Source organism: Streptomyces noursei (assembly GCF_001646665.1).
Lineage (GTDB): Bacteria > Actinomycetota > Actinomycetes > Streptomycetales > Streptomycetaceae > Streptomyces > Streptomyces lavendulocolor.
Genome location: NZ_LWBU01000169.1, coordinates 116,164 through 172,949 on the forward strand (window position 1 = coordinate 116,164; position 56,786 = coordinate 172,949).

A 56,786-nucleotide genomic window follows, 5' to 3' on the forward strand; every position below is an offset into this window, starting at 1 on the left:
AGACCTGGCTGCACCGGGTCAGGACCAGGTAGATCGCCATCAGGTGGATGACGTTGTCCCCGCCGTCGCCCATGAAGATGGAGCGGTTCTGCAACGACAGCACGCCGACCATGAACAGCACGGACATGGTGCGGGTGCGCCAGCCGATCAGCAGCAGGACGCTGGACAGCACGGCGAGGGCGTACACGGTCTCGAACCACAGCACGCCGTCCGACCACATCAGGACCGTGAAGGCGTGGTTGTTGGCGATCAGCTGCTGGCCCATGTCCCACGACCAGGGGCCGTCCGGCCCGTACAGCTCGTGGCGGTGGGGGAACTCCCGCAGCAGGAACAGCAGCCAGGCGGCGGCGAACCCGATGCGGACGACGGCGGCCTGGTACGGCCCGAGGGCCGCGCCGGTGACGCGCTGGACGGCGCGGGCGAGCCGGCGGTCGATCGGTTCGGTACGGACACGGCTGCCGGTACGGGCAGGGGCGTCGTTCGGGTTCACTTGTCCGCCTCCGTACGGCCGCCGGTGACCCCGCCGGGCAGGTCCGCCGCGGTGACCGTCCACCACGGGAGCACCCGGTAGTAGGGGCGGGTGTCGGTCTTCTCGTCGCTCCAGTGAGGAGCCTCGACGCCCCGAGTGGCGGAGCGGAGCTGTATCCGTTCGATCCTGCCGCCCAGGTGGTGGGCGTCCAGCCGCAGCATGGCGATGCGCCGGATGTAGCGCTCGGAGAGCTGTCCGCGCATGCCGTTGGGGCGGTTGGCGTCGGTGTGCGAGTTCACGTAGAAGTCCCAGCCCCGGCGCAGCTCGTTCTGGTTCACGTGGCTGGGGAAGAGGTTGCCGCGGATCGCCTCGCCGTCGTCGCCCGACAGGTCGATCCAGCCGGTGGTCCTGCGCCCGCCGTCGGTCCCGACGACCTCGGCACGGGCGTGCACGGAGATGTTCTGCTGCAGCGGGTTGGGGGCGAACAGCTTCCAGTTCTGCTCGAACTCGGGGAACACCCAGTCGTCGACGGCCTCGCCGTGCTGCTTGGTGAGCGTGTTCGAGGGCGCGACGTGCAGGAACGCCATGGCCAGGTGCATGCAGGCGAACATCCCCACGACGGCGAGCGAGACGGCAGCCACCACCTGGTACGGGAGGGAGAGCGCGGCTATCCCGGCGCGGCCCGCCGGGCCACCCGCGCCCGCCGGGGCATCCGCGCCCGCCCGCCCGTCAGCGGCGGCCGCTGCGTGCGCGTCGGGGGCCGAGTGGCGCTCGGGCCGGGACTCGGACTCGGAATGGGGCTTGGTCTCCGTCGTGAGGGAACCGGCGTCCGGCCGGGCGCCCGTGGCGGACCAGGACGGGCCGGCCGCACGGTCCCGCCGCGGCGCCAGGTCGGCGGCCCCGGGGCGTCCGGCCGCCGCCGGTGCGGCACCCGGACCGGGGGTGATGGCCCGCTCGGTCGCCCGATCGGCGCAGCGGGCCTCCGGGGATGCGGAGGAGGCCTCACCGGCCGGTTCCGAAGGGGCGCCGGGGCTGGATTCCGGGCCGGAGGGGGCGGCGGCGGAGGGGGCGGCCGGAGGGGGCACGGTGCCGGAGCCTTCCGTATCGGTGGCGCGCCGGGCTCGGCCACCCGCCTCCTTGTCGTACGAGTCCATCCCGCCCCGTTCCCGTCCCCATCGATCAGCCGGAGTTATCCACAGGGTTGACACCATACGGGCCGCCGACTCACCATTGAAGTCATTCAACCGAACGATCGGTCGGTAGGGGGCCCGATGACGGCAGTGACTGCGGACACGCAGGAGGCGTACCAGGCGGTGTTCGATGCCGCCGTGGCCTCCGACGAGCGGATCGAGCCGCGCGACTGGATGCCGGAGGCGTATCGCGCCACCCTGGTCCGGCAGATCGCCCAGCACGCCCACTCCGAGATCATCGGCATGCAGCCGGAGGCGAACTGGATCACCCGCGCGCCCTCGCTGCGGCGCAAGGCGATCCTGATGGCCAAGGTGCAGGACGAGGCGGGGCACGGTCTGTACCTGTACAGCGCCGCCGAGACCCTCGGCACCAGCCGCGACGAGCTGCTCGACAAGCTGCACGCCGGGCGCCAGAAGTACTCCTCCATCTTCAACTACCCCACGCTGACCTGGGCCGACGTCGGCGCCATCGGCTGGCTCGTGGACGGCGCGGCGATCACCAACCAGGTGCCGCTGTGCCGCTGCTCCTACGGGCCGTACGCCCGCGCGATGGTGCGGATCTGCAAGGAGGAGTCGTTCCACCAGCGCCAGGGGTACGAATCGCTCCTCGCGCTCTCGCGCGGGACGCCCGAGCAGCACGCGATGGCGCAGGACGCGGTGAACCGCTGGTGGTGGCCGTCGCTGATGATGTTCGGCCCGCCGGACGACGAGTCGTCGCACTCGGCGCAGTCGATGGCGTGGAAGATCAAGCGGCACTCGAACGACGACCTGCGGCAGCGGTTCGTCGACATCTGCGTCCCGCAGGCCGAGGCCCTGGGCCTCACCCTCCCCGACCCGGATCTCCGGTGGAACGAGGAGCGCGGGCACTACGACTTCGGCCCCATCGACTGGACCGAGTTCTGGGACGTCCTCAAGGGCAACGGGCCCTGCAACGAACAGCGCATCACCCAGCGTCGCCGTGCCCACGAGGACGGCGCCTGGGTCAGGGACGCCGCGGCGGCGTACGCGGCGAAGCACGGGGAGGCGACGGCATGACGACCAGCGAGTGGCCGCTGTGGGAGGTGTTCGTGCGCTCGCGCCGCGGACTGTCCCACACGCACGCGGGAAGCCTCCACGCGCCGGACGCGGAGATGGCCCTGCGCAACGCACGGGACCTGTACACCCGCCGCAGTGAGGGCGTCTCCATCTGGGTGATGCCGTCGGCCGGCATCACCGCCTCCTCGCCGGACGAGAAGGACCCGTTCTTCGAGCCGGCCGCGGACAAGCCCTACCGGCACCCGACCTTCTACGAGGTCCCGGAGGGGGTGAAGAACCTGTGACCGCCACCGTGAACACGGCCGCTGCGCTCGCCCTGGGCGACGACGCGCTGGTGCTGTCGCACCGGCTCGGGGAGTGGGCGGGCCACGCCCCCGTCCTGGAGGAGGAGGTCGCGCTCGCCAACATCGCGCTGGACCTGCTCGGCCAGGCACGGGTGCTGCTCTCCCTCGTCGGTGACGAGGACGAGCTGGCGTACCTCCGCGAGGAGCGGGCGTTCCGCAACGTCCAGCTGGTCGAGCAGCCGAACGGCGACTTCGCCCACACCATCGCCCGGCAGCTGTACTTCTCCACCTACCAGCGGCTGCTGTACGGCCGGCTGGCCGCGGCCGGCGAAGTCGGCGACCTGGCAGGGCTCGCGGCCAAGGCGGTCAAGGAGGTCGCCTACCACCAGGACCACGCCGAGCAGTGGACACTGCGGCTGGGCGACGGCACCCCCGAGAGCCACGAGCGGATGCTGCGGGCCTGCACGGCGCTGTGGCGCTTCACGGGCGAGCTGTTCCAGCCGGTGGACGGTTTGGACGTCGACTGGCGCGAACTGGAGTCCGACTGGCTGGCCTCCGTCACGGCGGTCCTGGAGCGGGCCACCCTGCCGGTGCCGGACGGCCCGCGCACGGGTGCGTGGAGCGCCGGGGCCGGCCGGCAGGGCCTGCACACGGAGAGCTTCGGCCGGATGCTGGCCGAGATGCAGCACCTGCACCGCAGCCACCCGGGAGCGTCATGGTGACCGGCACGGCGGACAGGACGGCGCTGGAGGAGGAGCTGAGCCGGCTCGCCGGTTCCGTGCCCGACCCCGAGCTGCCCGTCCTCACGCTGGAGGAGCTGGGTGTCCTGCGCGGGGTGCACGTCCTCGGCCCCGGGCGCGTCCAGGTGGAGCTGACCCCCACCTACACCGGCTGCCCCGCCGTCGAGGCGATGTCCTCGGACATCGAGCGCGTGCTGCGCGACCACGGCGTGCCGGACGTCTCCGTCGTCACGGTCCTCTCCCCCGCCTGGTCGACCGACGACATCAGCGCCGAGGGCCGCCGCAAGCTCGCCGAGTTCGGCATAGCGCCGCCCCGCCACCAGGGCGGCGGCGCGACCGGCCCCGTGCCGCTCACGCTGGCCATCCGCTGTCCGCACTGCGGCTCGACGGAGACGGAACTGCTGAGCCGCTTCTCCTCCACCGCGTGCAAGGCGCTGCGCCGCTGCACCGCCTGCCGTGAACCGTTCGACCACTTCAAGGAGTTGTAGATGTTCCACCCGCTCCGGGTGAGCGAGGTCGAGCAGCTCACGGACGACTCGGTCGCCGTCACCTTCGCGGTGCCGCCCGAGCTGCGCGAGACCTTCCGCCACACCCCGGGACAGCACCTCGCCCTGCGCCGCCGGAGCGCGGGCGGCGAGGAGGTCCGCCGGACGTACTCGATCTGCTCCCCCGCCGCGCCCGAGGGCGAGGACCCGGTGCTGCGGGTCGGCATCCGGCTGGTGGACGGCGGCGAGTTCTCCACGTACGCCCTCAAGGAGCTCGTGGTCGGGGACACGGTCGAGGTGATGGAGCCGATGGGCCGGTTCCTCCTGCCGCCGCGCCCCGGCCATTTCGCGGCCGTCGTGGGCGGCAGCGGGATCACCCCGGTGCTGTCGATGGCCTCGACCCTGCTGGCCCGTGAGCCGGAAGCCCGGTTCTGCCTGATACGCAGCGACCGCACGGCCGCCTCGACGATGTTCCTCGAAGAGGTCGCCGACCTGAAGGACCGCTTCCCCGACCGGTTCCAGCTGGTGACCGTGCTGTCGCGGGAGGAGCAGCAGTCCGGGCTGCCTTCCGGGCGGCTGGACCAGGAACGGCTGACCGCACTGCTGCCGGCGCTGCTGCCGGTGGCCGATGTGGACGGCTGGTACCTGTGCGGGCCCTTCGGTCTGGTCATCGGTGCCGAGCGGGCCCTGCGGGGCATGGGAGTGGAGCGGGGCCGCATCCACCAGGAGATCTTCCACGTGGACGACGGCTCGGCCCCGGCCGCGGCCCGCACGGCCTCGGCACCGGCACCGGCGCACGCCACGCTCACCGCGACCCTGGACGGCCGGTCCGGCACCTGGCCGGTCCAGGAAGGGGAGTCCCTGCTGGAGACGGTGCTGCGGAGCCGCTCGGACGCGCCGTACGCCTGCAAGGGCGGCGTCTGCGGCACCTGCCGCGCGTTCGTCGTCACCGGCGAGGTCCGGATGGACCGCAACTACGCGCTGGAGAGCGAGGAGACCGACGCGGGATACGTGCTGGCCTGCCAGTCGCACCCGGTGACCCCGGAAGTGGAGCTCGACTTCGACCGCTGAGGCCGGCGGCGCCCGGACCCGTGTCCGGGGCCGAACGCGGCCGGGCCGGGACCGCCGAAGGCGGGCGGCGCGCCCGGGCACGAGCCCTCGTCACCGGTCCGCCCGCACCGGTCGCGCTCGGTCTCGTGCGCCACGTGTCGCACCGTGGGCGCGTCCGCCGAGTGGAGGCGGACGCCCGGTTCGGGCACCGGCGCCCCGCAGCGCTCCGGAGGGACCGCTCGCCGTACCGACTCGAACCCCGACCGACAGGACCGGGCGGAAGGGGGCAGGGGTGGCCCGCAGGCACCCCCGGCCTCACCGGCCCTCGCCGGGCGGGTGCGGGGCGCCGGGCTACAGGACGATGGCGGGGCTGCCGTTGTCGGTGACCATGGGGCGGCCGGCGCCTTCCCAGGCGAGCATGCCGCCGTCGATGTTCACGGCGTCGATGCCCTGCTGGACCAGGTACTGCGTCACCTGGGCCGACCGGCCGCCGACCCGGCACATCACATAGGCGCGGCGACCGTCGGCGACGGCCTCGGTGACCTCACCGAACCGGGACACGAAGTCGCTCATCGGCACGTGCAGCGCGCCTTCCACGTGCCCGGCCGCCCATTCGTCGTGCTCGCGGACGTCCAGCACCAGTCCGTCGGCCGGCACCGACGCGGCGTCCACGGTGGGCAGCGGTGCGAAGTTCATGGGTCAGGCCTTCTCTCATCGGTGGGCTCGTCGGTGGGCGTCGGCCCACCCGTCGGCAGGGCACCCGGCACCCGGCAGCGGGCTCCGCGGCGGGGCTCGGCGGGCACCGCCCGGACCCACGGGCAAGCGGGTACTCCCGACGCTACTGCACGGCGGCTACGGCGCGAGCGCCGCCAGCTCCGCCTCGCGTGCGGAGACCTGCGCCAGCAGCTGCTCGGCGATCTCCTCCAGGAGGCGGTCGGGGTCGTCCGGCGCCATCCGCAGCATCGCGCCGATGGCACTGTCCTCCAGGTCCCGCGCCACCACGGTCAGCAGTTCCTTGCGCCGCGCCAGCCATTCGAGCCGGGCGTACAGCTCCTCGCTCTCGCTGAGCTCGGGGACGGCGGGCGCGGGGCCCGCGGCCCACTCCTCGGACAGCTCCCGCAGCAGCGCCTCGTCGCCCCGCCCGTAGGCGGCGTTGACCCGGGTGATGAACTCCTCGCGCCGCCTGCGCTCCTGCTCCTCGCGCGCCAGGTCCGGGTGCGCCTTGCGGGCCAGCTCGCGGTAGAGCTTCCGCGCCTCGTCGCTGGGCCGCACCCGCTTGGGCGGCTGCACCGGCCGGTCGGTGAGCATCGCGGCGGCCTCGGGGGACAGGCCCGCGGAGTCCATCCAGTCACCGAACAACTCCTCGACGCCCGGCATGGGCATCACCAGTGCCCGCGCCGACTGCGCCCTCGCCACGTCCTCCGGGTCGCCGGTCCGGGCGGCCCTGGCCTCCGCGATCAGCGCGTCGAGCTCGTCCAGCCGCGTGTACATCGGGCCGAGTTTCTGGTGGTGCAGCCGGGAGAAGTTCTCCACCTCCACCCGGAACGTCTCCACCGCGATCTCGAACTCGATCAGCGCCTGCTCCGCCGCCCGCACCGCCCGCTCCAGGCGCGCCTCGGGGCGCTCGGCGGCGTCGGAACCGTCGGCGGTCGGGGCACCGGTCACGTCATCGTTCGGGGTCGTCACCCGACCAGCGTACGGGCGCCGCGCCCCGGCACGTCACACCCCCAGCTCGGCGGCTATGCGCCCGCCCCTGACCGCCGCGAGCAGATCGGCGTGGTCCGCCTCGGTCCGGTCCGCGTACGCCACGGCGAACCGGGCGACCGCCTCGTCCAGCTCCTCGTTCTTGCCGCAGTACCCGGCGATGAGCCGCGGGTCCGCACTGTGCGCGTGCGCCCGCGCCAGCAGGGCGCCCGTCATCCGGCCGTAGTCGTCCACCTGGTCGGCCGAGAGGGCGGCCGGGTCCACGCTTCCCTTGCGGTTGCGGAACTGCCGTACCTGGTAGGGGCGGCCCTCGACCGTCGTCCAGCCGAGCAGGCTGTCGCTGACGACCTGCATGCGCTTCTGCCCGAGGACCACGCGCCGTCCCTCGTGCGCCACCTCCGCCACCGGGAAGCCGGCCCGCGGCAGATGGGGCAGCAGCGCGGACGGGCGGGCCTCCTTCACCTGGAGCACCAGCGGCTCACCCCGGTGGTCCAGCAGCAGCACCACGTACGACCGCGTCCCCACGCTCCCGGTGCCCACCACCCGGAACGCCACGTCGTGGATGGCGTACCGCGCGAGCAGCGGCAGCCGGTCCTCCGGCAGCGTCTCCAGGTACGCGCCCAGCGAGGCGGCGACCGCCGCCGCCTCGGCGTCCGGCACCCGGCGCAGCACCGGCGGCGCGTCCACGAACCGCCGCCCGCCGTCGGGGCACTCCTCCGTGGCCTTGGCGGCGAAGCGGGCACTGGTGTTGTTCCGTGCCTTCTCCGACACCCGCTCCAGGGTGCCGAGCAGGTCCCGCGCGTCGGTGTGGGACACCAGCTCCTCGTCCGCGATGGCGTTCCAGGCGTCGGCCACGGGCAGCTTGGCGAGCAGCCGCATGGTCCGCCGGTAGGCGCCCACCGCGTCGAAAGCGGCCGCCCGGCACACGTCCTCGTCCGCGCCCGCCTCCCGGCCCGCCAGCACCAGGGACGTCGCGAGCCGCTTGACGTCCCACTCCCAGGGGCCGGTCACGGTCTCGTCGAAGTCGTTCAGGTCGATCATGAGCCGGCCGCGCGCGTCGCCGTACAGCCCGAAGTTCGCCGCGTGGGCGTCGCCGCATATCTGGGCGCTGATGCCGGTGACCGGCGTGCCGGCCAGGTCGTGCGCCATCAGTCCGGCGGACCCGCGCAGGAAGGCGAACGGCGTGGCGGCCATCCGGCCCACCCGTATGGGGGTCAGCGCGGGCACGCGGCCCCGGCTCGACTCCTCCACCGCCCGCACCGCGTCCGGCCGCCCCGCGTCGCCGGACGTGCCCGGCGCGTCGTGCGACGACCGGGGCACCCGGTCCCGCAGCGCCTTGCCCCGCGCCTTGGGCGAGTCCCCGGCGGTCCGGACGCGCTCCACGGAGGCGAAGCCGGGCACCTCCGGTATGCGTGCGCCGTCACCACCGGTCCCGCGCTGCGCCGGTACCGCCGCCCGGATGTCACCCATGGACCCCGCCCCCACTCCGCGTCGCTCAGTTGCCCCCCGACGGTACCTCCGCCTCCCGCCGGCCGTCCCGGCCTGTGGACAACCCCGCCCCCCGGTCAGACGGCGACGGCCTCCTCCAGTTCCTCCTCCAGCTCCTCGCCGGCGTCCCGGCCGGCACCGGAGCCCGCGACCGCCCCGCTCCGTCGCCGGGCCTCCGCCACCCCGGCCGCGGCCATCGCGAGGACACCCGCCAGCAGCCACAGGGCAAGCACCAGCACATGTCCGCCGAGGCCGTGGCCACCGAAGTACACATGGGCCCGTACGCCCTCGACGAACCCGGCGCCGTTCCAGAAGGCGTGCAGCGACGCGAACAGCCCCGGCTGCAGTTCCGGCCGGAACACCCCGCCCGAACTGGTGAAGTTGAGCATCACGAACAGCACCATCACGCCCAGCGTCGTCCACCGCTTCAGGAACGTGTGCAGCCCTACGCCGATCAGCAGGATCCCCGCCGAGTACAGCCACGCCATCGCCCAGACGCCGCCCAGTCCCTCGTCCACCAGGTGGAACAGCGGCCCGGCGAACACCGCCCCGATCACGCTCACCACCAGCGACATCCCCGCCGCGAGCAGCGCCCTGAGCCGCAGCGGCAGCACGGCACCCGCCCCGCCGATCACCGCCACGGACGCGTACGAGCCGATCGACAGGGCCACCAGCAGGAAGAAGACGCCCTGCCCCGTGGGATCGCCCTTCGCGACCGGCACCACGTCCGTCACCTTCAGCGGCGCGCCCCGCTCCGCCGCGACGCCGGTGAAGACCTTCTCCACCACCGTGGCGCTGGTGTCCGAGGAGGCCGAGGCGATCAGCAGCTCGGGCTTCGCCCCGGGCACGTACGCCCCGAAGGACTCCTGCGCCTCCAGCGCCTCGACCGCCGCCTCACGCCCGGGAACGGTCCGCACGTCCAGCGCGCCGTCCCCCTTGTCGTGCAGCGCCTGCGCCAGCACCTGGGCGCCGGCTCCGGAGCCCACGACGTCGACCCGCAGGTCGTGCGGCGCGGGGGCGTGGAAGGCGCCCAGGTACGCGAGCCCCATCCCGACGCACATCAGCAGCGGTGTCAGCAGATGACCGAGCACATGACGCAGCGCACCCGCGGTACCCGTACCGGCGCCGGAACCGGCGGGTGCCCTCCGCGCCGGGACCGATGGTGAGGACACCGAGGACGACATGACGAACAACCTCCAACGGTTGGCTTTTACAACCTTCCTTACCGTTGTACTATACAACTGAATGTCGAGGAAGAACGACGCGAAGACGACGCAAGACGGACGAGAAGAAGCGGAAGAGGTGACCCATGGCCGCCGGACGCGACGAGTCGGTCGACACCATCCAGCGCGAGCTGACGGCGTTCGCCCGCCGGGCCCGCGCCACGGCCGCGCGCCTCCACCCGGAGCTGTCCCTCGTCTCGTACACCCTGCTCGCGCACATCGACGCCCAGCAGGGGTGCCGCGCCACCGACCTGGCCGCCCACTACCTGCTGGACAAGTCGACCGTCAGCCGACAGGTCGCCACCCTCGAGAAACTGGGCCTGGTCGAACGCCGCCCCGACCCGGCCGACCACCGGGTCCAGGTGCTCCACCCCACGGAAGCCGGCACCCGGGCCCTGTCCTCCACGCAGGCCAGCCGCCGCGCGGCCTACCAGGAACGCCTGGCCGACTGGTCCACCGAGGACCTCGACCGCTTCGCCGCCTACCTGATCCGCTACAACGGCAGCGCGTGACCGATCGCCCTGAGAGCTTCCTCACACGGTCCGTCAGATCGGTGTGAATTCTCCGTCCGACCCGCCCCGGAAACGACAAGAACGGGTGGCATCTCATCGATGCCACCCGTTCTCGGTGGTGCGCGAGGGGGGAGTTGAACCCCCACGCCCTTGCGGGCACTGGAACCTGAATCCAGCGCGTCTGCCTATTCCGCCACCCGCGCATTGGGTGTTGCCGCCTGGTTCCTCACCGCTTTGCTGGTGCGTCCCCCTGGCGACATCTGAAGATTAGCACGCCACCGGAGGTGGATTCACATCCGTTTGTTTCGGGCACCCCGCGGGCGAACAGAGAGGGGGAGGACGGGGAAGGAAGGGATGGGGAGGGGACGATCCACGACGCACGAACCGCCGCCCGGACGGCACGCGGCACCCGGTCACGAGCACCCCGGGCCGCACGCGCCGCCCCGGCACACCCGGCATCGGGCACGACCGGAGACCACCCGCCCCGGACCACCCCGGCACCGGACACCCGCACCGGCGCAGGGCACCAGCACGAGAGCACGCCGCACGGAAGCCGGCACGACCGGCGACGTCCCCCGACGACCCGACACGACGACCGACCCCGACGACACCCACGGCACCGACCCCCGACAGCGAAGACCAGCGGACAGCGAGAAGAGACCGAGGACCGAAGAGACCGAAGAGACCGAGGAGACCGCGAGGACACCCGAGACCGGCGGCCCGCAAGCGGACGACGCACGCCCCCGGGGAAACCGTCCGGAACACCCTGGGCGGAACAGGGAACTCCTTACCGCCCCACCCACTCCTCCAGGGTGCGCGTCAGGTGCGGGACACTGTCTGGAGGGCGCCTCTACGATCCCTGTGAGAGGTGACACTCGTCCACAGGGCACAGAAGGGGAACCAGCCGATTTCCCGACGCGTGGATACGATCAGTAAGCAGTACCAGGACGGCAACGACGGAGGAGGTGCCCCATGGGAGTCCTGAAGCGTTTCGAGCAGCGTCTCGAAGGCCTGGTCAACGGCACCTTCGCCAAGGTCTTCAAGTCCGAGGTCCAGCCCGTCGAGATCGCGGGCGCCCTCCAGCGCGAGTGCGACAACAACGCCTCGATCTGGAACCGCGACCGGACGGTCGTCCCCAACGACTTCATCGTGGAGCTGAGCGCGCCGGACTACGAGCGCCTCAGCCCCTACTCGGGCCAGCTCGGCGACGAGCTCTCGGGCCTGGTGCGCGACTACGCCAAGCAGCAGCGCTACACCTTCATGGGCCCGATCAAGGTCCACCTGGAGAAGGCGGACGACCTCGACACGGGCCTGTACCGGGTGCGCAGCCGGACGCTCGCGTCGAGTACGTCACAGTCGCAGGGCCCCGCGGGCCCGGCCGGCCACGCCGGTCCGGCCGCGCCGCCGGCCGGCGGCCGCCCCGGTGGCTACGGCTACCCTCCCAGCGCCGCTCCTCCCATGCCGGCGGCCCCGCCGCCCGGCATGAACCGTCCGCCCGCCGGCCGCCCGCCGGGCGCCGCGGGCCCCGTGCCCGGCGCCCAGGTGCGCCGCTGGATCGAGATCAACGGCACCCGCCACCAGATCTCCCGCCCTACGCTCGTGCTGGGCCGCAGCACCGAGGCCGACGTGCGGATCGACGACCCCGGCGTATCGCGCCGCCACTGCGAGATCCGGACCGGAACGCCCCCGACGATCCAGGATCTCGGGTCCACCAACGGCATCGTGGTGGACGGGCAGCACACCACCCGCGCTACGCTCCGCGACGGCTCGCGGATCGTCGTGGGCAGTACCACCATCGTTTACCGGCAAGCCGAAGGGTGAAGCGGGGGCAATGTCAGAGCTGACCCTCACGGTCATGCGGTTGGGTTTCCTCGCCGTACTGTGGCTGTTCGTCATCGTGGCCGTCCAGGTCATTCGCAGCGACCTGTTCGGGACGCGCGTCACGCAGCGCGGTTCGCGCCGCGAGGCCGCGCGGCCCCAGCAGGCCGCCCGCCAGCAGACGGCGGCACCGCCGCAGCAGCGCCAGCAGTCCGGCCGTCAGCGCCGCGGAGCGCCGACCAAGCTGGTCGTCTCCGAGGGCACCCTCACGGGCACCACGGTCGCCCTCCAGGGGCAGACGATCACCCTGGGACGCGCGCACGACTCCACGATCGTCCTGGACGACGACTACGCGTCCAGCAGGCATGCCAGGATCTACCCGGACCGTGACGGCCAGTGGATCGTCGAGGATCTCGGGTCCACCAACGGCACGTATCTCGACCGGACCCGACTCACCACCCCGACACCGATTCCGCTGGGCGCGCCGATCCGCATCGGCAAGACCGTCATCGAGCTGCGGAAGTAGTACGACAATGAGCGAGCGGAGCGAGCGAGCCGCAGCGGTGCCCACAGGTGACCGGCACAGGCTCCCGACCGGAGGGTGGGCAGTGTGGCTCGAGACCGGCTGTACCCGGAGGCGTCGGAGTCGACAGGGCAGGTGCGCATGAGTCTGTCACTGCGTTTCGCCGCCGGATCGCACAAAGGCATGATCCGCGAGGGCAACGAGGACTCCGGTTACGCCGGTCCCCGGCTGCTCGCGATCGCCGACGGCATGGGCGGCCAGGCCGCCGGTGAGGTCGCCTCGTCCGAGGTGATCTCGACGCTGGTCACGCTCGACGACGACGTACCCGGTTCCGACCTGCTCACCTCGCTCGGTACGGCGGTGCAGCGCGCCAACGACCAGCTGCGGCTGATGGTCGAGGAGGACCCGCAGCTGGAGGGCATGGGGACGACCCTGACCGCCCTGCTGTGGACGGGGCAGCGCCTGGGCCTGGTCCACGTCGGCGACTCCCGCGCGTACCTCCTGCGCGACGGGGTCCTGACGCAGATCACCCAGGACCACACCTGGGTGCAGCGCCTGGTCGACGAGGGCCGCATCACCGAGGAGGAGGCCACCACCCACCCGCAGCGCTCGCTGCTTATGCGCGCGCTGGGCAGTGGCGACCACGTCGAGCCGGACCTGTCCATCCGCGAGGTGCGCGCCGGCGACCGGTACCTGATCTGCTCCGACGGCCTGTCCGGCGTCGTCTCCCACCAGACGATGGAGGAGACCCTCGCCAGCTACCAGGGCCCGCAGGAGACCGTCCAGGACCTCATCCAGCTCGCGCTGCGCGGCGGCGGACCCGACAACATCACGGTGATCGTGGCGGACGTCCTGGACGTCGACGGCGGCGACACCCTCGCCGGGCAGCTCAGCGACACCCCGGTCGTCGTGGGCGCGGTCGCCGAGAACCAGACGCAGCTGAACGACGGCGGCGCCATGGAGACCCCCGCGGGCCGCGCGGCCGGTCTCGGCCGGCAGGCCCCGCCGCCGCCCGGCGGCGGCTTCGGCCCGCCCGGCAGCGGCGACGACCTCGGGTACGGCGGGATGCCGCCGGAGGGCAGCTTCGGCGCGTACAGCGACGAGGACTTCACCAAGGCGCGCGGCGGCCGCAAGTGGCTGAAGAGATCGTTCTTCCTCGTGCTCGTCCTGGCCGTGGTCGGCGGCGCGACGTACGGCGGCTACCGCTGGACGCAGACGCAGTACTTCGTCGGCACGAAGGACGACCACGTCGCCCTCTACCGGGGCATCAGCCAGGACCTGGCGTGGGTCTCGCTCTCGAAGGTCGAGAAGGACCACCCGGAGATCGAACTCAAGTACCTGCCCGACTACCAGCGCAAGCAGGTCGAGGAGACCATCGCCGGCGGCAGCCGCGCCAAGGCGCAGGACAAGATCCAGGAGCTGGCCACCCAGGCGTCCGCCTGCAAGAAGCAGGAGCAGCGCCGGAAGGCCGCCGACCAGGTGCCGGCCGCACCTCCCGGTGAGGGCCAGGCCGGCGGTACGACCGGCCTCCCGACCGAGCCCACGCCCAAGCCGTCCACCAGCACCGCAGCCACTCCGACTCCGGGCCCCACCCTCTCGGAGGAGGAGCAGAAGCTGGCCTCGAACTGCGGAAAGCAGTAAGCACCCGTAGGGGGGCCTTTCACCACCATGAGCGTTGTCACCAACACGACCACCATCGGCGCGATCGATCTGCCGAGCCGCCGGAACACCGAGCTGGCGCTGCTCGGCTTCGCCGTCGCCATCCCGGTCTTCGCGTACCTGAACGTGGGCCTCGCCCTGGACGGCGAGGTCCCGGCGGGCATGCTGGGCTACGGCCTCGGGCTGGGCCTGCTGGCGGGCATCGCCCACCTGCTGGTGCGCAGGTTCGCGAAGTACGCCGACCCGATCCTGCTGCCGCTGGCGACGCTGCTCAACGGCCTCGGCCTGGTGCTGATCTGGCGGCTGGACCAGTCGCCGCGGGTGATCGCCAAGTCGATGGCCCAGTTCGGGAGTTACAGTCCGGACGCGCCCAAGCAGCTGATGTACTCGGCGATCGGCGTCGCGCTGTTCCTGCTGGTGCTGATCTTCCTGAAGGACCACCGCGTCCTTCAGCGGTACACGTACATCTCCATGGTGGCGGCGGTCATCCTGCTGCTGCTCCCCCTGGTGCCCGGGCTCGGCTCGGACGTCTTCGGCGCCCAGATCTGGATCAAGGTCGGCCCGTTCTCCATCCAGCCCGGTGAGTTCGCCAAGATCGTGATCGCGGTCTTCTTCTCCGGCTACCTGATGGTGAAGCGGGACGCGCTCGCCCTGGCCAGCCGCCGCTTCATGGGCCTCTACCTGCCCCGTGGCCGCGACCTCGGCCCGATCCTCACGATCTGGGCCGTCAGCCTGCTCATCCTGGTCTTCGAGAACGACCTCGGTACGTCGCTGCTGTTCTTCGGCATGTTCGTGATCATGCTGTACGTGGCGACCGAGCGGACCAGCTGGATCATCATGGGTCTGCTGATGGCCGTGGGCGGCGCGGTCGTCGTCGGTTCGACCGCCAGCCACGTCAAGTCGCGTGTGGCCGCCTGGCTCGACCCGTTCGGGTGCCTGGAGACGGCCCCCGAGGGATCGAACATGATCCAGGCCTGCGATCAGATGACCCAGGTGCTGATGTCCTTCGGCTCCGGCGGCACCCTCGGCGCCGGCCTCGGCCAGGGCAACTCCGACCTGGTCGGCTTCGCCGCCAACTCCGACTTCATCTTCGCCACCGTCGGCGAGGAACTGGGGCTGGCCGGTGTCATGGCGTTCCTGCTGATGTACGGCCTGATCGTGGAGCGGGGCATCCGCACCGCGCTCGCCGCCCGCGACCCGTTCGGCAAGCTGCTGGCGACCGGCCTGTCGGGCGCTTTCGCCCTCCAGGTCTTCGTCGTCGCCGGCGGTGTGATGGGCCTGATCCCGCTGACCGGTATGACCATGCCGTTCCTCGCGTACGGCGGTTCGTCCGTGATCGCCAACTGGGCCCTGATCGCCATCCTGCTGCGGATCAGCGACACCGCCCGCCGTCCCGCGCCGGCGCCCGCCCCGTCCCCCGACGCCGAGATGACCCAGGTGGTCCGACCGTGAACAAGCCCCTGCGCCGAATCGCGATCTTCTGCGGCCTGCTGGTGCTCGCCCTGCTGATCCGGGACAACTGGATCCAGTACGTCCGCGCCGGCGAGCTGAGCACCCACGAGTCGAACCGGCGGGTCACGATCGAGCGGTACGCCAACGTCCGCGGCAACATCATCGTGGACGGCAAGCCGATCACCGGCACCGTCGACTCCAAGGACCCGTTCTACAAGTACAAGCGCACCTACGTCGACGGCCCCATGTGGGCGCCCGTCACGGGGTACGCCTCGCAGGCGTTCGACGCCAACCAGCTCGAGAAGCTCGAGGACGGCATCCTCACCGGCAACGACGACCGGCTGTTCTTCGACCGCACCCTGTCGATGTTCACGGGCGACAAGAAGAAGGGCGGCGACGTCGTCACCACCCTCAGCGGCGCCGCCCAGAAGGCCGCCTTCGAGGGGCTCGGTGACAAGAAGGGCGCCGTCGCCGCGATCGAGCCGTCGACCGGCAAGATCCTGGCGCTGGCCTCGACGCCGTCGTACGACCCGTCCTCCTTCGCCGGCTACCACGACAAGGACGCCAAGGCCTGGCAGGCGCTGGAGAAGGACCCGGAGAAGCCGAAGCTGAACCGCGCGCTGCGCGAGATCTACCCGCCCGGCTCGACCTTCAAGGTGCTGACGGCCGCCGCGGCGCTGGAGAACGGCAAGGTCTCGGACATCAACGCGGCGACGAAGACGCCCGAGCCGTACATCCTGCCGGACACGAACCGCGAGATGGTCAACCATGCGAGGGGCTGTGAGAACGCCACGCTGAAGTACGCGATGGAGGTCTCCTGCAACTCGGTCTTCGCCAAGCTCGGCCACGAGGTCGGGCGCGACAAGATGGTCGAGATGGCGGAGAAGTTCGGCTTCAACAACGGGGAGATCGACACGCCCGTCCGCGCCGCCAAGTCGGTCTACGACCGGAACATGGACCGCCCGCAGAACGCGCTGTCCTCCATCGGCCAGTTCAACACCAACGCCACCCCCCTCCAGATGGCGATGGTGGCCGCGGCGATCGCCAACGACGGCAAGCTGATGAAGCCGTACATGGTGGAGGAGCTGCGCTCGCCCGACCTCGACGTGCTGGAGAAGCACGAGCCGGAGGAGATGAGCCGGCCGATGTCGCCGAGGACCGCCCAGCTCGTCCAGGAGATGATGGAGAGCGTCGTCCAGAGCAACAACGGCACCGGCGGCAAGGCGAAGATCAACGGCGTGACGGTCGGCGGCAAGACCGGTACCGCGCAGCACGGCGAGCTGAACAAGGCCCGCCCCTACGCCTGGTTCATCTCGTACGCCAAGACCGAGAGCGGCTCCCCCGTCGCCGTCGCCGTGGTGGTCGAGGACTCGAAGGCCACCCGGGACGACATCAGCGGTGGCGGCCTCGCCGGCCCGATCGCCCGCGATGTGATGAAGGCGGTACTCGACGGGAAGAAGTGACGCGCGATCCGCGGCCGCACCTGAGTGCCGGTGTGTACCGGTCCCGTATCAGGTAGTGGTCGCGGTCCGATCGACTTCCCGTGGCCGGTAGCGTATGCGCGAACAGCACACCGCCGGACCACACACGGGTGCGGTCGGGACTGACGGAGAGGGCTGGAACAGTTATGGAAGAGCCGCGTCGCCTCGGCGGCCGGTACGAGCTGGGCTCGGTGCTCGGCCGCGGTGGCATGGCGGAGGTCTACCTCGCGCACGACACCCGGCTCGGCCGCACCGTCGCCGTGAAGACGCTGCGGGCCGACCTCGCCCGTGACCCGTCCTTCCAGGCCCGGTTCCGCCGTGAGGCCCAGTCGGCCGCCTCGCTCAACCACCCGGCGATCGTCGCGGTCTACGACACCGGCGAGGACTACGTCGACAACATCTCCATCCCGTACATCGTGATGGAGTACGTCGACGGCTCCACCCTGCGCGAGCTGCTCCACTCGGGGCGCAAGCTCCTGCCCGAGCGCACGCTGGAGATGACGGTCGGCATCCTCCAGGCCCTGGAGTACTCGCACCGGGCCGGCATCGTCCACCGTGACATCAAGCCGGCGAACGTCATGCTGACGCGCACCGGCCAGGTCAAGGTCATGGACTTCGGCATCGCCCGCGCGATGGGCGACGCCGGGATGACCATGACGCAGACCGCGGCCGTGATCGGCACCGCCCAGTACCTCTCCCCGGAGCAGGCCAAGGGCGAGCAGGTCGACGCCCGCTCCGACCTGTACTCCACCGGCTGCCTGCTGTACGAGCTGCTGACCGTCCGCCCGCCGTTCGTGGGCGACTCCCCGGTCGCGGTGGCGTACCAGCACGTGCGCGAGGAGCCGCAGCCCCCGAGCAACTTCGATCCCGAGATCACGCCCGAGATGGACGCCATCGTCCTGAAGGCGCTGGTCAAGGACCCGGACTACCGGTACCAGTCGGCCGACGAGATGCGCGCCGACATCGAGGCGTGCCTCGACGGCCAGCCGGTGGCCGCGACGGCGGCGATGGGCGCGGCCGGTTTCGGCGGCTACGGCCCCGACGACCAGCCGACCACGGCGATGCGCCCGGCCGACCCGGGCGGGCAGACCTCGATGCTGCCGCCGGTGAACCCGGACGACGGCGGCTTCGGCTACGACGACCGCCCGGACCGCCGCCGCCAGAAGAAGTCGAACGTCTCCACGATCCTGCTGGTCCTGGCGGGCATCCTGGTGCTGGTCGGCGCGATCCTCATCGGCAAGTCGGTCTTCGACGAGAAGGACGGCGGCGGCGCGGCCCCGGTCGACGTGCCCAAGGTGGTCGGCAAGCCGTTCGCGGAGGCCGAGCAGACGGTGGAGGCGGCCGGTCTGAAGATCGCCCGTTCGGGTACGGACGCCTGCGACCGGCCGAAGGGCTCGATCTGCAGCCAGTCGCCCGAGTCCGGGACGATGCAGAAGGGCGAGACCATCTCGGTCGTCGTCTCCGAGGGCGCCGCCAAGATCGAGGTGCCGAGCGTGGTGGAGCAGTCGGAGAACACCGCGCGGGGGAACCTGGAGACCAAGGGCTTCGAGGTCAAGGTCGAGTACAAGGAGTCCGACAAGCAGCCGGGCGAGGTGCTGGAGCAGGACCCCACGGGCGGCACCCAGGCCGAGAAGGGCTCCAGGGTCACCCTCACGGTGTCCAAGCAGGCGGAGCGCGACGTACCGCCGGTCACCGGCCAGCAGTTCGACGCCGCGAAGTCGCAGCTGGAGACGCTCGGCTTCCAGGTCAAGCGCGAGGACGTGGACTCGGAGCAGCCGGCGAACACCGTCGTCGGGCAGACCCCGGAAGGCGGCTCCAAGGCCCCGAAGGGCAGCGAGGTGACCCTCAAGGTCTCCAAGGGCCCGCAGCAGCCGCAGCAGGTGCCGGTGCCCGAGGTGCGGCCGCAGACGCTGGGCCAGGCCAAGCAGACGCTGGGAGCCGCCGGCTTCACCAACGTCCAGGTCGCCCCGAACTGCCCGGCCGACGACAACGCGATCGTCACCGGCAGCGACCCGCAGGTCGGCACCCCGGTGGACCCCGCGACCACCACCGTCACGCTGACCACCCTGGGCTGCCAGGGCGGCGGCAACAACGGCGGCAACGGGAACAACGGCGACAGCGACGGCGACAACGACGGCGGCTTCTTCGGCGGCCCGTCGGGGATCACCTTCCGCGAGCAGGGCTGACACCGGCCGGCGGTCCTCCCGCGGGCCGAACGGATACGGATACGGATACGACGGAGCCCCGGCACCCGCTCAGGGTGCCGGGGCTCCGTCGTATCCGGTCCGCTAGCGCAGCTCCGCCGGGGGCGTACGGGCGCTGTCGACCTTCTCGGTGCGCTCCAGCTCGCCCCACACGACGTAGCGGTAGGTGGAGGTGTAGACGGGCGTGCACGTGGTGAGCGTGATGTAGCGGCCGGGCTTGGTCCTCCCGGACTCCTTGGGCACCGGCTGGAGGACGTCCACGTTGTACTTCGAGGTCTCGGGCAGCGTCTTGTAGACCTTGTAGACGTACCAGGTGTCCTTGGTCTCGAAGACGATCGAGTCCCCGGTCTTCAGCTTGTGGATGTTGTGGAACTTCGCGCCGTGCCCGTCGCGGTGTGCCGCCAGGGAGAAGTTGCCCTGCTTGTCGGAGGGGAGGGCGGACTTCACGGGGTCGGTGTAGTAGCCCGCCACGCCGTTGTTGAGCGTCTTGGGGTCGGTGCCCTTCTTGACCAGCACCTCGCCGTTCTTCATGGCCGGTACGTGGAGGAAGCCGATGCCGTCCCTGGTGTCCAGGGCGCCGGGGGCGGCCGAGGCCCAGTGGTCGCGGACCTCGCTGCCCTGCTTGTCGGCCTCGCGGTCGGCCAGGACGTTCGTCCACCACAGCGAGTAGACGACGAAGAGGCCCATGAGCACCCCGGCGGTGATCAGCAGCTCGCCGAAGACACTGATGACGCCGGCGATCCGGCTGCGCGCACGTGCCACTACATCTGTCCCGTCTGGAAGGTCGAAGCCAGGCCGCCCTAGCCTACGAGCGCGTCCGGTTTCCCCTTGCTGCGCGGGCGTTCGTCGACCATCTTGCCCCACACGATCATGCGGTACGTACTGGTGAACTCGGGCGTGCAGGTGGTGAGGGTGATGTACCGGCCGGGGCCGGTGAAGCCCGAGCCCGCGGGCACCGGCTGGATCACCGAGACGTTCGAGGGCGGGGTCTGCGGCAGGATGCTGGTCATCTCGTACGTGTAGTACGAGTCCTGCGTCTCCACCACGATCGGGTCGCCCGGCGTCAGCCGGTTGATGTAGCGGAACGGCTCGCCGTGGGTGTTGCGGTGGCCGGCGACCGCGAAGTTGCCCCGCTTGTCGGACGGCATGGCGGTCTTGAGCTGCCCCTCGGCGTAGTGGCCGACCATGCCCCGGTCGAGGACCCGCTTCTTGTCGATGCCCTCGGCGATGGGCACGACGACGTCCAGCTTGGGGATGTACATGATCGCGAAGCCCTGGCCCGGTTCGAAGGCGTCGGGCTTGCGGCCTTCTGCCCACGCGTTCTCGATGCCCTGTTTCGCCTCGTCGGCCTGGAAGCCGGCGCGGATGTTCGTCCACCACAGCTGGTACGTGACGAACAGCAGCATGACGACGCCGAAGGTGATGAACAGCTCGCCGACGACCCGGCTGGCGACGACACCGACGCTGTCCTTGCGGGCCCGGGCGGCCCGCCGCGCCTCGACGCGGGTGAGCGGCCTGCCGGGGTCCGGGGACGGCGGCGGGGCGGGCGCCGGGGAGGACGCGCCCTTGCGGCGGCGTCCGCGCCCCTTGGCGGCCCTGCGGCGCTCGGCGCGGCCGCCCGTGGGCCGCTCGGGGGCGGACCCCGGCGTGGACCCCTGGGCGGCGCCCGAGGGCCCGGGGACGGGCTCGTACGGGCTCGTGGCCGGTTCGGCCACTATTCGACGGGTGGCCTCGGTGCGCAGGGCCATCGTCTCGTCGTCCGGCACGGGGCCGGCGCCGGGCGCCCAGGTACCGGCGTAAGGGTCGTGCTCAGGGCCGGGCAGTCCGGGGCCTTGAGCGGCGCCGGGGCCGCCGGCCGCGTACGGTGCCGCCCCAGGATCCGGACCCTGGGATTCCGGTTGGTTCGACGCCCGGAACCACGGCGAACCGTGCTCGTGCTCCGGACGCACCGCGGTCACGCGACGGCCTTGCCCACCACTGGAGCGAGTCCTGCCGACCGGCCGACCGCGCCGGTGTCGCCGCATTGCTCCAGCCAGTTGGCGAGCATCAGGTGGCCGTACTCCGTGAGCACGGACTCCGGGTGGAACTGCACGCCCTCGACGGCGTACTCGCGGTGGCGCAGGCCCATGATGATGCCGTCCTCGGTCCGCGCGGTGACCTCCAGGACACCCGGCAGTTCCGCGGGCTCGGCGGCCAGCGAGTGGTAGCGGGTCGCGGTGAACGGCGAGGGCAGTCCGGTGAAGACGCCGCGGCCCTCGTGCACGACGGGCGAGGTCTTGCCGTGCAGCAGCTCGGGGGCGCGGTCGACGACGCCGCCGTAGGCCACCGCCATCGACTGCATGCCGAGGCACACGCCGAAGACCGGGATGCCAGTGCGGGCGCAGTGCCGGACCATGTCGACGCAGACGCCGGCCTCCTCGGGGGTGCCGGGGCCGGGCGAGAGCAGGACGCCGTCGAACCCGTCCTCCGCGTGGCCCAGCTCGACCTCGTCGTTGCGCCGGACCTCGCACTCGGCACCGAGCTGGTAGAGGTACTGGACCAGGTTGAAGACGAAGCTGTCGTAGTTGTCGACGACGAGAATGCGCGCGCTCACTGACCGTCCACCGTCACATCGTTGAACGGAAGCAGAGGTTCCGCCCAGGGGAACACGTACTGGAAGAGCACGTAGACCACCGCGAGGACCAGCACGAGCGAGATCAGTGCCCGCACCCACGCGTTGCCCGGCAGATGCCGCCAGATCCAGCCGTACATGACGCCTGCCGGTCCTTCCGTCGAATGCCTCGGATGCCCTTCGATACCGCACCAGAGTACGGGGCGATGCCGCCCGGGTGGGTCAGCTGTGGAAAGCCGGGCGCCCGCCCCCTCCGTCACGGACCGGTGGCCTCCGGTCGCCCCCGGACCCGCCCGCGGCTCCGCCCCCGCCGGTCAGTCGGTGGACTCGGTGGACTCGGTGGCCCCCGCGGCGTCCTCCGGCTCCGCGTGGTGGAGGTCCACCGTGCCCGAGTAACCGGGGAGGCTCACCGCCTCGTGGTCGTCGACCTTCCAGCCGAGCCCGTACGCCTTCACGTACAGCAGGTAGTTCTGGACGGCCGTGGAGTCGTCCAGCGCGCGCTGGAGCTTGCCCGTGTCACCTACGGCGGTGATCCGGTAGGGCGGGGAGTAGACGCGGCCCTGGAGGATCAGGGTGTTGCCGACGCAGCGCACCGCGCTGGTGGAGATCAGCCGCTGGTCCATGACCCGGATGCCCTTGGCGCCGCCCTTCCACAGGGCGTTGACGACCGCCTGGAGGTCCTGCTGGTGGATGACCAGATCGTTGGCCTGGGGCTCGGGGTAGCCGGGAGCCGCCTGGGCGCCGGGCGGGGCATCGTTGAGGGTCACCGTCAGGCCCCGGCCCGCGACCTTGGTGGTGCCGGCGGCCTTCTCCAGGGCGCCGAGCCGGGCGTCCTCCGCCTTGGTGGAGCCGTCGTCGCGGCGGGCGAGGGCGTCGACCTCGTCCCGGACCCTCGCGGTCGTCTCGTCGAGCTCGGCGTTCTTCTGGCTGCGCTCGCGGACGAGGTCGGACAGCTTCAGCAGGGAGGCGTCCGTGCGGATGTTGGTGCCCTTGGCGGTGTTGAAGCTGGTGACGAAGATCAGGCCGGCGAGCGCGAAGACGGCAGCGGTGAGCAACCGGACCGGATGCCACTTGCGGCGCCCGGCCGGCTCTTGGGGAGAGTCGGCGGAATTGCTCAACGTACCCTTATCTCCTTCAGCCCCGCGGAACCACTACGCTAACGGACGCCCGGGTGAGGCAGCGGTCCCCCTCGCCTCCGCCCCGGCGACCAGCCCCGAAGCCACAGTTCCTGCGCGGTCACGCAGCGCATCGACAGGAGAGTCCCTCGTGCCGAAGTCACGTATCCGCAAGAAGGCCGAGTTCACGCCGCCGCCGTCCCCGAAGCAGGCGACCAACATCAAGCTGACCAGCCGCAGCTGGGTGGCCCCGGTGATGCTGGCGCTGTTCGCCATCGGTCTCGCCTGGATCGTGGTCTTCTACGTCACGGACGGGTCCCTGCCCGTGAAGTCGCTCGGGAACCTCAACATCGTGGTCGGCTTCGGCTTCATCGCGGCGGGCTTCGGCGTCTCCACCCAGTGGAAGTAGCGGCCGGGCCTCCCGGTCAAGCCCTGCCCTGAGTTATCCACAGCGTTGTGCACAGCGCGTGGAAAAGGTCAGACGATCTGTGGATAACTTGCATCGAGTTGACGCCGATGTGATCGCAGCCGACCGCCCCCGCAGGTCGGCGCGCCCCTTGCCGGACCTGAGAAACCGCAGGTCAGAGGCGAGGGGCACAGGCGTTCCCGACACGTTGCGCAAGATCGAACACACGCTGTGGACAACGGTGGGGACAATCACCGCTCAGGTGAGCGCGGCCGTCCTCAGCACCACGGTGGCCAGGGCCAGCCCGAGCACCAGCGCGCACGCGGCGCCCTGCAGCAGCGCCCGCCGCTCACGGGGGCCGTTGACCATGGCGTACGCGAGGATCACGCCGGCGATCAGGCCACCGATGTGCGCCTCCCACGCGATCCCGTCCCACGCGAAGGTGATCACCAGGTTGATCACCACCAGGGCCATGATGGGCCGCATGTCCCGGTTGAGCCGTCGCACCAGGACCACGGTGGCGCCCAGCAGCCCGTAGATCGCGCCCGAAGCACCGAGCGAGCCCTGGTTCTCCGCGGCGATCAGGTAGGTGAAGGCGCTGCCGGCCAGGCCGGACAGCAGGTAGAGCGTCAGGTACCTGACCCGCCCCAGCTCCTCCTCCAGGGTGCCGCCGAGCAGCCACAGCAACATCATGTTGCCGGCGATGTGCCAGACCTCCTGGTGCAGGAACATCGAGGTCACCAGCCGGTACCACTCGCCGTCCGCGACACCCACCACCCGGCCGAGATCGGGGTCGAAGGCGAACCCGATGAGCACCGTCTCGTCGATGAGGGCCGGGTTCAGCCTGCCGAGCAGGAAGATCAGCAGGTTCAGCCCGATCAGGACCTGGGTGACCAGGTGCGGGTGGCCGGCCGTGATCCGCCCGCCGGCGATCGTGCGCGGCTGGTTGGCGGTGCGGGAGTGCCCGGTGCCCGAGCCGTCGCGCACGCACTCCGGGCACTGGAAGCCCACCGCCGCGTCCACCATGCAGGCGTGGCAGATCGGCCGCTCGCAGCGCGTGCAGCGGACCCCCGTCTCCACGCCGGGGTGGCGGTAGCAGCCCGGCATCTGCGCCTGCTCCATGGGATCCCCTCGTCGGCCTCGCGGCCTGTGCCCGTACGACGACAACGCCTCGTCCATCCTTACGGATGGACGAGGCGGAAAGGTTCCCCCGGCGTCATGGGCGACAGCGGCAGGGGGGCGCCCGGGGCCCGGATCAGGCCGCGCGGGTCTCGACCTGGACGGACTCGATGACCACGTCCTTGACCGGGCGGTCCGTGCGCGGGTTGGTCTGGGTGCCGGCGATCGTGTCCACGACCTTCTTGCCGGCCTCGTTGGCGACCACACCGAAGATCGTGTGCTTGCCGGTCAGCCACGTGGTGGGGGCCACGGTGATGAAGAACTGCGAACCGTTGGTGCCCGGACCGGCGTTGGCCATGGCCAGCAGGTACGGCTGGTTGAAGGACAGCTCCGGGTGGAACTCGTCACCGAACTCGTAGCCCGGGCCACCGGTGCCGTTGCCCAGCGGGTCGCCGCCCTGGATCATGAAGCCGCTGATGACACGGTGGAAAACCGTGCCGTCGTAGAGGCGGTCGGTGGACTTCTTCCCGGTCGCCGGGTGGGTCCACTCGCGCTCGCCCTTGGCGAGCTCGACGAAGTTCTTGACCGTCTTCGGCGCGTGGTCCGGGAAGAGCCGGATCTCGATGTCGCCGTGGTTGGTCTTCAGGGTGGCGTAAAGCTGCTCGGCCACGATGTGCCTTCCGTAAGTCTGCTCTGACGTCCACCGATCCTCGCACGGAAGGGCCGCCCACGAAGAAAGGTGGGCCCGTCCTGGCGGAAGCGCCGCGCGGGAGGGCGAACCGTGGCAGCGTGGCCACAGGGCCCGTGGTGGTGACGCGTTCGCGCGCCGATGCCCCGGATGCCCCCGCACCGCATGCCGACCATGACACCGACAGGCATGATTTCAAACAGGACGGAAAGGCGAATACCGACCCCGCCACCGAGGAGGAGGATCCCGTGACCCGCAAGGACAGCGTGCGCGCCGCGACCAGCTCGGCAAAGGAAAGCGTGCGACACGCCGCGGAAGTGGTGGCGCCCTATGCCGAAACGGCAAAGGACACGGCCGCGCACTACGCGCAGCATTACGCGAACGAGGCACGTGTCAGGGTCGCGCCGAAGGTCTCGAAGGCCGCGCGTCAGGCCCGTACTCAGGCACGAGTCCAGTTCGACACGCGCGTCGCCCCCCATGTGCCGCCGAGGGTCGACGAGGCCGCGCATCGCGCAGCGGTCCGGACCCGTCAGGCCGCACGTCAGGCAGCCGACTACACCAAGCCGCGGGTGGAGCAGGCGGTGGCCGCCACTCAACCCGTGAGGGAGCAGGCGATGGCCCGCTCGGTCGCCGCCGTGGCCGCCGTACGCGGTCAGGTGACGGTCAAGGACATTCAGAGGATCGTGAGGAAGCACGAGCGTCGGGCCAGGGCCGGCCGCATCGCCAAGGGGCTCGCGGTCTTCGGCGTTCTGGCCGGCAGCGCGTTCGCCGCATGGAAGTGGTGGGACAAGCAGGCCAACCCGGACTGGCTGGTCGAGCCCCCGGCTCCCACCGAGGTCCCGGAGCGCACTCCGCTGACCTCCGTCGACGGTACGGGCCCGGCCGCACTCGACCCCGAGGTGGAGGCCAAGCAGGCGGAGGCCGAAGCCGACGCCGACGCGGGTACGGACGACGAGCGCCGTTAGGGTCTTTCGCCGGTTCGGATCCGATGGTCCGGGGGTGGCGGGGACGACGTCGCCGCGAGGCGCGGTGTCCCGGCGTCACGAGCCCGGCAGGATCCGGACGACAGGCCCTAGGCGGCAAGGGCGAGATCACCACGACCGACCCGGTCGGCGTCGTCGGCACGGTCGGCCTTCTCCATGAGGTCGATCCGGTCGGCGAGGTCGGCCGGGTCGGTCGCGTCCGTGACGTCCGCCGGGTGCGGGATGCGGGCGGCGGGCAGGTGGCGTACGGAGGGGGAGGAGCCGTGCGCCTCGGCCCGGATGCGCTGTTTGATGGTGGGCGGCAGGGACCGGAAGTCGTGGTTGGCTCCCCAGACCGGGGTGGAGCAGCGGGGCGCGGGGACGGCCGCGGGTGCGGGTTCGGCGCCTGGTGCGGGTTCGGGCGCGGGCGCGGTCGTGGATTCGGGCGCGGTCGTGGATTCGGGCGCGGTCGTGGATTCGGGCGCGGTCGCGGTCGCGCGGGCCGCGGCGGTGGCGCCGGCGGCGGGCGTCCCGGCGGCGTACACCGGAACGGCGGCCTTCGGCGTGCGCTTCAGGCCGAGGGAGGTGAGGATCGCGGACAGGAGAGAGAAGAAGGCGGTCCAGAAGTGCGTGACCTGGTGCGTGACCTTGACGGCAGCCATGGCCCCTCGCTTTCGGGTTGAGCGATCTACATACCTTTCTCATGATGTGTACGCATCTCGGGATGCGGCGGAGCAACGCCACCGCTGCGCAGTTCTTCCGATGAACACCACTCGTACGGCTCAGGCCGCCGTCGGGAAGTAGCGCGTGAACGGGTCCGGGCTGACCCCCATCACCTCGCCGAAGGGCGTGGACAGGTAGTGGATCAGGAGCCCCAGGAACACCGTGAGCACGACCATGCCCATCGCCATCATCAGCTGTCCGGGGCTGCGCCCGATGCCGAAGAAGAACAGCATCCCGACCGACAGGACCGCCCCGACGAGGATGCCGGCCCAAAGCACCGGTGACAGGGTCTCCTGGGACACCGCCTCCCGGCCGCGCCGGGCGTCGTCGAGCGCGCTGAGCTGACCGAGCAGTTCCAGGGCCGTCACCTCCTGCGAGGAGGTCGCCTCGGGCGGCGCGGCGGCCACCGCCCGCAGTTCCCGCACCAGGTGCCACCCGGTGTCGTTCGGCTCCGCCCCCTGCCGCATGCGCGGCCACTCGCCCCGGACCACATGGACGGCATAACGCCGGGCCACGGCGTCGACCCGCTCCTTCTGGTCGGCGGGCAGCCCCTCCGCGAGGACGGTCATCTGGTGCAGGGCGCCCGCCTCGGTGGAGGTGTGGCTCTCCGCGTCACCGCGCAGCTCCCAGACGGAGACCAGGGCGAGGCCGAGCAGCAGCGCGTACAGCAGGGCGATCATCATCGACATGTACTCGGCCACTTCCCCGCCGTCCTCCTCCTCTTCTGCCTCGGGGGGGTGGAAGTGGCGCCAGGCCACGACGGCGCCCGCGGCGACCAGTGCGGCGAGCAGCCCGAAGGTCAGCGTCGCGATCACGTGCTCCATGGCCACTCCTCCTGCTCGTCGGGGCCGGTCGTGGTGCGGGTGGGGATCGGCGTCACAGGCGGCGGCCGGCCAGCACGACGAGTGCGGCCGCGGGGAGGAAGAGCAGCAGCAGGAACAGGGCGGGGCTCGTGGAGTCGTCGCGCCGGTAAGACCCCCGTGCCCGCGCGGTCAGGTGCCGGTCGCCGGGGTTCTCGGCGGTACGCGACCGCTCGCGCCGGTCGGCGGGCGGGCGTCCGGTGCCGGGAGGGACGCCGGTGCCGGTACCGGGGGCGAGGCCGGTGCCGGGCGGGACGCCGATGCCGGGGGCGGCGGCGGTGCCTGCGCCAGGAGCAAGGCCTGTGCCAGGGGCGAGGCCTGCGCCGGGCGGGACGCCGGGGGCGGCGGCGGTGCCGGGCGGGACGAGACCGGGTGGCACGAGGCCGGGTGGCACGAGGCCGGGTGGTACGAGGCCGGGTGGTACGAGGCCGGGGATGGCGGCCCCAGCGGCGGCCGACGGGGTGGTGCCCCCCGGAACAGCGGCGCCCGGAGCGGCTCCGGCACCGGCGGCCGGCGCCCCGGGGACGCCGGGGGCGCCGGGGGCGCCGGGGGCGCCGGGGGCGCCGGGGGCGCCGGGGGCGCCGGGCGTCCCGGGTGCTCCGGGCACGGCCGGCGCCCCGGCAGCGACACCCCCGGCACCCCCGGCACCGGCGGTCCCGGGCACCACGCCAGGAGGCACCACCGTCACTCCGGCCCCAGCAGCTCCACCAGCCCCAGCCCCACCACCAGGCACAGCCACCCCGCCCCCCCCCCCACCCCCACCGCCACCACCCCCACCACCCCGCGGAGGCACCGCACGGACGGGCGGCGGCGGGGGCACCGGACGGGGCCGTACGACGAACGGGGCGGCCGCACGGGCCACCAGGGCCGGCGGCGGCACGAGCCGCGTACACGTCGGGCCCAGGGTGAACAGCCGGTCGCCGCCCCGCACTTCGGGCGTGCTCCGGTACGTACCGGGCCGGAGGCCGCTCAGCCGCGCGACGCACACCGCGACGGCCCCGGGCCCGAGCGCCTGCGGGGGCCCCGCCCGCCCGCCGCAGTCGACGGGGGCCCGCCCCAGGACGGGGTCGACGAGCCGGGCGCCGTGCACCGTGTGGGTGCCCGGGTTGCTGATCGTGTACCGGACGACCGCGTGGGGCGCCACGGCGTCCCGGACCGTGACCGCGAGCCCCAGGACACCGGCCACGCCGCGGTAGCCGGCCGCCACGGAGGCGGCGGGGCGCATGCCGAGCGAGGGGATCTCCCCGCGGGCCCGCACGGTGGCGCTGTGCCGTCCCGGGGCGGCGCTGAAGCGTGCCGTACAGGTGACCGTGCTCATGCCGCGCATCCAGAAGCCCTGCCCGCGCGGGCAGCGCAGGGCCCCGCCCGGTACGGAAGGGTCGGTGAGGGTGACGCGGTGCAGGTCGGCGCCCGAGCGGTTGGTCAGCCGGTACCGCTTGACGACGAGGTGGCCGACCCGGACGCCGATGCGCTCGGCCTGCCGCGGCGTCTTCTTGTTGACGGTGACGGACAGGACGAGCGCCGAACGCCCCACGCCGTCGGCGAAGGCCTGTGACGGCCGGGCGGACAGCGGCCAGCCGCCGGCGTGGGCCGCCAGGAGCAGCGCCCCGGCGGAGAGGAGGAGCGTTCTGGTTCGGGGGTTGGGCCTGACCGCCATCGCGGGGGTCCTTCCGGTCCTCGGTTGTACCCGGACTCCCGTCAGCGTCCGTCACGGCCGGGGGGCCGGAAAGCCGGGGAGCCCGCCGATTGCGCTGTCCGTGCGGGAGTGCACCGCGATGGCGGAGGGGAGCGGGGGGCACGGCGACGGGAGAGGCAGCCACCGCGACGGGAGCCCGGCGACGAAGGCGAGGCGACGAAGGCGAGCCGCCGAGGGCGAGGCGAGGCGACGAGAAGACCCCTCCGACCGGTTGCCCGAGGTCGGAGGGTCTGGTGCGTGCGTGGAGCCTAGGGGAGTCGAACCCCTGACATCTGCCATGCAAAGACAGCGCTCTACCAACTGAGCTAAGGCCCCGGGACGGCCGCTTCACGGCACGTGCCGCAGACCAGAGTACCGGGTGCCGGGGGGTGTCCCGCAAAAGGTTTGGGACTCCCGGTCCACAACCACTCTCCGTAAGATGCTGGACGAGGTTCGCAGCAGCGAACCGAAGCGATGGGGAGACGCAATGGATGCAGCACAGCAGGAAGCGACCGCGAGAGCCAGAGAGCTTCAGCGCAGTTGGTACGGGGAGCCGTTGGGGGCGCTCTTCCGTAGGCTCATCGACGATCTGGGCCTCAACCAGGCCCGTCTCGCCGCGGTGCTCGGACTGTCTGCTCCGATGCTGTCCCAGCTGATGAGCGGCCAGCGCGCCAAGATCGGCAACCCGGCCGTGGTGCAGCGCGTGCAGGCGCTCCAGGAACTGGCCGGGCAGGTCGCGGACGGCAGCGTCAGCGCGGTGGAGGCGACCGACCGGATGGACGAGATCAAGAAGTCCCAGGGCGGCTCGGTGCTCACGGGCACCAGCCAGACGGCGAACAGCTCCGGGGCGCCGACCGTCCGCCGTGTGGTGCGCGAGATCCAGTCGCTGCTCCGCTCGGTCGCGGCCGCCGGCGACATCATCGACGCCGCCGACTCCCTCGCCCCGACCCATCCCGAACTGGCAGAGTTCCTCCGGGTGTACGGCGCCGGGCGCACCGCGGACGCGGTCGCCCACTACGAGTCGCACCAGAGCTGATCGAGCAGGACAGACCACCGGAACGGGCAACTGGGAGCGGGCGCAGCGCGATGGGTGAGGTCTTCGCCGGACGGTACGAGCTGATCGACCCGATCGGCCGGGGTGGTGTCGGTGCCGTCTGGCGGGCCTGGGACCACCGGCGGCGCCGTTACGTGGCGGCCAAGGTCCTCCAGCAGAGCGACGCGCACGCCCTGCTGCGCTTCGTGCGCGAGCAGGCGCTGAGGATCGACCACCCGCACGTCCTCGCGCCGGCCAGCTGGGCGGCCGACGACGACAAGGTCCTGTTCACCATGGACCTGGTGACCGGCGGGTCGCTGGCGCACGTCATCGGCGACTACGGCCCGCTGCCGCCCCGGTTCGTCTGCACCCTGCTCGACCAACTGCTGTCCGGACTGGCCGCGGTGCACGCGGAGGGGGTCGTGCACCGCGACATCAAGCCGGCCAACATCCTGCTGGAGGCGACCGGGACCGGGCGGCCGCACCTGCGGCTGTCCGACTTCGGCATCTCCATGCGCAAGGGCGAACCCCGGCTGACCGAGACCAACTACGTGGTGGGTACGCCGGGTTACTTCGCGCCCGAGCAGATGATGGGCGCGGAGCCCGACTTCCCGGCGGACCTGTTCGCCGTCGGCCTGGTGGCGCTGTACCTGCTGGAGGGGCGGAAACCGGATTCGCGGGCCCTGGTCGAGCACTTCGCGGCGTACGGGACGCCCAGTGCCCCGCAGGGCGTTCCCGAGCCGCTGTGGCAGGTCCTCGCCGGTCTGCTCCAGCCCGACCCGGGCGCCCGGTTCCGTACGGCGACGGGCGCGCGCAAGGCGCTGACGGCCGCGGTGGAGATGCTGCCCGAGCCGGCGGCCGACGAGGAACCGGTCGAGGTGTTCGACCAGATCGGCCCGCTCCCGGACGGCTTCGGCCCCGAGGGTCCGCCGAAGCCCGCCCCCGAGCCGGAGGCCCGGCCCTCCGCGGACGGGGGGTGGCCGTCGTCCGCGTCGGAGACGGGCAGCTTCCACCTGGCCCCACCGCCCCGGCAGCCCACGCAGCCGGCCGTTCCCGCGGCGCACTCCCCGTCCCCCGGCCCGCAGTCCCCCGACGCGTTCCCCGCCGCCACAGCGTCCGCGCCCCCGGCCCCGCCGTCCTCCGCTCCCCCCGCAGCCGCCGCGTCCGCGCCACCGGCCCCGTCCTCCGAGGCCGCGCACCCCGCGCACCCCGCGCCCTTCGGCGTGTTCGGCGCACCCGGCAGCACCCCCGCGCCCGTACCCGCGCCCGCGCCCACGCCCGTACCCACGGTCTCCCCCCAGCACGCCGCCGCCCCGGCGCCGGACCACCCGCACGCCCCGACCGCCGCCGTCGCCCCCGCGCCCGGGTCCACGCCGCCCACCCGTCAGTACACCGGCCACGTCCCGCCGGTGCCCGCCCAACAGCGGCCGGCCGCGCCGAAGCGGCCGGGACCGCCCCCGAAGGTGACGGTCCCGGTGCTGTTCGTGGCCCTGGTCTGCTTCGCCGTCGGGATCTGGGCGCTCACCCGGGTCTGACCCGGCCCGCCGCCGCCCCGCGCTCCCCGGTCACCAGACCGTGGGGGCTCCGTGGTGCGCCGGTCCCGTACCGCCGGGCGCCTCCGCCCGGGCCGCGCGCCGGCGCGCCAGCAGGGTCCAGACGCCCAGCCCCAGGACGAGCACGGTGCCGGTCCCGATGCCGGCCGCGGCCACCAGCCGCATCGTGCCGTCCGGTGCCGCCGCCTCCGTACCGCTGCGACCGTCCGCCGCCGCGTCCTGGTCCGCATCCGTGACGTCGAAGATCCCGGCGGGACCGGCGTACCCCGGACCCGCCTGGGGCGCGCCCTCCACGTTGATGCGCAGCGTCAGCCCGTACGGCTTCCTGCCGAACTCCTCGGCCACGCGCGGGCTCAGGCTCACGCGGAGGTAATACCAGCCCGCGAAGCGGGTGTTGGTGAACCGGGCGCTCGAGTCGAAGCGGTTCTCGTACTTCACCGGCGGCACCGGTTCGAGGTCGGCGGACTTCTGCTTCCCGTCGTACGAGAGCGAGTGGGAGCCGTCGACCACGCCCTGCACCGGATTGAACAGCGTCACGTCGAGCGCGCTGACGACGAAGCCGCCGCCGGACGAGCTGGCGAGGTCGGCGCCGGCGAAGAGCTGCTGCCCCCAGTCCACCGGCACCCGGTAGAACCGCGACTGCCCCGGCTCGATCCGGTCCGTCCACTCGCCCTCGGTGAGGCCGGTCGCGTCGGCGAACCCGGCGCCGCCGGCGCGTTCCCGCGGCCCGCCGGCCGGTGCCGGGGGCGGGGCGCTGGGCCAGTTCTCGGGGGCGGCGGTGGGGCCCTCCGCCTTGGGCCGGGGCTCCAGCCGGTGCCGGATCTCCAGGTCCCACGCGTCCGGGGCGGCTCCCTCGCCGCGCCGCTCGACGACGACGTAGTACCGGCCGGCCTCCTGGCAGGAGGAGCGGGACCGGTCCATCGTCCGGTGCGCGTAGGCCGCGATCGGCCGGGGGAACTCCGCCGACCCGAACCGCGACTCGTTGGAGCTGCAGTCGTAGCCGTTGCGGTCCTGGAGGGACACCTTCAGGCTGTCGAAGGTGCCGACCTTGCTGCCGGGTCCCGGAACGGCGACGGCGGAGACGTACGCGTTCGTCCGCGCGTCCAGGTCCAGGCGGTAGGTCAGCTTGGCGCCCTTCTTGATGGCGTCCCGGTACGTGCCGTCCTCGTCGAGCGCCGGCGCGCCCGTGGTGGTCGCCGTGCCGCGGATCCGCTCGATGCCGTCGGCGAAGGCGTAGCCCGCCGCGCCGCTCCCGGCGCCGTCGCCTCCCGCGTCCGCCGCCCGGGACGGCACCGCGCCCGCCGGTGCGGCCCACGCCTGGGCGGGCGGTGCCGCCGTCAGGCACCCCGCCGCCAGTACCGCCGACGCGACCGGCATCGCCCGGCCGCCCCGGGCACCCCTCCGCCTCATCACGCGCTTCCCCTCGTCCTCTCCACGACCGCCGCCCCGCCGCCCCGCCGGCCGGCTGCCCCTCACCGCCGCGGTGCCGGGCGGCGACGCACCCGTAGCCGCGCGACCCGCGCGGCCGGTGGCCGCCCTCGGACCGGCCCCGGCCGTCCCGCCGGTCCATCCTGCCCCGCACGTCCCACAGCTGTCTGCGCACCCGGGCGAATCGTCCCGCCCGCCGCTCCGGCGCTCACCGGAACCCCGATTACTTTGCCACTGCAAGCGAGATGTTTGCCAGGGGAAACTCCCCATGGGTCCGGTAGCGGTACGCCCGGGGACAGCGAAAGGCCCCGGCCGCTTCTCAGCGGCCGGGGCCCATACGCAGACTGCTTGCGTGCGAGTTACACACCGGAACCTGCGGGCACGGAGTCGGTCGCCTCCGTCCACAGATCCTGCTCGGCGCGATCCGCCTGGATCTGGCGGTACACGAGGAGCCCGCCGATGGCGGCCAGTGCGACCAGGAGGAGCTTCTTCACCGCGCGACCTCGTCTTTCCTTGGCGTAGGGGACCTTCTGGCGCCCGACTATACACACGACCGATACCGATCGGTGACCTACGCCCCCACCCCGCGCACTCCCCGGCCCCCGGCCGCGTACAAAGCGATCGGCCCGGGCGGAGTGGTCTCCGTCCGGGCCGATCGTGGCTGTGGGGCTAACAGGATTTGAACCTGTGGCCTCATCCTTATCAGGGATGCGCTCTAACCAACTGAGCTATAGCCCCTCCGCACTGGGCTTGCCGCCCCGCGCTGACCTCTGAAGATTAGCGCACGGGGCGGCGTCTTCCCAAATCCGCTACTCGTCCTCGGCGAGCGTCAGCTCGACACCGCCGACGAACCCCGCGGACAGGTTGTAGATGAAGGCACCCAGCGTCGCGAGGGCCGTGGCCAGCACCACGTCGATGACCGCGATCACCGACGTGAAGACCAGCACGCGCGGCAGCGACAGGAACGACTGCAGGTCGAAGCCGTTGCTCTCGTTGGAGCCGGTGGCCTCGCTGATCGTGCCGCCGACGGTCGAGAAGACGCCCATGGCGTCCATGACCATCCACAGCACCGCCGCCGCGACCACCGTGCAGATGCCCAGCGCGATGGAGAGCAGGAAGCTGACCTTCATCACCGACCACGGGTCGGCCTTGGCCACCCGCAGCCGTGCCTTGCGCGTACGGGGCGTGGTCTTCGCGCCCGTACGCGGCCGGCGCATCGCGCCGCCCGTGGTGCCCGTGGCGTTTCCGCCGATGGTGCCGCCGCCCTGCGTGGCGTACGCCTGCGGCGGGTGGTACGGCTGCGCCGCCTGCTGCCCGGATGCGGGCCGCTCGGAGGGCAGCGGGCCCTCGTCGTACGTGGTCACCGTAACCCCCTGGGAGTCCGTGGCAGGGCCACGGGCACCGCTCTTCTTGGAAGCGGCCGATCCGGCGCCCGTGGCCTTACTCACGCTTTACTCCTCGTGCTCCCCGGCCGAAGGCTCCGTGCCCCCGGCTGCGTCGGCCGCGGCCCCGCTCTCTGCGGTGGCCTCGGTGTCTACGACCTCTACAACCTCTTCGGTCGCGTCGGTACCGTCGATGTCGTCGGCCCCGTCGCTCACGTCGACGCCTTCGACCTCTTCGGCCTCGCGACCGGCCTCGGCGTTGCGGGCGATGCCGACGACGGCATCGCGCTTGCCCAGGTTGATCAGTTGGACGCCCATGGTGTCACGGCCCGTCTCCCTGACTTCGTTGACTCGCGTACGAATCACACCGCCGGACAACGTGATGGCGAGAATCTCGTCCGTCTCCTCGACCACCAGCGCGCCGACCAGCGACCCGCGGTCCTCCACGATCTTGGCAGCCTTGATGCCGAGGCCGCCACGACCCTGGACGCGGTACTCGTCGACGGCGGTCCGCTTGGCGTACCCGCCGTCCGTCGCGGTGAACACGAACGTACCGGGCCGGACCACATTCATCGAGAGCAGCTCGTCACCCTCGCGGAAACTCATGCCCTTCACGCCCGAGGTCGCACGACCCATGGGACGCAGCGCCTCGTCCGTCGCGGTGAACCTGATCGACTGCGCCTTCCGGCTGATGAGCAGCAGATCGTCCTCCGCCGACACCAGCTCGGCGCCGATCAGCTCGTCGTCGCTGCCGTCCTCCGTCTCCCGGAGGTTGATGGCGATGACGCCGCCGGAGCGGGGCGAGTCGTAGTCCTTCAGGGACGTCTTCTTCACCAGGCCGGCCTTGGTGGCGAGCACCAGGTACGGAGCGGCGTCGTAGTCGCGGATCGCCAGGATCTCGGCGATCTGCTCGTCCGGCTGGAAGGCCAGCAGGTTGGCGACGTGCTGACCGCGGGCGTCGCGGCCGGCGTCCGGCAGCTCGTACGCCTTGGCGCGGTAGACCCGGCCCTTGTTCGTGAAGAACAGCAGCCAGTGGTGCGTGGTGGAGACGAAGAAGTGGTCGACGATGTCGTCTTCCTTGAGCTTCGTCCCGCGCACGCCCTTGCCGCCGCGCTTCTGCGAGCGGTAGTCGTCCATCTTCGTGCGCTTCACGTAGCCACCGCGCGAGATGGTGACGACGATGTCCTCCTCGGCGATCAGGTCCTCGATGGACATGTCACCGTCGAAGGGCACGAGCTTGGAGCGGCGGTCGTCGCCGAACTTCTCCACCAGCGCGGCCAGCTCGTCACTGACGATCCCGCGCTGGCGGGACTCGGACGCCAGGATCGCGTTGTACTCGTTGATCTTCGCCTGGAGCTCGTCGTGCTCGGCGACGATCTTCTGGCGCTCCAGGGCGGCCAGGCGGCGCAGCTGCATCTCGAGGATGGCGTTGGCCTGGATCTCGTCGATCTCGAGCAGGCCCATCAGGCCCTCGCGCGCGACCTCGACGGTGTCGCTGCGCCGGATCAGCGCGATGACCTCGTCGATCGCGTCCAGCGCCTTGAGCAGACCGCGCAGGATGTGCGCCCGCTCCTCGGCCTTGCGCAGGCGGAAGCGCGTACGGCGGACGATGACCTCGATCTGGTGCGTCACCCAGTGGCGGATGAACGCGTCCAGCGAGAGGGTGCGCGGCACACCGTCGACGAGCGCCAGCATGTTGGCGCCGAAGTTCGTCTGGAGGTCGGTGTGCTTGTAGAGGTTGTTGAGGACGACCTTGGCGACCGCGTCCCGCTTGAGGACGATCACGAGCCGCTGGCCGGTCCGGGAGGACGTCTCGTCACGGACGTCGGCGATGCCGCCGATCTTGCCGTCCTTGACGAGGTCGGCGATCTTCTGCGCCAGGTTGTCCGGGTTGACCTGGTACGGAAGCTCCGTGACCACCAGGCACTGGCGGTTCTGGATCTCCTCGACCTCGACGACCGCGCGCATCGTGATGGAGCCGCGTCCCGTGCGGTACGCCTCCTCGATGCCCTTGCGGCCGACGACGAGGGCGCCGGTCGGGAAGTCGGGGCCCTTGATGCGCTCGAGCAGCGCGTCCAGGAGCTCCTCGTGGGTGGCCTCGGGGTGCTCCAGCGCCCACTGGGCACCGGCGGCGACCTCGCGCAGGTTGTGCGGCGGGATGTTGGTCGCCATACCGACCGCGATACCGGCCGAGCCGTTGACCAGGAGGTTCGGGAAGCGCGCCGGCAGGACCGTCGGCTCCTGGTTGCGGCCGTCGTAGTTGTCCGTGAAGTCGACGGTCTCCTCGTCGATGTCCCGGAGCATCTCCATGGCCAGCGGCATCATCTTGCACTCGGTGTACCGCATGGCGGCGGCCGGGTCGTTGCCCGGGGAACCGAAGTTGCCGTTGGAGTCCACCAGCGGCATGCGCATCGACCAGTGCTGGGCCAGGCGGACCAGCGCGTCGTAGATGGAGGAGTCGCCGTGCGGGTGGTACGTGCCCATGACGTCACCGACGACGCGGGCGCACTTGTAGAAGCCCTTCTCGGGCCGGTAGCCGCCGTCGTACATCGCGTAGAGCACGCGGCGGTGGACCGGCTTGAGGCCGTCCCGGACGTCGGGCAGCGCACGCGACACGATGACGGACATCGCGTAGTCGAGGTACGAGCGCTGCATCTCGGTCTCGAGCCCGACGGGCTCGACGCGGAGGCCCACGCCGGGTACCGGGGGCTCCGCCTCGGGCGTCACGACGACAGGGGTGTCGGGGGTGTCAGGGGTGTTCTCGTCGGCCATTGCTGGTCTTCAGTCCTTTCGTACGGTCAGCTGAGACCGACTCAGATGTCGAGGAAGCGGACGTCCTTGGCATTGCGCTGGATGAACGAGCGCCGTGCCTCCACGTCCTCGCCCATCAGCACCGAGAACAGGTCGTCGGCCTGGGCGGCGTCGTCCAGCGTGACCTGGCCGAGCACCCGGTGGTCCTGGTCCATGGTGGTGATGCGCAGTTCCTCGGCGTTCATCTCGCCCAGACCCTTGAAGCGCTGGATGGAGTCCTCGCGGATGCGCTTGCCGTTCTGCTTGCCCAGCTCGACGAGCGCGTCGCGCTCGCGGTCCGAGTAGGCGTATTCGAAGTCGTCCCGGCCCCACTTGATCTTGTACAGCGGCGGGCGGGAGAGGTAGACGTGCCCGGCCTCGACCAGCGGCCGCATGAAGCGGAAGAGGAAGGTCAGCAGCAGGGTGTTGATGTGCTGGCCGTCGACGTCGGCGTCCGCCATCAGGATGATCTTGTGATAGCGGAGCTTCTCGATGTCGAAGTCCTCGTGCACACCGGTGCCGAAGGCGGAGATCAGCGCCTGGACCTCGGTGTTCTGGAGGATCTTGTCGATCCGCGCCTTCTCGACGTTCAGGATCTTGCCGCGGATGGGCAGGATGGCCTGGAACTCGGGGTTCCGGCCGGACTTGGCGGAGCCGCCGGCGGAGTCACCCTCGACGATGAAGATCTCGCACTTGGCCGGGTCGTTCGACTGGCAGTCGGACAGCTTGCCCGGCAGCGAGGCGGACTCCAGCAGGCCCTTGCGGCGGGTCAGGTCGCGCGCCTTGCGGGCCGCGACGCGGGCCGTGGCGGCCTGGATCGCCTTGCGGACGATGTCCGCCGCCTCGTTCGGGTTGCGGTCGAACCAGTCGGACAGGTGCTCGTGCAGCACCTTCTGGACGAAGGTCTTGGCCTCGGTGTTGCCCAGCTTGGTCTTGGTCTGGCCCTCGAACTGCGGCTCGCCCAGCTTGACGGAGATGATCGCCGTCAGGCCCTCGCGGATGTCCTCGCCGGTGAGGTTGTCGTCCTTCTCGCGCAGCAGCTTCTTGTCGCGCGCGTACCGGTTGACCAGACCCGTGAGCGCGGCGCGGAAGCCCTCTTCGTGCGTACCGCCCTCGTGGGTGTGGATCGTGTTCGCGAACGAGTACACGCCCTCGGTGTACTGCGAGTTCCACTGCATCGCGATCTCGACGGAGAGCAGCCGCTCCTTGTCCTCCGCCTCGACCGAGATGACCGTGGGGTGGATGAGCTCGCCCTTGCGCGAGTTCAGGTACTTGACGAAGTCGACGATGCCGCCTTCGTAGTGGTACGAGACCGTCCGCGCCGGAGCCTCCTCCACCGTCTCCGCGGCGTCGGGGTCGTCGGCGTTCATCGTCGCCTTGGCCGACTCGCGCTCGTCGGTCAGCGTGATCCGGAGGCCCTTGTTGAGGAAGGCCATCTCCTGGAAGCGGCGCGAGAGCGTCTCGAAGGAGTACTCGGTCGTCTCGAAGACGTCCGGGTCGGCCCAGAACGTGACGGTCGTGCCGGAGTCCTCGACCGCCTCGTGCTTGGCGAGCGGGGCGGTGGGCACGCCCAGCTTGTAGTCCTGGGTCCAGCGGAAGCCGTCGCGCTTGATCTCGACGGACACCCGGGTCGACAGGGCGTTCACGACCGAGACGCCGACGCCGTGCAGACCGCCGGAGACGGCGTAGCCGCCGCCGCCGAACTTGCCGCCCGCGTGCAGGACGGTGAGGACGACCTCGACGGCCGGCTTCTTCTCGACGGGGTGGATGTCCACGGGGATACCGCGGCCGTTGTCCACGACCCTGACGCCACCGTCCGCGAGGATGGTCACGTCGATGGTGTCCGCGTGCCCTGCCAGGGCTTCGTCGACGGAGTTGTCGACGACCTCTTGTACGAGGTGGTGGAGTCCACGCTCACCGGTCGAGCCGATGTACATGCCGGGACGCTTGCGAACCGCGTCCAGACCCTCGAGGACGGTGATCGCGCTGGCGTCGTACGACGAGGTGACCTCGCCGTTCTCGCCGGCGGCAGTGGACGGAATGTTCTCGTTGGGGTTGCCGGAATCGGCCACGAAGCGCCCTTTCTGGCACAGCACAAGCCGTCTCTCGGGGCATCCGGGAGCGGCTGCGTCGTTCGACATGTTCCGCAGTGGGCGGGATTACCTACCAGTCTACCGGTAGCGCTGACATTAATGGGGGCTTGCCGGTACCTGAGTCCGCATGTGCCGCCCTGAACCGGCGCCGACCGACTCCCCATATCCGGGGAGGGGCTCCAGGAGCCTCACACCGCCACTCAGCGCTTCGGCATGTCAACCTCCAGCAACGGTGACGACCACCTCACCGCGACCTCCCTCCCCACCCCTCCCTCGGGACCCGGGCAGGGGGGTGGGAAGGGGATGCGCATGGAGCGGAGCGGCGGTGGGGGCGGGGGGCGCCGGCCGGTACGGGAGAGGTGGCCGGCCCGTACAGGAGAAGGGGCTGTCCGGTGGGCGGGTACCGCGGTAAAGGGGGGACGGGAGGCACCGCCCCGGTCCGCGCATGTGAGCCCGCGGTTATCCGAGCCGGCGGTGATCCGAGCCCGCGGTGATGCGCCCGGCTGCGGGGCGGCGCGGGCGGCGCGGGTTGCGGGCGGCGGCACCGCGGGGGGGTGCGGGCGGCGGCGGCACCGCGCGGCCGCCCCCGGCGAGGGCCCGTCAGCCGTAGGTGTCGCCCGGGCCCCGGCTGCCCGGCGCCCGCAGGGGGCCGCCGTATCCGCGCCGGGGCGCACCCGGTCCGAGCACCTTGATGACCCGGACCGTGCCGTGGCCGAGGTCCTCGTTCAGCCGGGCCACCAGCCGCGGGGCCAGCAGCCGCAGCTGCGTCGCCCACGCCGTGGAGTCGCACTGCACCGTCAGCACCCGCTCGTCCGGGTCCTCGTCGTACCGCAGCGGCACGCAGTGCTTCGCCAGGTCCTCGCCCACGATCTGCGGCCACCGCCCCATCACGCCGCCGACCGCCGCCGGGGTCTCCCACCCGCGCTCGGTGATCAGCCGGTTGATGGCGGCGCCCAGCGGCAGCGGGTCGCGCCCGTCCGCCCGCGCGCCGGAACGCAGGCCGCCGCCCCGCCGCGCCTGCTTCTTCTGCTGCGCCGCCGCTCCGCGCGCCTTGGCCTGCTCCTTCGCCGCGCGCAGCGCGACCCGCGCCAGGTCGACACCCGACGACTCCGGAACCGACGGCTCCGGCAGGGATTCCGCCGTCACAGCCGCTCCACCGATCCCTCCGCCACCCCGTACCGCGCACCGGCCAGCACGCCCGGCACGTCGTCGTCGACCGCGGCCGTGACCAGCACCTGCTCGCCCGGCGCGACCAGCTCCGCCAGCCGCTCCCGGCGCCGCGCGTCCAGCTCCGCGAAGACGTCGTCCAGCACGAGCACCGGTTCGTTGCCCTCGCCCCGCAGCAGGTCGTACGAGGCCAGTCGCAGGGCCAGCGCGTACGACCAGGACTCGCCATGGCTGGCGTACCCCTTCGCGGGGAGCTCGCCCAGCTTCAGCACCAGGTCGTCCCGGTGCGGGCCCACCAGCGTGACGCCGCGCTCGATCTCCTGCTTGCGCACCTCGGCCATGGCGGCGAGCAGCCCCTCGTACAGGGCCTCCCGGCCGTGCGCCCCGGGCACCGCGCTCTTGTATTCCAGTGCCACCGGACCGCCACCCGGCGCCAGCTGCTCGTACGCCTTGTCCGCCAGCGGCTGCAACGTGGCGACCAGGTCGAGGCGCTGCGCCAGCAGCTCCGCGCCGACCCGCGCCAGGTGCTGGTCCCACACGTCCAGCGTGGACAGGTCCATGGAGCGGCCGCCGTGCCGCCGCGCCATGGCGGCCGACTTCAGCAGGGTGTTGCGCTGCCTGAGCACCCGCTCGTAGTCGGACCGCACACCCGCCATGCGGGGCGAGCGCGCCGTGATCATTTCGTCCAGGAAGCGCCGCCGCTCGCCCGGGTCGCCCTTCACCAGGGCCAGGTCCTCCGGCGCGAACAGCACCGTCCGGACGATCCCCAGCACGTCACGGGGCCTGACCTGGGACGATCTGTTGATACGGGCCCGGTTCGCCCGCCCCGGGTTGAGTTCCAGCTCGACCAGCTGCGACCGCTCGCCCTGCCGGACCGCCGCCCGGACGATCGCCCGCTCGGCGCCCATCCGCACCAGCGGCGCGTCGGACGACGCCCGGTGGCTGCCGAGCGTCGCCAGGTAGCCGACCGCCTCGACGAGGTTGGTCTTGCCCTGCCCGTTGGCGCCCACGAAGACGCTGACGCCCGGGTCGAGAGGGACCTCGACCCGGGCGTACGAGCGGAAGTCGGCCAGCGACAGATGCGTGACGTGCATGATGTGCGCCGACCTTCCCCCGGCATGCCGTGCACCGCCGGGTGCACAGCCTGTGGATCTACTTCTTGGACTCGACCGCGTGGCCACCGAACTGGTTGCGCAGCGCGGCGATCATCTTCATCTGCGGCGAGTCGTCCTGCCGGGACGCGAACCGCGCGAACAGCGACGCGGTGATCGCCGGCAGCGGGACCGCGTTGTCGATGGCGGCCTCCACGGTCCAGCGGCCCTCGCCGGAGTCCTGCGCGTAGCCGCGCAGCCGGTCCAGGTGCTCGTCCTCGTCCAGCGCGTTGACCGCCAGGTCGAGCAGCCAGGAGCGGATGACCGTGCCCTCCTGCCAGGAGCGGAAGACCTCGCGCACGTCGGTGACGGAGTCGACCTTCTCCAGCAGCTCCCAGCCCTCGGCGTAGGCCTGCATCATCGCGTACTCGATGCCGTTGTGGACCATCTTCGCGAAGTGGCCGGCACCGACCTTGCCCGCGTGGACGGAGCCGAAGTCGCCCTCGGGCTTCAGCGCGTCGAAGATCGGCTGGACCTTCGCCACGTTCTCGGCGTCGCCGCCGTACATCAGGGCGTAGCCGTTCTCCAGGCCCCAGACACCGCCGGAGACGCCGCAGTCGACGAAGCCGATGCCCTTCTCGCTCAGCTCGGCCGCGTGCTTCTCGTCGTCCGTCCAGCGCGAGTTGCCGCCGTCGACGACGACATCGCCGGGGGAGAGCAGCTCGGACAGCTCGTCGATGGTGGACTGGGTCGCGGCACCGGCCGGGACCATCACCCAGACGACGCGCGGGCCCTTGAGCTTGCCCACGAGCTCCTCGAGGCTGTGGACGTCGGCGAGGTCGGGGTTGCGGTCGTATCCGACGACGGTGTGGCCGGCGCGGCGGATGCGCTCGCGCATGTTGCCGCCCATCTTGCCGAGACCGACGAGACCGAGCTCCATCAGAGAATCCTCAATCGTTGTGTGCGGAGAGTTCGTACCCGCGTCCGAGCCTACGCCCGGACGCGGGCGCACACCTGTGGGGTCAGGCGCTCATCAGGCGCATGATCAGCCACTCAGGCGCACCGTCCCCACAGCGGGCTCAGCCGCTCAGCCGCACCGGCATGATCAGGTACTTGTAGGCGTCGTCCGCCTCGGCGTCCACGGCCGGGCGCCCGCTCAGCAGCGCCGGCTTGGTGGAGGTGGTGAAGGACAGCTGGGCGACCGGGGAGTCGATCGCGCTCAGGCCGTCCAGCAGGAACGTCGGGTTGAAGGCGATCGAGATGTCGTCGCCCTCCAGCTGGGCGTCGACCCGCTCCACAGCCTGTGCGTCGTCGCTGGAACCGGCCTCCAGGATGAGCACGCCCTGTTCGAAGCTCAGCCGGACCGGGGTGTTCCGCTCGGCCACCAGCGCCACGCGCTTCACGGCCTCGACGAACGGGGCCGTCTCGATCACCGCGACCGAGTTGAACTCGGTGGGGAAAAGCGTGCGGTACTTCGGGAGGTCGCCCTCCAGCAGGCGGGTGGTGGTCCGCCGTCCGGCGCCCTCGAAGCCGATCAGGCCCTCGCCCTTGCCGGAGCCCGACAGCGCCAGCGTGACCGTGTCGCCGCTCGTCAGCGCCTTGGCGGTGTCCAGCAGGGTCTTGGCGGGCACCAGGGCGACCGCCGAGGCGTCCGGGGACTCCGGCTTCCACAGGAACTCGCGGACCGCGAAGCGGTAGCGGTCGGTGGACGCCAGGGTGACCGTGTCGCCCTCGATCTCGATGCGTACGCCGGTGAGGACGGGCAGCGTGTCGTCACGGCCGGCCGCGATGGCGACCTGCGCGGCGGCGGAGGCGAACACCTCGCCGGGGACGGTGCCGGTGGCGGTCGGCATCTCCGGAAGCGCCGGGTACTCCTCCACAGGCATGGTGTGGAGGGTGAACCGGGAGGACCCGCAGACCACGGTCGCCCGTACACCGTCTGTGGAAATCTCCACCGGCCGGTTGGGGAGGGCGCGGCAGATGTCGGCGAGAAGGCGGCCGGAGACCAGGACGGTGCCGTCCTCCTCGACCTCGGCCTCGACCGAGACCCGCGCCGAGACCTCGTAGTCGAAGCTGGAGAAGCTCAGCGCGCCGTCCTCGGCCTTCAGCAGAAGGCCCGCGAGTACGGGCGCCGGCGGACGGGCCGGGAGGCTGCGGGCCACCCAGGCCACCGCCTCCGCGAGTACATCGCGCTCCACCCGGATCTTCACCGGAACCGCCTCCTGCTGTTGCTGGCTCGTATCTCGACTGCGGGAACCAGTCTGACGCACGCCGCCGACAGTCGGTGCGGCTCGGGGTCAAGTCGCGGCGAGAGGCACCCGGGGCTCCGGCGCCGAGTTGTGCACAGGCCCCGCTTCGAAGCGGATTCACCGGTAACTCTGAGTGGGAGTAGTAGTAGGGCCTGTGGAAACCGTGGATAACCCCGTTCGCCCAGGTCACGGTCTGTTTTTTGTCCACCGCGCCTGTGGGCGGTACCGGTGGACAACCGGCCCTTTCTGTGGACGCGGGAAAGTTCTGCACACCCGATGCACAGCAGGGGCCCACTTCTCCCCAGCGCCGTCCCCAGTTTTACCCAGCTTCCCCACAGGCCAACCGACCCCCTTGGTGTGACGGCTTTCACTCGGCGCGGTGAGGCCGCGCGTTTCGTTGCCGAACAGTGGACAGCGGTGTGGAGAAGCTGTGGATCACCGACCGGCTCCTGTGGGCCGCCGGTGGACAACCGGGAAGGCGCCCTGTGGACGAGCGCTGCGTCCACAGGCTGTGGAGGACGCTCAGCCACAAATCCCCAAGCCGTTGACCTGCGGTGACATGATCTCCCCACCCCACCCTGTGGATGCCGTCTGGACAACTCGGCAGTCCCCAGCCTGTGGACCCGGGTTCGGGCCCGGAACTGTGGAGAACCCGGTGACCGACCGAACTATTCGAACAGCTCGGGCTCCGGGGCGGGGCGCGGATCACGGAAACAGCCGCCCGGGACCGGCTCCCCACGCGGTTTCCACCGCCTTCCGGCGCGGCCACGAGGGCCTCTCCACCGCCTGTGCACGCGCCGCCGCGCGTCACGTGTGGTCCTGACGCGTCCTGCACACCCGCGCGGGCCCCGGTGCGAGAACGACGGCCCCGAGCCGCCCGGCGCCGCCCGCCGGTCCTCCGCCGGCCCTGGAGCCCTGGGCCCCGTCTCCGGTCGCCGGCCCCCGGAAGCCCGGGCCCCAGGCCCCGGGTCCCCGACCCCCCCGGCCGCTCCACAGGCGGACGCCCGGGCACGCGGAAACCCCCGCCGCGGGGCGACCGGTGTCGGCCGCCCCGCGGCGGGGCTCCATGGGTGCTCCGGCCGGGCGTCAGCCGTTCTTGATGCGGTTGGTCAGCTCGGTGACCTGGTTGTAGATCGAGCGCCGCTCCGCCATCAGCGCCCGGATCTTCCGGTCGGCGTGCATCACGGTCGTGTGGTCGCGGCCGCCGAACTGGGCACCGATCTTGGGCAGCGACAGGTCCGTCAGCTCCCGGCACAGGTACATCGCGATCTGCCGGGCCGTCACCAGCACCCGGCTGCGCGACGACCCGCACAGGTCCTCGACCGTCAGCCCGAAGTAGTCGGCGGTGGCCGCCATGATGGCGCCCGCCGTGATCTCCGGGGCGGCGTCCTCGCCGCCCGGGATCAGGTCCTTCAGGACGCCCTCGGTCAGGACGAGGTCGACCGGCTGCCGGTTGAGGCTCGCGAACGCCGTCACCCGGATCAGCGCGCCCTCCAGCTCGCGGATGTTCCGCGAGATCCGGGAGGCGATGAACTCCAGCACCTCCGGCGGGGCGTTGAGCTGCTCCTGCACCGCCTTCTTACGGAGGATCGCGATCCGCGTCTCCAGCTCCGGCGGCTGTACGTCGGTGGTCAGACCCCACTCGAACCGGTTGCGCAGCCGGTCCTCCAGGGTCATCAGCTGCTTGGGCGGCCGGTCCGAGGACAGCACGATCTGCTTGTTGGCGTTGTGGAGCGTGTTGAAGGTGTGGAAGAACTCCTCCTGCGTCGACTCCTTGCTCGCCAGGAACTGGATGTCGTCGACGAGCAGGATGTCCACGTCGCGGTAGCGCTTGCGGAAGGTGTCGCCCTTGCCGTCGCGGATCGAGTTGATGAACTCGTTGGTGAACTCCTCCGAGCTCACGTACCGCACCCGGGTCCCGGGGTAGAGGCTCCGCGCGTAGTGCCCGATCGCGTGCAGCAGGTGGGTCTTGCCGAGCCCCGACTCCCCGTAGATGAAGAGGGGGTTGTACGCCTTCGCCGGCGCCTCCGCGACCGCCACGGCCGCCGCGTGGGCGAACCGGTTGGACGATCCGATGACGAAGGTGTCGAAGAGGTACTTGGGGTTCAACCGCGCGTGCGGTTCGCCGGGGCGCCCGCCGGCACCCGCCGCGGCGCCGCTCGTCGCGCCGCCGCCGGGGCGCTGCTGGCCGGGGGCCTCGGGGAGGTCGCGCCGGTCGCCGCGCTGCTGGTCGTACGGGGACGGTTCGGGCGCCTGGGGGCCGCGGTAGTCGTGGTGCGGCTGCTGGGGCCGGGCCGTCGCGTAGGGGTCGCGCTCCTGGAAGCCGCCCAGGCGCTGCTGCTGCCAGGAGAGCTCCTCCTGGCTGCGCGGCCAGGAGCCGGGCTCGGGGCGCTGCTGCTGGTAGTCGGGGTAGGCCGGGCGCACGGTCGGCAGGCCGTCGTCGGGCATCGGCCGGTGCCCGTAGCCGTCGTACTTCTCGTACGGCTTGTCGTACGCCTCGCCCTGCTGCCGCTCGTCGTAGCGGGGCTGCTGCGGCTGCTGCTGGTGCTGCCTGCCGGGCGCCTGCGGGGCGGGCGGCGGGTCGCCGGCCGAGTCGTCGACGGTGATCGCGATCCGGATGGGGCGGCCGCACTCCCGGCTGAGCGTGTCACTGATCAGCGGGGCGAGACGGCCTTCCAGGACCCGCTTGCCCCACTCGTTGGGGACGGCGAGGAGAGCGGTGTCCGCCACCAGGGCCAGCGGCTGGCAGCGCTCGATCCACTGCTTGTCCTTCGGCTCGATGCCCTGCTGGCCTTCCCCCAGGAGCTGCTCCAGCACTCGTGGCCACACTGCGGCAAGATCAGCAGGTACGTCAGCCACAAGGCACGCTCTCTCACAGGTCCCACGAATGTGTGGTTCTCGGGACGGGATGGAAGGACAGGCAGGAAAGGAATCCGAGTTCAGCCACGGTAGTCGCGGCGGCTCGCGTGGTTCAAGTTGTTGTCCACAGCCTGTGCATAGTGGACCACGGCTCGGCGCCGGTTTGACCGGATGGCGTAGCCGCGCGTACCGTAACCAGGTCGAGTTGTCGATGGCTGCTGCCGCCTGCCTCCGATGGGCAAAGATCACGGTCAGTGATCGTGAAAGCGGTGCACTCGGGCGTATTGCGAGCTACTCGTGGGCGCACGGTGACAGCCAGGCGATGTCCCGCCACCACCCGAATCATTTCTGGAGCCCCCGAGTGAGCAAGCGCACCTTCCAGCCGAACAACCGTCGTCGCGCGAAGACCCACGGTTTCCGTCTGCGCATGCGTACCCGCGCCGGCCGCGCCATCCTGGCGAACCGCCGCAGCAAGGGTCGCGCCAACCTGTCCGCCTGATCGCTTTTAACAGGTCATGACGTGCTGCCTACCGAGAATCGGCTGAGGCGGCGCGAGGACTTCGCGACCGCGGTACGCCGAGGACGCCGGGCCGGCCGCCCGCTCCTCGTCGTCCACCTAAGAAGCGGTGCAACGGACCCGCACGCGTCAGGGGAGACCGCTCCCCCGACACGTGCGGGTTTCGTCGTCAGCAAGGCCGTGGGTGGCGCCGTCGTCCGTAACCAGGTGAAGCGCAGGCTTCGCCACCTGGTACGCGACCGGCTGCCCGCACTGCCCCCCGGTAGCCTGGTGGTAGTACGAGCGCTGCCCGGAGCGGGCGACGCCGACCATGCACAGCTGGCCCAAGACCTGGACGCCGCCCTTCAGCGGTTGCTGGGAGGGGGCGCGCGATGAAGTACCCGCTGCTGGCTCTGATCAAGCTGTACCAGTGGACGATCAGCCCGCTGCTGGGACCCGTCTGCCGGTACTACCCGTCGTGCTCCCACTACGGCTTCACGGCCATCGACCGGCACGGCGCGGTCAAGGGCACAGCCCTGACCGCCTGGCGCATCCTGCGGTGCAATCCGTGGTCGCCGGGCGGCGTGGACCATGTTCCCCCTCGTAAGCGCCCGCGCTGGCACGAAATGCTGCGCGACGCGTTGCGCGGCGGCAAGGGCGGGCCCTCCGCCGAGACGAGCCCGGCCGCAGAGACCCCGCCCCATGCTCAAGGAGCCTGATTAGTGGACACGATTGCCAGTCTGTTCAGCTTCATCACCACACCTGTCTCGTGGATCATCGTCCAGTTCCACAAGCTGTACGGGGCGGTGTTCGGACCCGACACGGGCTGGGCCTGGGGTCTGTCCATCGTGTCGCTGGTGATCCTCATCCGGATCTGCCTGATCCCGCTCTTCGTGAAGCAGATCAAGTCGACCCGGAACATGCAGGCGCTCCAGCCGAAGATGAAGGCGATCCAGGAGCGCTACAAGAACGACAAGCAGCGTCAGTCCGAAGAGATGATGAAGCTGTACAAGGAGACGGGCACCAACCCGCTCTCCTCGTGCCTTCCCATCCTGGCGCAGTCGCCGTTCTTCTTCGCCCTGTACCACGTGCTGTCGAAGATCGCCTCGGGCGACACCATCGGCGTCCTCAACCAGGACCTGGTGAACAGCGCCCGTGAGGCCAAGATCTTCGGTGCGCCCATCGCGGCCAAGTTCATGGACGACCCGGCCAAGGTCGAGGCGCTCAACGCCTCCCTGACGGATGTCCGCATCGTCACCGCGGTCATGATCGTCCTGATGTCGCTGTCGCAGTTCTTCACCCAGCGCCAGCTGATGCAGAAGAACGTCGACCTGACGGTGAAGACGCCGTACATGCAGCAGCAGAAGATGCTGATGTACATCTTCCCGGTGATCTTCGCCGTGATGGGCATCAACTTCCCGGTGGGTGTCCTCGTCTACTGGCTGACCACCAACGTGTGGACCATGGGCCAGCAGATGTACGTGATCAACCAGAACCCCACCCCGGGCAGCAAGGCCCAGGACCACTACCTGCAGCGTCTGGTGAAGAGCGTCACCTCCCACGGTGACGTCCGCGGCCGCCGCCGGCGCGCCGTCGTCCAGGCGATCGTCGCCAAGGGCCCGGACCGCAACGACAACGAGCGGAAGTTCGTCACCAGCCTCGCCAAGGCCGGGTTCACCCCGCAGGCGGACGGCTCCGTGAAGAAGGTCGACCCCGCCACCGCCGAGGCGGAGAGCGTGGCCGCGGCCCGGCGCCAGCAGCCCAAGCGCCAGCCCAAGGCGAAGCGCCAGGCCGGAGGCGCTCAGCAGCCGCCGGCGAAGACCTCCCTGGAGAAGGCCGACCAGCCCCAGGGCGCCAAGGCGCAGCAGCCGGCCAAGCCCGCCGGCGGTTCCACCCGCCAAGCCAAGTCCGGACAGCGCAAGGGCCAGCAGCGGCCCAAGCACCCGTCGTCCAAGAAGTAAGAAGGAGTCCATCCGTGACGGAAGGCACCACCTCCGCCGCCCAGGGCGACACCCTGACCCGCCTGGAGCAGGAGGGTGAGATCGCGGCCGATTACCTCGAGGGCCTGCTCGACATCGCCGATCTCGACGGCGACATCGACATGGACGTCGAGGCGGACCGCGCCGCGGTCTCGATCATCAGCGACTCCAGCAGCCGCGACCTCCAGAAGCTCGTGGGCCGCGACGGCGAGGTGCTGGAGGCGCTTCAGGAGCTGACGCGTCTCGCGGTGCACCGGGAGACCGGTGACCGCAGCCGGCTGATGCTGGACATCGCCGGCTTCCGGGCAAAGAAGCGGACCGAGCTCGCAGAGCTGGGCGCCAAGGCGGCCGACGAGGTGAAGAGCACCGGTGAGCCGGTGCAGCTGGACCCGATGACCCCGTTCGAGCGCAAGGTCGTGCACGACGCGGTGGCCGCCGCCGGCCTGCGCAGTGAGTCGGAGGGCGAGGAGCCGCAGCGCTTCGTCGTCGTCCTCCCTGCCTGACCCACTTCGGTGGGGGTGCCCCAGCTCGAACGAAACTGAGAGCTTGGGGGAGTCGGCCCCGTCTGTTCGCAGGCGGGGCCGATCTTTGTCAGCCTGATAGTCACTGATCACTGGGAGCCAGCACCCAGTGCGGTAATGCGGTACGGAAGGACGGTTCCCGTGACGGAGGCAGAAGAGCTTCCCCATGCGCCTCAAGAAGCGCGGACGGTTTTCGGTGAGTTCTTCCCCGAGGCTGTCCGGTACGCGGAGCTTCTCGCGGACGCGGGCGTCAAGCGTGGCCTGATCGGTCCGCGCGAGGTGCCCAGGCTGTGGGAGCGGCACCTGCTGAACTGCGCGGTGCTCTCCGAGGTCGTGCCCGAGGGGGTCACCGTCTGCGACGTCGGCTCCGGCGCCGGCCTGCCCGGTATCCCGCTCGCGCTGGTCCGGCCGGACCTGAAGATCACCCTTCTTGAGCCGCTGCTGCGCCGCACGAACTTCCTCCAGGAGGTCGTGGAGCTGCTCGGCCTGGATCACGTGACCGTGGTACGCGGCCGGGCCGAGGAAGTGCTCGGCAAGCTGCCGCCCGTCCACGTCGTCACGGCACGGGCCGTCGCCCCGCTGGACCGCCTGGCGGGCTGGGGTGTCCCTCTGCTCCGGCCCTATGGGGAGATGCTGGCCCTCAAGGGCGATACGGCCGAGGAGGAGATCCAAGGCGCTCGCGCCGCGCTGAGCAAGCTCGGCGTGGTGGGGGCCTCCGTCCTTCAGGTGGGCGAAGGCATCGTCGAGCCCCTGTCGACCGTAGTGCGGGTGGAGGTCGGCGAGAGCCCGGGCGGTGTTCGGTTCGCCGCCAAGCGAGCGAAGGCCGCCCGCCCCTCCCGCCGTCGCCGTTGACACGACACCTGGTTGATCCTCATACGTACGCATTTCGGAGTGTCGTGACGCCCTGACTCGGCGGCGAGTGCATCAATGTTTCACGTGAAACGTCGCTCACTGCTGCAGGGAATCATCAGCCGCGGTCGCGCGGCTGCCACGCCGCGCGACCGCAGGCCACCCGCGGGGGTTACGGAGTTGTCCACAAAGGTGGAGTTCTCCACAGAACCACGGGCCTCGCTGGTTCACGACCCCGAAAGCATGGCAGGCTCTCCTCATCGCGAGCCTGAAGCCGAGGAGAGTGAATCCTTGCGGTCCGACGCCAACATCGCGGGACCGATGACCGATCCGGTCCCCGGTCCCCGTACCGAATCGGCGGGGGAGGATGTTTCACGTGAAACACTGCCCCCGATGGACGACACCCCCATTGGCCGAGCTGCCCAGCTGGCGGTAGAGGCTCTGGGCCGTGCGGGTGAGGGGCTCCCCCGGCCCGAGCAGACCCGGATCATGGTGGTCGCCAACCAGAAGGGCGGGGTGGGCAAGACCACCACCACGGTCAACCTCGCGGCCTCGCTGGCACTCCACGGTGCTCGCGTCCTGGTCATCGACCTGGACCCGCAGGGCAACGCGTCCACGGCTCTCGGTATCGATCACCACGCCGAAGTCCCGTCGATCTACGACGTCCTGGTGGAGAGCAAGCCGCTCTCCGACGTGGTCCAGCCCGTACCGGACGTAGAAGGCCTCTTCTGCGCCCCGGCCACCATCGATCTCGCCGGTGCGGAGATCGAGCTGGTGTCGCTGGTGGCGCGGGAGAGCAGGCTCCAGCGCGCGATCCAGGCGTATGAGCAGCCGCTGGACTACATCCTCATCGACTGCCCGCCCTCGCTCGGCCTGCTCACCGTCAACGCCCTGGTGGCCGGCGCCGAGGTGCTCATCCCTATCCAGTGCGAGTACTACGCACTGGAAGGCCTCGGTCAGCTGCTGAGGAACGTCGACCTCGTGCGGGGCCACCTGAACCCCGCCCTGCACGTCTCGACGATCCTCCTCACCATGTACGACGGCCGGACCCGGCTGGCGTCGCAGGTGGCGGAGGAAGTGCGCAGCCACTTCGGTGACGAGGTACTGCGGACCAGCATCCCGCGCTCCGTCCGTATCTCGGAGGCGCCGAGCTATGGGCAGACCGTCCTGACGTATGACCCCGGTTCCAGCGGCGCGCTGTCGTACCTCGAGGCGGCCCGCGAGATCGCACTGCGGGGTGTCGGTATCCACTACGACGCCCAGCACACCCCCATGGGTAGCCAGAACAACCAGCACAGCATGTCGGAGGGGATCCAGTGAGCGAGCGACGTAGGGGGCTGGGACGGGGGCTCAGTGCGCTGATCCCCGCCGCGCCGCAGGAGCGGCAGACGGCGTCGGTGGGCTCGGGCTCCACCTCCCCGGGGGCGATTCCGTCGCTGACCGCGGAGCGTGGAGTGGCGGCCGCGAAGGTGGCGACGCTGCCACAGAGTCCTGAGCCCGTCGACAGCGAGCCTTCGGTCGTGGAGACGGAGGCGGCCGCCGAGGCCGAGACCTCGGCTGTCGCATACTTCGCCGAGCTGCCGCTGGACGCCATCACGCCCAATCCGCGCCAGCCGCGCGAGGTGTTCGACGAGGACGCCCTGGCCGAGCTGGTGACCTCCATCAAGGAGGTGGGGCTTCTCCAGCCCGTCGTCGTGCGGCAGCTCGCCCCCGAGCGCTATGAGCTCATCATGGGCGAGCGTCGCTGGCGGGCCTGTCGTGAGGCGGGCCTGGAGCACATCCCGGCGATCGTCCGTGCCACCGAGGACGAGAAGCTCCTGCTGGACGCTCTGCTGGAGAACCTCCACCGGGCACAGCTGAACCCGGTCGAAGAGGCCATGGCCTACGACCAGCTGCTCAAGGACTTCAACTGCACCCATGAGCAGCTCGCCGACCGCATCGGCCGGTCCCGTCCGCAGGTCTCCAACACCCTGCGTCTGCTGCGACTGTCCCCCACCGTCCAGCGCCGGGTCGCCGCCGGTGTGCTCTCGGCCGGCCATGCCCGGGCCCTGCTGTCGGTCGACGACCCCGAGGCGCAGGAGAAGCTGGCCTACCGGATCGTGGCCGAGGGTCTTTCGGTCCGGGCGGTGGAAGAGATCGTGACGCTGATGGGCTCCGAGCCCAGCAGCCCGCCGAAGGCGAAGGGGCCGCGTGCCGGTGCACGCGTGTCACCCGCGCTCTCGGAGCTGGCCACCCGGCTCTCCGACCGCTTCGAGACGCGGGTGAAGGTGGACCTGGGGCAGAAGAAGGGCAAGATCGTCGTCGAGTTCGCCTCGATGGAGGATCTGGAGCGCATTCTCGGCACCCTTGCGCCGGGGGAGGGCAGGGTCCTGGAGAAGGGACTCGCCGAGGAGGATCCCCAGGACGGCGACGAGAGCTGAGGGGCGCACCCCCTCGGCTGTGCTGTTCCTCAGAGCTGCTCAGGGCGGGCCGTGTTCCGGTGTTCACCGGAAGACGGTCCGCCCTTTGGCCGCTTCCCGTATGCGCGTCATCACCCGATCGATACGATGCGTTCTGGTATGCGCATCCGCCTGATCCACCTCGGAAGGAGAGCCAGGCATGCGAGTGGTGAGCCGCAGCCAACTGGTGACAGCAGGACTGGGACTCGGTGCGGTCGGCGGGTTCATCGGCAGCTTGCTCCGGGAACGGAGCGCGCTGACCGCCGCTCTGGGAGCGGCAGGCCAAGGAAGTGAGGAACAGCCTTCATGGGGCGTCGGCTCGTACCGCTCACGTTGGACAACCTTCCGGATCTCCCCAAGCGGTGCCGCACATGTGTCTTCTGGGAACTTGATCCAGTCAGCGGAGAAGCCGCGGTAAAGGCCGGTACTCCGGACCTGGAGAAGGAAGCCTGGATTTCGGCCGTGCTGCTCGACTGGGGTTCCTGTGGCCGGGTCGTCTATGTGGACGATGTGCCGGTCGGATATGTGCTCTACGCCCCGCCCGCCTACGTGCCGCGGTCGACGGCCTTCCCGACCAGCCCGGTGTCCCCGGACGCCGTCCAGCTGATCACGGCATGGATCACTCCCGGCTACCAGGGACAGGGGCTGGGACGTGTCATGGTGCAGACCGTGGCGAAGGACCTGCTGCGGCGTGGCTTCAAGGCCATCGAGGCGTTCGGTGACGCCCGCTGGAAGGAACCGGCGTGCGTCCTCCCGGCCGATCACCTCTTGGCGGTGGGCTTCAAGACGGTGCGACCGCATCCGGCCTATCCGAGGCTTCGGCTGGAACTCAGGACGACCCTGTCCTGGAAGGAAGACGTCGAGCTTGCGCTCGACCGTCTCCTGGGAGCTGTTCAGAAGGAGCCGGCGCTGCGCCCCTTGTGAGGGACGCCATGACGGCCCCTGCGTGTGGCTCCCGGTGAATGCTGAACGGCCCATCCCTCTCGGGGTGGGCCGTTCGTGTTTCACGTGAAACAGCGGCGTCAGGCCTTGGTGACCTGGTCCCCCAGGTAGGGCTCCAGGTCGCGGAGGATCGCGGCCTTCGGCTTGGCACCGACGATGGTCTTGTCGACCTCGCCGCCCTTGTAGACGTTCAGCGTCGGGATCGACATGACACCGTACTTGGCGGCCGTGGCGGGGTTCTCGTCAATGTTGAGCTTGACGATGGTGATCTGGTCACCGTGCTCGGCGGCGATGGCCTCCAGCGACGGCGCGATCTGACGGCACGGACCGCACCAGGCGGCCCAGAAGTCCACCAGCACGGGCTTGTCGCTCTTGAGGACGTCCTCCTCGAAGGAGTCGTCGGTCACGTTCTTCAGGTCGCCGGCCACGGCGGCCTCCTTCACTTCGCGGGGTGTGGGTGGGGAATGGTGGTCAGACCGTGGCGGTCTTCTCCGGCTCTGCGGCCTTCTCGCCATCACCGAGAGCGGCCAGGAAGCGCTCGGCGTCCAGAGCGGCGGAGCAGCCGGTACCGGCGGCCGTGATCGCCTGACGGTAGGTGTGGTCCACGACGTCACCGGCACCGAAGACACCGGACAGGTTGGTGCGCGTCGAGGGAGCGCTCACCTTGAGGTAGCCCTCGTCGTCGAGCTCCAGCTGGCCCTTGAACAGCTCCGTGCGCGGGTCGTGGCCCACGGCGATGAACAGACCCGTGACAGGCAGCTCGGAGGTCTCACCGGTCTTGGTGTTGCGCAGCGTCAGACCGGAGAGCTTCTGCTCGCCGTGGATCGCCGCGACCTCGCTGTCCCACGCGAACTTGATCTTCGGGTCGGCGAAGGCCCGCTCCTGCATGGCCTTGGAGGCGCGCAGGGTGTCCCGGCGGTGCACGATGGTGACGGACTTGGCGAACCGGGAGAGGAAGGTCGCCTCCTCCATGGCGGTGTCGCCGCCGCCCACCACGGCGATGTCCTGGTCCTTGAAGAAGAACCCGTCACAGGTGGCGCACCAGGAGACGCCGCGGCCCGACAGCGCGTCCTCGTTCGGCAGGCCCAGCTTGCGGTGCTGGGAGCCGGTCGTCACGATCACGGCCTTGGCGCGGTGCACCGTGCCGGCCGTGTCGGTCACCGTCTTGATGTCACCGGTGAGGTCGACCGAGACCACATCGTCCGGGACGAGCTCGGCGCCGAAGCGCTCGGCCTGGGCCCGCATGTTGTCCATCAGGTCGGGGCCCATGATCCCGTCACGGAACCCGGGGAAGTTCTCCACGTCAGTCGTGTTCATGAGCGCACCACCGGCGGTGACGGCACCTTCGAAGACCAGCGGCTTCAGCGAAGCTCGCGCCGTGTACAGCGCAGCCGTGTAGCCGGCGGGCCCGGAACCGATAATGATCACGTTACGGACGTCGCTCACGGGTTTCTTCCTCGTCTCTGCAGACTGCCTACTGCCTACGGGGGCCGGTCCAGGACCTCTCACCCCACCCAACGGATCCTACGGGGCATGCATTCCCGAGGTGTCCGAGCGGCACGGGGCGGTCAGGGACGAGGGTAGGCGTGCGCCATCAGGACGTCCGCCTTGGCGGTCCCCCGGCTGGTGCAGGACGCGTCGAGGACGTACGCCTGGACCTGGGAGGCGTCGGTGGCGTGCGGGAGGACCACCAGATAGGCGGCCTTGCCCTCGTAGGTGCCGGTCTGGGAGGCGAGGGCCTGGTCCGCGCGGCCCGTACCCGCCTGGACACAGGGCGGGACGGCCCCGGCCTCTTCCGTGGACATGGTCGACGGCTTGTCGACGGAGGGGGGCTGCCTGTCCGTACGGGGGGCCTTGGACTTCTCCGAGGCGTTCAGCAGCGCTGCCACCCGGTCCTCCACAGCCGTGCCGGAGAACGCTTCCTCGTCGGGTGCCTTGATGGCGGTGTCCACGGTCTTCGCTCCGGAGGAGTCCTCCCCGGTCTGAACGGTCTGGAGGAACAGGACGCTCATTCCCAGGGCCGCAGCACCGAAGGCCGCGCCGAGGACCGCGGTGCGGCGTCGGCGCTTGGCGGGACGCGCGCGACCCGGGCCGGTGGCCGCCGTGGGGCGGCCGGCCGGACGATCCGTGTGCATCGGCGCGGGGGCGGGGGCGGGCGCCGGCGTTGTTTCACGTGAAACGGCCTTTTCCGACTCCGTCGGGGCGGTGGCATCCAGCAGCGCTTCGGCGGCCAGGGCGGCGTCGATGCGCTCGGCGATGTCGGCGGGCATCCGGGCGGGGCCGGGGAGGGTGCCCAGCAGCCCCCGGATCTCCTCCAGCGAGGACCGGACGTCGGCGCACAGCGGGCAGCCGTCCAGGTGTGCGCGTACGTCGGCCGTCCGCGACGGTGGCAGCAGCCCTTCGGCGAGATCGGAGATCTCCGAGACGTCCGGGTGCTGAG

At 71.0% G+C, this 56,786-nt stretch carries 54 protein-coding genes and 3 tRNA genes (2 of these 57 only partly in view); 25 read left to right on the forward strand and 32 right to left on the reverse strand.

The annotated features are described in order from the left end of the window. Both A4V12_RS14220 and A4V12_RS14225 read right to left on the reverse strand, forming a co-directional pair. On the reverse strand, positions 1-490 hold the 5' end (the start) of the coding sequence (locus A4V12_RS14220; protein WP_064069697.1) for an HTTM domain-containing protein. The gene continues 737 nt to the left of window position 1, outside the view; the window shows 490 of its 1,227 coding nt (coding positions 1-490); it begins with the start codon at positions 488-490; the stop codon falls past the left edge of the window. After that, positions 487-1,359 (reverse strand): DUF5819 family protein, encoded by an 873-nt coding sequence (locus A4V12_RS14225; protein WP_234372188.1) that lies wholly within the window; start codon positions 1,357-1,359, stop codon positions 487-489. The genes A4V12_RS14220 and A4V12_RS14225 overlap by 4 nt, the downstream gene beginning before the upstream one ends. Positions 1,360-1,740: 381 nt before the next feature. Between A4V12_RS14225 and paaA the strand changes: the two genes are divergently transcribed. Genes paaA through A4V12_RS14250 form a run of 5 tightly spaced genes read left to right on the forward strand, consistent with a single transcriptional unit; the run spans position 1,741 to position 5,274 of the window. Beyond that, a complete protein-coding gene (gene paaA / locus A4V12_RS14230) occupies positions 1,741-2,694 on the forward strand; it encodes a 1,2-phenylacetyl-CoA epoxidase subunit PaaA (protein WP_064069698.1) in 954 nt (317 codons plus the stop codon). Then, positions 2,691-2,978 (forward strand): 1,2-phenylacetyl-CoA epoxidase subunit PaaB, encoded by a 288-nt coding sequence (paaB, locus tag A4V12_RS14235; protein WP_064069699.1) that lies wholly within the window; start codon positions 2,691-2,693, stop codon positions 2,976-2,978. Before paaA ends, paaB begins: the two co-directional genes overlap by 4 nt. Continuing rightward, complete coding sequence (paaC, locus tag A4V12_RS14240) at positions 2,975-3,700, forward strand: 1,2-phenylacetyl-CoA epoxidase subunit PaaC (RefSeq protein WP_064069700.1); 726 nt, start codon at positions 2,975-2,977, stop codon at positions 3,698-3,700. Before paaB ends, paaC begins: the two co-directional genes overlap by 4 nt. Next, a complete protein-coding gene (gene paaD, locus A4V12_RS14245; protein ID WP_064069701.1) occupies positions 3,694-4,206 on the forward strand; it encodes a 1,2-phenylacetyl-CoA epoxidase subunit PaaD in 513 nt (170 codons plus the stop codon). Before paaC ends, paaD begins: the two co-directional genes overlap by 7 nt. Further along, positions 4,207-5,274 carry a 2Fe-2S iron-sulfur cluster-binding protein gene (locus A4V12_RS14250; RefSeq protein WP_064069702.1) on the forward strand — a complete coding sequence of 356 codons (1,068 nt, stop codon included), beginning with the start codon at positions 4,207-4,209 and terminating at the stop codon, positions 5,272-5,274. A gap of 330 nt (positions 5,275-5,604) precedes the next feature. Here the strand turns inward: A4V12_RS14250 and A4V12_RS14255 are convergent, their stop codons facing one another. The 4 genes from A4V12_RS14255 to A4V12_RS14270 form a co-directional block, all read right to left on the reverse strand. After that, on the reverse strand, positions 5,605-5,949 hold the full coding sequence (locus A4V12_RS14255; RefSeq protein WP_064069703.1) for a rhodanese-like domain-containing protein: 345 nt from the start codon (positions 5,947-5,949) through the stop codon (positions 5,605-5,607). A 156-nt stretch (positions 5,950-6,105) separates the two neighbouring features. Continuing rightward, positions 6,106-6,939: a hypothetical protein gene (locus A4V12_RS14260; RefSeq protein ID WP_064069704.1), complete on the reverse strand. Its 834-nt coding sequence runs from the start codon at positions 6,937-6,939 to the stop codon at positions 6,106-6,108. A 33-nt stretch (positions 6,940-6,972) separates the two neighbouring features. Then, complete coding sequence (locus A4V12_RS14265) at positions 6,973-8,427, reverse strand: DUF2252 domain-containing protein (protein WP_064069705.1); 1,455 nt, start codon at positions 8,425-8,427, stop codon at positions 6,973-6,975. A 95-nt stretch (positions 8,428-8,522) separates the two neighbouring features. Next, positions 8,523-9,629: a hypothetical protein gene (locus A4V12_RS14270; protein WP_064069858.1), complete on the reverse strand. Its 1,107-nt coding sequence runs from the start codon at positions 9,627-9,629 to the stop codon at positions 8,523-8,525. A gap of 125 nt (positions 9,630-9,754) precedes the next feature. Here A4V12_RS14270 and A4V12_RS14275 point away from each other — a divergent pair, with 125 nt between their 5' ends. Continuing rightward, entirely contained in the window at positions 9,755-10,180 is a 426-nt protein-coding gene (locus A4V12_RS14275) for a MarR family winged helix-turn-helix transcriptional regulator (RefSeq protein ID WP_064069706.1), read from the forward strand. Positions 10,181-10,296: 116 nt separating this feature from the next. Here A4V12_RS14275 and A4V12_RS14280 read toward each other — a convergent pair. Continuing rightward, positions 10,297-10,383: transfer RNA gene (locus A4V12_RS14280), tRNA-Leu, on the reverse strand. 769 nt (positions 10,384-11,152) lie between these two features. On the opposite strand from A4V12_RS14280, the gene A4V12_RS14285 reads away from it, so the two are divergent. The 6 genes from A4V12_RS14285 to pknB all read left to right on the forward strand — a co-directional run bounded on the left by A4V12_RS14285 (position 11,153) and on the right by pknB (position 19,299). After that, a complete protein-coding gene (locus A4V12_RS14285; protein WP_064069707.1) occupies positions 11,153-12,001 on the forward strand; it encodes an FhaA domain-containing protein in 849 nt (282 codons plus the stop codon). Between the two features lie 10 nt (positions 12,002-12,011). Next, positions 12,012-12,524 (forward strand): FHA domain-containing protein FhaB/FipA, encoded by a 513-nt coding sequence (locus A4V12_RS14290; RefSeq protein WP_064069708.1) that lies wholly within the window; start codon positions 12,012-12,014, stop codon positions 12,522-12,524. Positions 12,525-12,662: 138 nt separating this feature from the next. After that, entirely contained in the window at positions 12,663-14,162 is a 1,500-nt protein-coding gene (locus A4V12_RS14295; RefSeq protein ID WP_064069709.1) for a Stp1/IreP family PP2C-type Ser/Thr phosphatase, read from the forward strand. A 27-nt stretch (positions 14,163-14,189) separates the two neighbouring features. Beyond that, positions 14,190-15,632: an FtsW/RodA/SpoVE family cell cycle protein gene (locus A4V12_RS14300; protein ID WP_064069710.1), complete on the forward strand. Its 1,443-nt coding sequence runs from the start codon at positions 14,190-14,192 to the stop codon at positions 15,630-15,632. Continuing rightward, on the forward strand, positions 15,629-17,095 hold the full coding sequence (locus tag A4V12_RS14305) for a peptidoglycan D,D-transpeptidase FtsI family protein (protein WP_064069711.1): 1,467 nt from the start codon (positions 15,629-15,631) through the stop codon (positions 17,093-17,095). The genes A4V12_RS14300 and A4V12_RS14305 overlap by 4 nt, the downstream gene beginning before the upstream one ends. A 164-nt stretch (positions 17,096-17,259) precedes the next feature. Then, positions 17,260-19,299 (forward strand): Stk1 family PASTA domain-containing Ser/Thr kinase, encoded by a 2,040-nt coding sequence (gene pknB / locus A4V12_RS14310; protein WP_064069712.1) that lies wholly within the window; start codon positions 17,260-17,262, stop codon positions 19,297-19,299. Positions 19,300-19,401: 102 nt separating this feature from the next. Here the strand turns inward: pknB and A4V12_RS14315 are convergent, their stop codons facing one another. The 5 genes from A4V12_RS14315 to A4V12_RS14330 all read right to left on the reverse strand — a co-directional run bounded on the left by A4V12_RS14315 (position 19,402) and on the right by A4V12_RS14330 (position 23,046). Then, positions 19,402-20,079 (reverse strand): class E sortase, encoded by a 678-nt coding sequence (locus A4V12_RS14315; protein WP_064069713.1) that lies wholly within the window; start codon positions 20,077-20,079, stop codon positions 19,402-19,404. A gap of 38 nt (positions 20,080-20,117) precedes the next feature. Beyond that, entirely contained in the window at positions 20,118-21,341 is a 1,224-nt protein-coding gene (locus tag A4V12_RS14320; RefSeq protein ID WP_079137039.1) for a class E sortase, read from the reverse strand. Then, the gene (locus A4V12_RS14325; RefSeq protein ID WP_064069714.1) at positions 21,272-21,910 is read right to left on the reverse strand and encodes an aminodeoxychorismate/anthranilate synthase component II; all 639 of its coding nucleotides are present in this window, start codon (positions 21,908-21,910) and stop codon (positions 21,272-21,274) included. The genes A4V12_RS14320 and A4V12_RS14325 overlap by 70 nt, the downstream gene beginning before the upstream one ends. Continuing rightward, on the reverse strand, positions 21,907-22,068 hold the full coding sequence (locus A4V12_RS38015) for a hypothetical protein (RefSeq protein ID WP_150175734.1): 162 nt from the start codon (positions 22,066-22,068) through the stop codon (positions 21,907-21,909). The genes A4V12_RS14325 and A4V12_RS38015 overlap by 4 nt, the downstream gene beginning before the upstream one ends. 174 nt (positions 22,069-22,242) lie before the next feature. Next, entirely contained in the window at positions 22,243-23,046 is an 804-nt protein-coding gene (locus A4V12_RS14330) for a DUF881 domain-containing protein (protein ID WP_064069715.1), read from the reverse strand. Between the two features lie 148 nt (positions 23,047-23,194). On the opposite strand from A4V12_RS14330, the gene crgA reads away from it, so the two are divergent. Further along, positions 23,195-23,452 (forward strand): cell division protein CrgA, encoded by a 258-nt coding sequence (crgA, locus tag A4V12_RS14335; protein WP_064069716.1) that lies wholly within the window; start codon positions 23,195-23,197, stop codon positions 23,450-23,452. Positions 23,453-23,707: 255 nt separating this feature from the next. Here the strand turns inward: crgA and A4V12_RS14340 are convergent, their stop codons facing one another. Then, positions 23,708-24,571 carry a rhomboid family intramembrane serine protease gene (locus A4V12_RS14340; protein ID WP_107415408.1) on the reverse strand — a complete coding sequence of 288 codons (864 nt, stop codon included), beginning with the start codon at positions 24,569-24,571 and terminating at the stop codon, positions 23,708-23,710. Positions 24,572-24,704: 133 nt separating this feature from the next. Beyond that, positions 24,705-25,238: a peptidylprolyl isomerase gene (locus A4V12_RS14345; protein WP_064069718.1), complete on the reverse strand. Its 534-nt coding sequence runs from the start codon at positions 25,236-25,238 to the stop codon at positions 24,705-24,707. A gap of 266 nt (positions 25,239-25,504) precedes the next feature. Here A4V12_RS14345 and A4V12_RS14350 point away from each other — a divergent pair, with 266 nt between their 5' ends. Then, positions 25,505-26,221 carry a DUF5324 family protein gene (locus A4V12_RS14350; RefSeq protein ID WP_064069719.1) on the forward strand — a complete coding sequence of 239 codons (717 nt, stop codon included), beginning with the start codon at positions 25,505-25,507 and terminating at the stop codon, positions 26,219-26,221. A gap of 107 nt (positions 26,222-26,328) precedes the next feature. On the opposite strand, the gene A4V12_RS14355 is transcribed toward A4V12_RS14350, so the two are convergent. The 4 genes from A4V12_RS14355 to A4V12_RS14370 form a co-directional block, all read right to left on the reverse strand. Then, on the reverse strand, positions 26,329-26,880 hold the full coding sequence (locus A4V12_RS14355; RefSeq protein ID WP_064069720.1) for a DUF6344 domain-containing protein: 552 nt from the start codon (positions 26,878-26,880) through the stop codon (positions 26,329-26,331). 120 nt (positions 26,881-27,000) lie between these two features. Then, entirely contained in the window at positions 27,001-27,765 is a 765-nt protein-coding gene (locus tag A4V12_RS14360; RefSeq protein ID WP_064069721.1) for a DUF4239 domain-containing protein, read from the reverse strand. 52 nt (positions 27,766-27,817) lie between these two features. Next, on the reverse strand, positions 27,818-29,458 hold the full coding sequence (locus tag A4V12_RS14365) for a hypothetical protein (RefSeq protein ID WP_064069722.1): 1,641 nt from the start codon (positions 29,456-29,458) through the stop codon (positions 27,818-27,820). 281 nt (positions 29,459-29,739) lie between these two features. Next, positions 29,740-29,812 (reverse strand) — tRNA-Ala (locus A4V12_RS14370). A 151-nt stretch (positions 29,813-29,963) separates the two neighbouring features. Between A4V12_RS14370 and A4V12_RS14375 the strand changes: the two genes are divergently transcribed. Then, positions 29,964-30,512, forward strand: coding sequence for a helix-turn-helix domain-containing protein (locus tag A4V12_RS14375; RefSeq protein ID WP_064069723.1), 549 nt, complete (start codon positions 29,964-29,966; stop codon positions 30,510-30,512). A 50-nt stretch (positions 30,513-30,562) separates the two neighbouring features. Beyond that, entirely contained in the window at positions 30,563-32,044 is a 1,482-nt protein-coding gene (locus tag A4V12_RS14380) for a serine/threonine-protein kinase (protein ID WP_064069724.1), read from the forward strand. A gap of 30 nt (positions 32,045-32,074) precedes the next feature. Here A4V12_RS14380 and A4V12_RS14385 read toward each other — a convergent pair whose 3' ends face one another. From A4V12_RS14385 to dnaA, 11 genes are all read right to left on the reverse strand, one after another. Continuing rightward, positions 32,075-33,472, reverse strand: a complete 1,398-nt coding sequence (locus tag A4V12_RS14385; RefSeq protein ID WP_064069725.1) for a hypothetical protein — start codon at positions 33,470-33,472, stop codon at positions 32,075-32,077. 377 nt (positions 33,473-33,849) lie between these two features. Then, a complete protein-coding gene (locus A4V12_RS34875; protein ID WP_003958712.1) occupies positions 33,850-33,984 on the reverse strand; it encodes a DLW-39 family protein in 135 nt (44 codons plus the stop codon). Positions 33,985-34,154: 170 nt separating this feature from the next. Next, positions 34,155-34,228 (reverse strand) — tRNA-Ile (locus A4V12_RS14390). Positions 34,229-34,299: 71 nt separating this feature from the next. Then, a complete protein-coding gene (locus A4V12_RS14395) occupies positions 34,300-34,938 on the reverse strand; it encodes a DUF3566 domain-containing protein (protein ID WP_423563337.1) in 639 nt (212 codons plus the stop codon). Between the two features lie 3 nt (positions 34,939-34,941). After that, positions 34,942-37,644, reverse strand: a complete 2,703-nt coding sequence (gyrA, locus tag A4V12_RS14400; protein WP_064069727.1) for a DNA gyrase subunit A — start codon at positions 37,642-37,644, stop codon at positions 34,942-34,944. Positions 37,645-37,685: 41 nt separating this feature from the next. Then, positions 37,686-39,758: a DNA topoisomerase (ATP-hydrolyzing) subunit B gene (gyrB, locus tag A4V12_RS14405; RefSeq protein WP_064069728.1), complete on the reverse strand. Its 2,073-nt coding sequence runs from the start codon at positions 39,756-39,758 to the stop codon at positions 37,686-37,688. Positions 39,759-40,355: 597 nt separating this feature from the next. Continuing rightward, positions 40,356-40,916, reverse strand: coding sequence for a DciA family protein (locus A4V12_RS14410; RefSeq protein WP_079137053.1), 561 nt, complete (start codon positions 40,914-40,916; stop codon positions 40,356-40,358). Then, positions 40,898-42,016: a DNA replication/repair protein RecF gene (gene recF, locus A4V12_RS14415; RefSeq protein WP_064069730.1), complete on the reverse strand. Its 1,119-nt coding sequence runs from the start codon at positions 42,014-42,016 to the stop codon at positions 40,898-40,900. Before recF ends, A4V12_RS14410 begins: the two co-directional genes overlap by 19 nt. A gap of 58 nt (positions 42,017-42,074) precedes the next feature. After that, positions 42,075-42,953, reverse strand: a complete 879-nt coding sequence (gnd, locus tag A4V12_RS14420) for a phosphogluconate dehydrogenase (NAD(+)-dependent, decarboxylating) (RefSeq protein WP_064069731.1) — start codon at positions 42,951-42,953, stop codon at positions 42,075-42,077. Positions 42,954-43,092: 139 nt separating this feature from the next. After that, the gene (gene dnaN / locus A4V12_RS14425; protein WP_064069732.1) at positions 43,093-44,223 is read right to left on the reverse strand and encodes a DNA polymerase III subunit beta; all 1,131 of its coding nucleotides are present in this window, start codon (positions 44,221-44,223) and stop codon (positions 43,093-43,095) included. A gap of 1,125 nt (positions 44,224-45,348) precedes the next feature. Next, entirely contained in the window at positions 45,349-47,121 is a 1,773-nt protein-coding gene (gene dnaA, locus A4V12_RS14430) for a chromosomal replication initiator protein DnaA (protein WP_079137041.1), read from the reverse strand. 361 nt (positions 47,122-47,482) lie between these two features. On the opposite strand from dnaA, the gene rpmH reads away from it, so the two are divergent. From rpmH to A4V12_RS14475, 9 genes are all read left to right on the forward strand, one after another. Continuing rightward, a complete protein-coding gene (rpmH, locus tag A4V12_RS14435; RefSeq protein WP_018846094.1) occupies positions 47,483-47,620 on the forward strand; it encodes a 50S ribosomal protein L34 in 138 nt (45 codons plus the stop codon). A gap of 21 nt (positions 47,621-47,641) precedes the next feature. Then, positions 47,642-48,013, forward strand: a complete 372-nt coding sequence (rnpA, locus tag A4V12_RS34890) for a ribonuclease P protein component (protein ID WP_079137042.1) — start codon at positions 47,642-47,644, stop codon at positions 48,011-48,013. Further along, positions 48,010-48,336, forward strand: coding sequence for a membrane protein insertion efficiency factor YidD (yidD, locus tag A4V12_RS14445; RefSeq protein ID WP_064069735.1), 327 nt, complete (start codon positions 48,010-48,012; stop codon positions 48,334-48,336). Before rnpA ends, yidD begins: the two co-directional genes overlap by 4 nt. A 3-nt stretch (positions 48,337-48,339) precedes the next feature. Then, the gene (yidC, locus tag A4V12_RS14450) at positions 48,340-49,578 is read left to right on the forward strand and encodes a membrane protein insertase YidC (RefSeq protein ID WP_064069736.1); all 1,239 of its coding nucleotides are present in this window, start codon (positions 48,340-48,342) and stop codon (positions 49,576-49,578) included. A 14-nt stretch (positions 49,579-49,592) separates the two neighbouring features. Next, on the forward strand, positions 49,593-50,099 hold the full coding sequence (locus tag A4V12_RS14455) for a protein jag (protein WP_064069737.1): 507 nt from the start codon (positions 49,593-49,595) through the stop codon (positions 50,097-50,099). A 159-nt stretch (positions 50,100-50,258) separates the two neighbouring features. Continuing rightward, on the forward strand, positions 50,259-50,969 hold the full coding sequence (rsmG, locus tag A4V12_RS14460; protein ID WP_064069738.1) for a 16S rRNA (guanine(527)-N(7))-methyltransferase RsmG: 711 nt from the start codon (positions 50,259-50,261) through the stop codon (positions 50,967-50,969). Positions 50,970-51,209: 240 nt separating this feature from the next. Next, positions 51,210-52,286, forward strand: a complete 1,077-nt coding sequence (locus tag A4V12_RS14465) for a ParA family protein (protein ID WP_079137054.1) — start codon at positions 51,210-51,212, stop codon at positions 52,284-52,286. Next, positions 52,283-53,386 carry a ParB/RepB/Spo0J family partition protein gene (locus A4V12_RS14470; protein ID WP_079137044.1) on the forward strand — a complete coding sequence of 368 codons (1,104 nt, stop codon included), beginning with the start codon at positions 52,283-52,285 and terminating at the stop codon, positions 53,384-53,386. The genes A4V12_RS14465 and A4V12_RS14470 overlap by 4 nt, the downstream gene beginning before the upstream one ends. Before the next feature lie 324 nt (positions 53,387-53,710). Next, positions 53,711-54,328: a GNAT family N-acetyltransferase gene (locus A4V12_RS14475; protein ID WP_064069741.1), complete on the forward strand. Its 618-nt coding sequence runs from the start codon at positions 53,711-53,713 to the stop codon at positions 54,326-54,328. Positions 54,329-54,426: 98 nt separating this feature from the next. Here A4V12_RS14475 and trxA read toward each other — a convergent pair whose 3' ends face one another. From trxA to A4V12_RS14490, 3 genes are all read right to left on the reverse strand, one after another. Further along, on the reverse strand, positions 54,427-54,774 hold the full coding sequence (gene trxA, locus A4V12_RS14480; RefSeq protein ID WP_064069742.1) for a thioredoxin: 348 nt from the start codon (positions 54,772-54,774) through the stop codon (positions 54,427-54,429). A 43-nt stretch (positions 54,775-54,817) separates the two neighbouring features. Then, positions 54,818-55,792 carry a thioredoxin-disulfide reductase gene (gene trxB, locus A4V12_RS14485; protein WP_064069743.1) on the reverse strand — a complete coding sequence of 325 codons (975 nt, stop codon included), beginning with the start codon at positions 55,790-55,792 and terminating at the stop codon, positions 54,818-54,820. Positions 55,793-55,914: 122 nt separating this feature from the next. Next, positions 55,915-56,786, reverse strand: partial view of an anti-sigma factor family protein gene (locus tag A4V12_RS14490; protein WP_064069744.1) — the 3' portion only. It continues 19 nt past the right edge of the window; only the last 872 of its 891 coding nucleotides appear in the window; its start codon lies beyond the right edge, outside the window; the stop codon is at positions 55,915-55,917.

Bases quoted from the DNA above. Each gene is read 5' to 3' on its own strand.
- paaA (WP_064069698.1), top strand. From the start codon at position 1,741: ATGACGGCAGTGACTGCGGACACGCAGGAGGCGTACCAGGCGGTGTTC.
- paaB (WP_064069699.1), top strand. From the start codon at position 2,691: ATGACGACCAGCGAGTGGCCGCTGTGGGAGGTGTTCGTGCGCTCGCGC.
- paaD (WP_064069701.1), top strand. From the start codon at position 3,694: ATGGTGACCGGCACGGCGGACAGGACGGCGCTGGAGGAGGAGCTGAGC.
- A4V12_RS14250 (WP_064069702.1), top strand. From the start codon at position 4,207: ATGTTCCACCCGCTCCGGGTGAGCGAGGTCGAGCAGCTCACGGACGAC.
- A4V12_RS14255 (WP_064069703.1), bottom strand. From the start codon at position 5,949: ATGAACTTCGCACCGCTGCCCACCGTGGACGCCGCGTCGGTGCCGGCC.
- A4V12_RS14265 (WP_064069705.1), bottom strand. From the start codon at position 8,427: ATGGGTGACATCCGGGCGGCGGTACCGGCGCAGCGCGGGACCGGTGGT.
- A4V12_RS14270 (WP_064069858.1), bottom strand. From the start codon at position 9,629: ATGTCGTCCTCGGTGTCCTCACCATCGGTCCCGGCGCGGAGGGCACCC.
- A4V12_RS14275 (WP_064069706.1), top strand. From the start codon at position 9,755: ATGGCCGCCGGACGCGACGAGTCGGTCGACACCATCCAGCGCGAGCTG.
- A4V12_RS14285 (WP_064069707.1), top strand. From the start codon at position 11,153: ATGGGAGTCCTGAAGCGTTTCGAGCAGCGTCTCGAAGGCCTGGTCAAC.
- A4V12_RS14290 (WP_064069708.1), top strand. From the start codon at position 12,012: ATGTCAGAGCTGACCCTCACGGTCATGCGGTTGGGTTTCCTCGCCGTA.
- A4V12_RS14295 (WP_064069709.1), top strand. From the start codon at position 12,663: ATGAGTCTGTCACTGCGTTTCGCCGCCGGATCGCACAAAGGCATGATC.
- A4V12_RS14300 (WP_064069710.1), top strand. From the start codon at position 14,190: ATGAGCGTTGTCACCAACACGACCACCATCGGCGCGATCGATCTGCCG.
- pknB (WP_064069712.1), top strand. From the start codon at position 17,260: ATGGAAGAGCCGCGTCGCCTCGGCGGCCGGTACGAGCTGGGCTCGGTG.
- A4V12_RS14320 (WP_079137039.1), bottom strand. From the start codon at position 21,341: ATGCGGCGACACCGGCGCGGTCGGCCGGTCGGCAGGACTCGCTCCAGT.
- A4V12_RS38015 (WP_150175734.1), bottom strand. From the start codon at position 22,068: ATGTACGGCTGGATCTGGCGGCATCTGCCGGGCAACGCGTGGGTGCGG.
- A4V12_RS14340 (WP_107415408.1), bottom strand. From the start codon at position 24,571: ATGGAGCAGGCGCAGATGCCGGGCTGCTACCGCCACCCCGGCGTGGAG.
- A4V12_RS14355 (WP_064069720.1), bottom strand. From the start codon at position 26,880: ATGGCTGCCGTCAAGGTCACGCACCAGGTCACGCACTTCTGGACCGCC.
- A4V12_RS14360 (WP_064069721.1), bottom strand. From the start codon at position 27,765: ATGGAGCACGTGATCGCGACGCTGACCTTCGGGCTGCTCGCCGCACTG.
- A4V12_RS14365 (WP_064069722.1), bottom strand. From the start codon at position 29,458: ATGGCGGTCAGGCCCAACCCCCGAACCAGAACGCTCCTCCTCTCCGCC.
- A4V12_RS14375 (WP_064069723.1), top strand. From the start codon at position 29,964: ATGGATGCAGCACAGCAGGAAGCGACCGCGAGAGCCAGAGAGCTTCAG.
- A4V12_RS14380 (WP_064069724.1), top strand. From the start codon at position 30,563: ATGGGTGAGGTCTTCGCCGGACGGTACGAGCTGATCGACCCGATCGGC.
- A4V12_RS14385 (WP_064069725.1), bottom strand. From the start codon at position 33,472: ATGAGGCGGAGGGGTGCCCGGGGCGGCCGGGCGATGCCGGTCGCGTCG.
- gyrA (WP_064069727.1), bottom strand. From the start codon at position 37,644: ATGGCCGACGAGAACACCCCTGACACCCCCGACACCCCTGTCGTCGTG.
- recF (WP_064069730.1), bottom strand. From the start codon at position 42,016: ATGCACGTCACGCATCTGTCGCTGGCCGACTTCCGCTCGTACGCCCGG.
- gnd (WP_064069731.1), bottom strand. From the start codon at position 42,953: ATGGAGCTCGGTCTCGTCGGTCTCGGCAAGATGGGCGGCAACATGCGC.
- yidD (WP_064069735.1), top strand. From the start codon at position 48,010: ATGAAGTACCCGCTGCTGGCTCTGATCAAGCTGTACCAGTGGACGATC.
- A4V12_RS14465 (WP_079137054.1), top strand. From the start codon at position 51,210: ATGGCAGGCTCTCCTCATCGCGAGCCTGAAGCCGAGGAGAGTGAATCC.
- A4V12_RS14475 (WP_064069741.1), top strand. From the start codon at position 53,711: ATGGGGCGTCGGCTCGTACCGCTCACGTTGGACAACCTTCCGGATCTC.